Annotated in this window: 48 protein-coding genes and 1 tRNA gene (1 of these 49 running past the window's edge); 26 read left to right on the top strand and 23 right to left on the bottom strand. The window is 64.6% G+C overall.

The genetic code is table 11. The annotated features are described in order from the left end of the window. A protein-coding gene (locus tag FBZ93_RS26285; protein ID WP_146989806.1) for an ROK family protein crosses the window boundary here: on the top strand, positions 1-747 show its 3' portion. It extends 399 nt beyond the left edge of the window; the window shows 747 of its 1,146 coding nt (coding positions 400-1,146); its start codon lies beyond the left edge, outside the window; its stop codon occupies positions 745-747. A 197-nt stretch (positions 748-944) separates the two neighbouring features. On the opposite strand, the gene FBZ93_RS41380 is transcribed toward FBZ93_RS26285, so the two are convergent. Both FBZ93_RS41380 and FBZ93_RS26280 read right to left on the bottom strand, forming a co-directional pair. Continuing rightward, positions 945-1,136 carry an alpha/beta fold hydrolase gene (locus tag FBZ93_RS41380; protein WP_246667647.1) on the bottom strand — a complete coding sequence of 64 codons (192 nt, stop codon included), beginning with the start codon at positions 1,134-1,136 and terminating at the stop codon, positions 945-947. Then, positions 1,087-1,809, bottom strand: coding sequence for an alpha/beta fold hydrolase (locus FBZ93_RS26280; RefSeq protein ID WP_246667646.1), 723 nt, complete (start codon positions 1,807-1,809; stop codon positions 1,087-1,089). Before FBZ93_RS26280 ends, FBZ93_RS41380 begins: the two co-directional genes overlap by 50 nt. Before the next feature lie 313 nt (positions 1,810-2,122). On the opposite strand from FBZ93_RS26280, the gene FBZ93_RS26275 reads away from it, so the two are divergent. Continuing rightward, positions 2,123-2,212, top strand: a tRNA-Ser gene (locus FBZ93_RS26275). Positions 2,213-2,298: 86 nt separating this feature from the next. Here FBZ93_RS26275 and fabF read toward each other — a convergent pair. From fabF to FBZ93_RS26255, 4 genes are all read right to left on the bottom strand, one after another. Further along, on the bottom strand, positions 2,299-3,561 hold the full coding sequence (fabF, locus tag FBZ93_RS26270) for a beta-ketoacyl-ACP synthase II (protein ID WP_146989804.1): 1,263 nt from the start codon (positions 3,559-3,561) through the stop codon (positions 2,299-2,301). A 69-nt stretch (positions 3,562-3,630) separates the two neighbouring features. Further along, positions 3,631-3,822 carry a hypothetical protein gene (locus tag FBZ93_RS26265; protein ID WP_146989802.1) on the bottom strand — a complete coding sequence of 64 codons (192 nt, stop codon included), beginning with the start codon at positions 3,820-3,822 and terminating at the stop codon, positions 3,631-3,633. Positions 3,823-3,852: 30 nt separating this feature from the next. Further along, a complete protein-coding gene (locus FBZ93_RS26260) occupies positions 3,853-4,767 on the bottom strand; it encodes an alpha/beta fold hydrolase (RefSeq protein WP_146989800.1) in 915 nt (304 codons plus the stop codon). Beyond that, positions 4,727-5,305, bottom strand: coding sequence for a TetR/AcrR family transcriptional regulator (locus FBZ93_RS26255; RefSeq protein ID WP_146989798.1), 579 nt, complete (start codon positions 5,303-5,305; stop codon positions 4,727-4,729). Before FBZ93_RS26255 ends, FBZ93_RS26260 begins: the two co-directional genes overlap by 41 nt. Before the next feature lie 214 nt (positions 5,306-5,519). On the opposite strand from FBZ93_RS26255, the gene FBZ93_RS26250 reads away from it, so the two are divergent. Together FBZ93_RS26250 and FBZ93_RS26245 are read left to right on the top strand one after the other, a co-directional pair. Continuing rightward, positions 5,520-6,629 carry an efflux RND transporter periplasmic adaptor subunit gene (locus FBZ93_RS26250; protein WP_146989974.1) on the top strand — a complete coding sequence of 370 codons (1,110 nt, stop codon included), beginning with the start codon at positions 5,520-5,522 and terminating at the stop codon, positions 6,627-6,629. Then, entirely contained in the window at positions 6,629-9,739 is a 3,111-nt protein-coding gene (locus tag FBZ93_RS26245; RefSeq protein ID WP_146989797.1) for an efflux RND transporter permease subunit, read from the top strand. The genes FBZ93_RS26250 and FBZ93_RS26245 overlap by 1 nt, the downstream gene beginning before the upstream one ends. A 780-nt stretch (positions 9,740-10,519) precedes the next feature. On the opposite strand, the gene FBZ93_RS26240 is transcribed toward FBZ93_RS26245, so the two are convergent. The 3 genes from FBZ93_RS26240 to FBZ93_RS26230 form a co-directional block, all read right to left on the bottom strand. Continuing rightward, positions 10,520-12,109 (bottom strand): ABC-F family ATP-binding cassette domain-containing protein, encoded by a 1,590-nt coding sequence (locus tag FBZ93_RS26240; RefSeq protein ID WP_146989795.1) that lies wholly within the window; start codon positions 12,107-12,109, stop codon positions 10,520-10,522. Positions 12,110-12,241: 132 nt separating this feature from the next. After that, positions 12,242-13,561, bottom strand: coding sequence for an Hsp70 family protein (locus tag FBZ93_RS26235; RefSeq protein WP_146989793.1), 1,320 nt, complete (start codon positions 13,559-13,561; stop codon positions 12,242-12,244). 177 nt (positions 13,562-13,738) lie between these two features. Beyond that, positions 13,739-16,114 (bottom strand): glucose/quinate/shikimate family membrane-bound PQQ-dependent dehydrogenase, encoded by a 2,376-nt coding sequence (locus FBZ93_RS26230; protein ID WP_146989791.1) that lies wholly within the window; start codon positions 16,112-16,114, stop codon positions 13,739-13,741. A 256-nt stretch (positions 16,115-16,370) separates the two neighbouring features. Between FBZ93_RS26230 and FBZ93_RS26225 the strand changes: the two genes are divergently transcribed. After that, entirely contained in the window at positions 16,371-17,120 is a 750-nt protein-coding gene (locus FBZ93_RS26225) for a class I SAM-dependent methyltransferase (RefSeq protein ID WP_146989789.1), read from the top strand. Between the two features lie 5 nt (positions 17,121-17,125). On the opposite strand, the gene FBZ93_RS26220 is transcribed toward FBZ93_RS26225, so the two are convergent. Next, positions 17,126-18,106, bottom strand: coding sequence for a LysR family transcriptional regulator (locus FBZ93_RS26220; protein WP_146989787.1), 981 nt, complete (start codon positions 18,104-18,106; stop codon positions 17,126-17,128). Positions 18,107-18,208: 102 nt separating this feature from the next. Here FBZ93_RS26220 and FBZ93_RS26215 point away from each other — a divergent pair, with 102 nt between their 5' ends. Next, positions 18,209-19,390: an MFS transporter gene (locus FBZ93_RS26215; RefSeq protein WP_146989785.1), complete on the top strand. Its 1,182-nt coding sequence runs from the start codon at positions 18,209-18,211 to the stop codon at positions 19,388-19,390. Positions 19,391-19,413: 23 nt separating this feature from the next. Next, complete coding sequence (locus FBZ93_RS26210) at positions 19,414-20,448, top strand: aldo/keto reductase (RefSeq protein WP_146989783.1); 1,035 nt, start codon at positions 19,414-19,416, stop codon at positions 20,446-20,448. A gap of 36 nt (positions 20,449-20,484) precedes the next feature. Here FBZ93_RS26210 and FBZ93_RS26205 read toward each other — a convergent pair whose 3' ends face one another. Continuing rightward, positions 20,485-21,387, bottom strand: coding sequence for a helix-turn-helix transcriptional regulator (locus FBZ93_RS26205; RefSeq protein ID WP_146989781.1), 903 nt, complete (start codon positions 21,385-21,387; stop codon positions 20,485-20,487). A gap of 305 nt (positions 21,388-21,692) precedes the next feature. Here FBZ93_RS26205 and FBZ93_RS26200 point away from each other — a divergent pair, with 305 nt between their 5' ends. Both FBZ93_RS26200 and FBZ93_RS26195 read left to right on the top strand, forming a co-directional pair. After that, the gene (locus FBZ93_RS26200) at positions 21,693-23,333 is read left to right on the top strand and encodes a flavin-containing monooxygenase (protein WP_146989779.1); all 1,641 of its coding nucleotides are present in this window, start codon (positions 21,693-21,695) and stop codon (positions 23,331-23,333) included. A gap of 140 nt (positions 23,334-23,473) precedes the next feature. Next, positions 23,474-24,667: a serine hydrolase domain-containing protein gene (locus tag FBZ93_RS26195; protein WP_146989777.1), complete on the top strand. Its 1,194-nt coding sequence runs from the start codon at positions 23,474-23,476 to the stop codon at positions 24,665-24,667. Between the two features lie 93 nt (positions 24,668-24,760). Here the strand turns inward: FBZ93_RS26195 and FBZ93_RS26190 are convergent, their stop codons facing one another. Beyond that, positions 24,761-26,113 (bottom strand): sensor histidine kinase, encoded by a 1,353-nt coding sequence (locus tag FBZ93_RS26190; RefSeq protein WP_146989972.1) that lies wholly within the window; start codon positions 26,111-26,113, stop codon positions 24,761-24,763. A gap of 5 nt (positions 26,114-26,118) precedes the next feature. Further along, positions 26,119-26,793: a response regulator transcription factor gene (locus FBZ93_RS26185; RefSeq protein WP_146989775.1), complete on the bottom strand. Its 675-nt coding sequence runs from the start codon at positions 26,791-26,793 to the stop codon at positions 26,119-26,121. Positions 26,794-27,114: 321 nt separating this feature from the next. Between FBZ93_RS26185 and FBZ93_RS26180 the strand changes: the two genes are divergently transcribed. The 4 genes from FBZ93_RS26180 to FBZ93_RS26165 all read left to right on the top strand — a co-directional run bounded on the left by FBZ93_RS26180 (position 27,115) and on the right by FBZ93_RS26165 (position 30,521). After that, entirely contained in the window at positions 27,115-27,693 is a 579-nt protein-coding gene (locus FBZ93_RS26180) for a class I SAM-dependent methyltransferase (RefSeq protein ID WP_146989773.1), read from the top strand. Positions 27,694-27,703: 10 nt separating this feature from the next. Then, positions 27,704-28,363, top strand: a complete 660-nt coding sequence (locus FBZ93_RS26175; RefSeq protein ID WP_146989771.1) for a DedA family protein — start codon at positions 27,704-27,706, stop codon at positions 28,361-28,363. A 359-nt stretch (positions 28,364-28,722) separates the two neighbouring features. After that, the gene (locus FBZ93_RS26170) at positions 28,723-29,490 is read left to right on the top strand and encodes a UDP-2,3-diacylglucosamine diphosphatase (RefSeq protein WP_433995446.1); all 768 of its coding nucleotides are present in this window, start codon (positions 28,723-28,725) and stop codon (positions 29,488-29,490) included. Beyond that, positions 29,490-30,521: a glycosyltransferase family 4 protein gene (locus tag FBZ93_RS26165; RefSeq protein ID WP_146989769.1), complete on the top strand. Its 1,032-nt coding sequence runs from the start codon at positions 29,490-29,492 to the stop codon at positions 30,519-30,521. The genes FBZ93_RS26170 and FBZ93_RS26165 overlap by 1 nt, the downstream gene beginning before the upstream one ends. 80 nt (positions 30,522-30,601) lie before the next feature. Here the strand turns inward: FBZ93_RS26165 and FBZ93_RS26160 are convergent, their stop codons facing one another. From FBZ93_RS26160 to FBZ93_RS26145, 4 genes are all read right to left on the bottom strand, one after another. Further along, positions 30,602-33,805, bottom strand: coding sequence for an LGFP repeat-containing protein (locus FBZ93_RS26160; RefSeq protein WP_146989767.1), 3,204 nt, complete (start codon positions 33,803-33,805; stop codon positions 30,602-30,604). 550 nt (positions 33,806-34,355) lie between these two features. Continuing rightward, positions 34,356-35,486, bottom strand: coding sequence for a threonine synthase (locus tag FBZ93_RS26155; protein ID WP_146989765.1), 1,131 nt, complete (start codon positions 35,484-35,486; stop codon positions 34,356-34,358). Between the two features lie 13 nt (positions 35,487-35,499). Continuing rightward, the gene (locus FBZ93_RS26150; protein ID WP_146989763.1) at positions 35,500-36,153 is read right to left on the bottom strand and encodes an HAD-IA family hydrolase; all 654 of its coding nucleotides are present in this window, start codon (positions 36,151-36,153) and stop codon (positions 35,500-35,502) included. 16 nt (positions 36,154-36,169) lie between these two features. Further along, on the bottom strand, positions 36,170-37,330 hold the full coding sequence (locus tag FBZ93_RS26145; RefSeq protein WP_146989762.1) for a DSD1 family PLP-dependent enzyme: 1,161 nt from the start codon (positions 37,328-37,330) through the stop codon (positions 36,170-36,172). Between FBZ93_RS26145 and FBZ93_RS26140 the strand changes: the two genes are divergently transcribed. Beyond that, complete coding sequence (locus FBZ93_RS26140; protein WP_349643269.1) at positions 37,324-38,325, top strand: LysR family transcriptional regulator; 1,002 nt, start codon at positions 37,324-37,326, stop codon at positions 38,323-38,325. The two genes, FBZ93_RS26145 and FBZ93_RS26140, sit on opposite strands and share 7 nt — an antisense overlap. Before the next feature lie 4 nt (positions 38,326-38,329). Here FBZ93_RS26140 and FBZ93_RS26135 read toward each other — a convergent pair whose 3' ends face one another. Then, positions 38,330-40,441, bottom strand: a complete 2,112-nt coding sequence (locus FBZ93_RS26135; protein WP_283810842.1) for an acetoacetate--CoA ligase — start codon at positions 40,439-40,441, stop codon at positions 38,330-38,332. A gap of 121 nt (positions 40,442-40,562) precedes the next feature. Between FBZ93_RS26135 and FBZ93_RS26130 the strand changes: the two genes are divergently transcribed. Then, positions 40,563-41,564: a glycoside hydrolase family 3 N-terminal domain-containing protein gene (locus FBZ93_RS26130; RefSeq protein WP_146989756.1), complete on the top strand. Its 1,002-nt coding sequence runs from the start codon at positions 40,563-40,565 to the stop codon at positions 41,562-41,564. A gap of 95 nt (positions 41,565-41,659) precedes the next feature. Next, a complete protein-coding gene (locus tag FBZ93_RS26125) occupies positions 41,660-41,842 on the top strand; it encodes a hypothetical protein (RefSeq protein WP_146989754.1) in 183 nt (60 codons plus the stop codon). 97 nt (positions 41,843-41,939) lie between these two features. Here the strand turns inward: FBZ93_RS26125 and FBZ93_RS26120 are convergent, their stop codons facing one another. Next, positions 41,940-42,371 carry a hypothetical protein gene (locus tag FBZ93_RS26120; protein ID WP_146989968.1) on the bottom strand — a complete coding sequence of 144 codons (432 nt, stop codon included), beginning with the start codon at positions 42,369-42,371 and terminating at the stop codon, positions 41,940-41,942. 552 nt (positions 42,372-42,923) lie between these two features. Here FBZ93_RS26120 and FBZ93_RS26115 point away from each other — a divergent pair. Further along, the gene (locus FBZ93_RS26115) at positions 42,924-43,532 is read left to right on the top strand and encodes a helix-turn-helix domain-containing protein (protein ID WP_146989752.1); all 609 of its coding nucleotides are present in this window, start codon (positions 42,924-42,926) and stop codon (positions 43,530-43,532) included. A 14-nt stretch (positions 43,533-43,546) separates the two neighbouring features. Here FBZ93_RS26115 and FBZ93_RS26110 read toward each other — a convergent pair whose 3' ends face one another. The 3 genes from FBZ93_RS26110 to FBZ93_RS26100 form a co-directional block, all read right to left on the bottom strand. Then, positions 43,547-43,795, bottom strand: coding sequence for a hypothetical protein (locus FBZ93_RS26110; RefSeq protein ID WP_146989750.1), 249 nt, complete (start codon positions 43,793-43,795; stop codon positions 43,547-43,549). Between the two features lie 235 nt (positions 43,796-44,030). Further along, entirely contained in the window at positions 44,031-44,750 is a 720-nt protein-coding gene (locus FBZ93_RS26105) for a Crp/Fnr family transcriptional regulator (protein ID WP_146989748.1), read from the bottom strand. A 181-nt stretch (positions 44,751-44,931) separates the two neighbouring features. Then, positions 44,932-45,642, bottom strand: a complete 711-nt coding sequence (locus FBZ93_RS26100; RefSeq protein ID WP_246667645.1) for a Crp/Fnr family transcriptional regulator — start codon at positions 45,640-45,642, stop codon at positions 44,932-44,934. Positions 45,643-46,189: 547 nt separating this feature from the next. Here FBZ93_RS26100 and FBZ93_RS26095 point away from each other — a divergent pair. The 6 genes from FBZ93_RS26095 (at position 46,190) to FBZ93_RS26070 (ending at position 53,052) form a co-directional block, all read left to right on the top strand. Further along, complete coding sequence (locus FBZ93_RS26095; RefSeq protein ID WP_146989747.1) at positions 46,190-47,788, top strand: flagellin; 1,599 nt, start codon at positions 46,190-46,192, stop codon at positions 47,786-47,788. Positions 47,789-48,177: 389 nt separating this feature from the next. Next, positions 48,178-50,907 (top strand): hybrid sensor histidine kinase/response regulator, encoded by a 2,730-nt coding sequence (locus FBZ93_RS26090; protein ID WP_146989745.1) that lies wholly within the window; start codon positions 48,178-48,180, stop codon positions 50,905-50,907. 23 nt (positions 50,908-50,930) lie between these two features. Next, positions 50,931-51,404 (top strand): chemotaxis protein CheW, encoded by a 474-nt coding sequence (locus FBZ93_RS26085; protein ID WP_146989743.1) that lies wholly within the window; start codon positions 50,931-50,933, stop codon positions 51,402-51,404. 43 nt (positions 51,405-51,447) lie between these two features. Further along, positions 51,448-51,837, top strand: coding sequence for a response regulator (locus FBZ93_RS26080; RefSeq protein WP_050426204.1), 390 nt, complete (start codon positions 51,448-51,450; stop codon positions 51,835-51,837). 36 nt (positions 51,838-51,873) lie between these two features. Next, positions 51,874-52,731 (top strand): CheR family methyltransferase, encoded by an 858-nt coding sequence (locus tag FBZ93_RS26075; protein WP_146989741.1) that lies wholly within the window; start codon positions 51,874-51,876, stop codon positions 52,729-52,731. 3 nt (positions 52,732-52,734) lie between these two features. Further along, positions 52,735-53,052, top strand: coding sequence for a PilZ domain-containing protein (locus tag FBZ93_RS26070; RefSeq protein ID WP_146989739.1), 318 nt, complete (start codon positions 52,735-52,737; stop codon positions 53,050-53,052). Between the two features lie 161 nt (positions 53,053-53,213). On the opposite strand, the gene FBZ93_RS26065 is transcribed toward FBZ93_RS26070, so the two are convergent. After that, positions 53,214-53,522, bottom strand: a complete 309-nt coding sequence (locus tag FBZ93_RS26065) for a hypothetical protein (RefSeq protein WP_146989737.1) — start codon at positions 53,520-53,522, stop codon at positions 53,214-53,216. 153 nt (positions 53,523-53,675) lie between these two features. Between FBZ93_RS26065 and FBZ93_RS26060 the strand changes: the two genes are divergently transcribed. The 3 genes from FBZ93_RS26060 to FBZ93_RS26050 all read left to right on the top strand — a co-directional run bounded on the left by FBZ93_RS26060 (position 53,676) and on the right by FBZ93_RS26050 (position 57,126). After that, on the top strand, positions 53,676-54,308 hold the full coding sequence (locus tag FBZ93_RS26060) for a response regulator transcription factor (RefSeq protein WP_050426207.1): 633 nt from the start codon (positions 53,676-53,678) through the stop codon (positions 54,306-54,308). 259 nt (positions 54,309-54,567) lie between these two features. Continuing rightward, positions 54,568-56,307, top strand: a complete 1,740-nt coding sequence (gene araD, locus FBZ93_RS26055) for an L-arabinonate dehydratase (protein WP_146989735.1) — start codon at positions 54,568-54,570, stop codon at positions 56,305-56,307. Positions 56,308-56,406: 99 nt separating this feature from the next. Further along, positions 56,407-57,126 (top strand): ribonuclease activity regulator RraA, encoded by a 720-nt coding sequence (locus tag FBZ93_RS26050; protein WP_050632107.1) that lies wholly within the window; start codon positions 56,407-56,409, stop codon positions 57,124-57,126. The last annotated feature ends 169 nt before the right edge of the window (positions 57,127-57,295 follow it).

The following is a 57,295-nucleotide window of genomic DNA, read 5'->3' as shown; positions in this document are numbered from 1 at the left end:
AGGCTCGGCGAACTCGCGATCGCGCGCACCGACATCATCCTGAAGTCGGACGACTTCAAGGTCGACCTGGTGCCGATCCGCTTTCATCCCGATGATGCCGGGCTGATCGGTACGCTGCATCTGGCGCCATCGTGGATTTTCGAGGCCCATGACGGCGTGCTCGCCGTCGATATCGGCGGCACCAATATCCGCTGCGGCGTCGTCGAGACGCGCTGGAAGAAGGCGCCCGATCTCTCCAAGGCCGCGGTCTGGAAATCGGAGCTGTGGCGCCACGCCGATGACGAGCCGACGCGCGAGGGCGCGGTGAAGCGGCTGGTGAAGATGCTGAAGGACCTGATCGCCGAAGCCGAGACGGAGAATCTCAAGCTCGCGCCGTTCATCGGCATCGCCTGTCCCGGCGTCATCAAGGAGGACGGCGGAATCGAGAAGGGCGCGCAGAACCTGCCGGGCAATTGGGAGAGCAGCAAATTCAACCTGCCGGCGAGCCTGGTCGAGGCGATCCCGCAGATCGGCGATCATGACACCGCGATCGTCATGCATAATGACGGCGTGGTGCAGGGACTGTCCGAGGTCCCGTTCATGCAGGATGTCACGCGCTGGGGCGTGCTGACGATCGGAACCGGGCTTGGCAATGCCCGCTACACCAACCGCAGGAAGGACAACGGCAAGGGCGAGAAAAAGGACAGGGATGACGACGGCGACAAGAGCGAGAAAAAGGCCAAAAAAGCCAAGACCGCCGACGCCTGAGCCCTGCGCCTCGGCGATCGCACGGTAAGGTTGACCGGTTAGGTTAAGATCGGCTTCGCGTTGCCGTTTCGGTGCCGGCCGCTACCGTGGACCGTGTCGCTCCCGCCGACCGGCGAAGCCGCACTTCCCGGCCAGCAATACTGAAAAGCGGCACGGGACCGCCAGTTTTTGTCGCGTCCTGGCGGTCCCACCACTTTCTACTTCCAATTGATCCGCTCGAAGAAGCCGGCGATCTCGGCGGCGGCGCGGTCGGGGTCCTCGCGATGCGGGAAATGCCCGACATCGGGAAACATCTTCAGATCCAGATTGGTGAAGGTCTCGCCCAGCCGGTCGGTCCACTCATAAGGAAACAGCGGGTCGTGCTCGGCCCATCGGATGCAGGTCGGCACGTCGATCGGCGGCAGCGTGGGCGCTTCGCCCTGCATCATCTTCACGCGTCCCGCGTGTGATGCGCGGTAGTGCGCGAAGCCGCCGGCGAGGTTGCCGGGCTTGAAGAAATTGTCGGCGAAATCCTCGATCGACGTCGTCGAACGCCGCCTTGCGATGGGTCCAGTTGTGCAGGAAGTGGCCGATGTAAGTGCGGCAGCTGTCCCTGGTAGCGCCGACCAGCGCGGGCGCCATCTCCATCTGGTGGAACGACTGGTACCAGATGTGGTTCAGCCGGTCGGGCGCGGCCATCCGCGGCCCGATGCCGGGATAGACGAAATCGAAGAAGAACAGCCCGGCGATGCGCTCCGGCGCCTTGCGGGCGAGCGGCTGCATCACGGCGCCGCCGACGTCGTGGCCGACCACGCAGGCTCTGTCGATGCCGAGCGCGTCCAGCAGCGCCAGCATGTCGTCGGTATGCTGATCGGGGCCGTAGGGGCCCTGCGGCTTGTCGCTGTCGCCGAAGCCGCGCAGGTCGGGCGCGATCAGGGTGTAGCGGTCGGCGAGCCGCGCCATCACAGGCTTCCAGGTCAGCCAGAATTCCGGCCAGCCGTGCAGCAGCAGCAGCGGCGGGCCGCTCCCGGTCCGCGCGACGTGGAACGCCGCGCCATTGGCCCGAATCGTTGCATGATCCATGGTCCGCTCCTGCTGGCTTTGGCCCGCTCGCGCGCCGACCGAGCGAGAGGTGTCCCGCTAGCGCCTTGTTTCCCCGCACTTTCTCACGTTGGCCCAGTGTTTCGGTGGTACGAGGCGCCAGATCATGATGCGTTTCCACGGAATCGCATCATGATCTCATCTCCTTGTTTGAGCATGATCTTTCGGAAAACCGGTTTCCACTTTTCCGGATCATGCTCTAGTGACGGAAATATTATTGCAGCGCCTTGTCTGTCCCGCCAACCTCGCCTAGAACACGCCCCGACCGCGGGTGGCGCAAATCACCCGGGCCATCGGAGAGGTGGCAGAGTGGTTGAATGCACCGCACTCGAAATGCGGCATAGGTGCAAGCCTATCGGGGGTTCGAATCCCTCCCTCTCCGCCATGTAGCCTCTGTCCAGCGCGGAGACATGGGTAACAGGTCGTACCTGAGACATCAGTGACAATCTCGCGCCGGACAGCCCGGTCCCGTCACTGCCAGCGTCGAAAGATAATGCTCGCGTTGACGCCCCCGAAACCGAAGCCGTTCGAGATCGCATGCTCCATGCTCATGCGTCTGGCCTCCCGGGACACCAGGTCGACGCCTTCCGCCGCCACGTCGCCGTTGTCGAGATTGAGCGTCGGCGGTGCCACCTGATCCCGTAGCGCGAGGATCGTGAAGATTGCTTCCGCTCCCCCGGCCGCGCCGAGCAAATGACCAGTGGCCGATTTGGTCGCGCTCACGGCAATTTTTCCGTCGCGGCCGAACACGGCTTTGATCGCTTCGAGTTCCGAAACGTCGCCAAGCGGCGTCGAGGTCGAATGGGCGTTGAGATGCTGGATGTCACCGGGCCTGAGGCTGGCCTGCACCAATGCGGCTTCCATGGCACGGCGCGCGCCGTCGCCGTCCTCCGGTCCTGACGTGATGTGGTAGGCGTCGGCCGTCGTGCCATAGCCGACGATTTCGGCGAGCGGTTTGGCGCCGCGGCGGATCGCATGCTCCAGCTCTTCAATGACGAGGATACCGGCGCCTTCGCCCATGACGAAGCCATCGCGATCGCGATCGAAGGGGCGGGACGCATGCGTCGGCGTGTCGTTGAAGCCCGTCGAAAGCGCCCGCGCGGCGGCGAAGCCGCCAAGGCTCACGAGATCGATGCAGGCTTCCGAGCCGCCGCAAACCGCAACGTCGGCTTCACCGGTCCGGATCAGGCGTGCGGCATCGCCAATCGCTTGCACGCTTGCGGCGCAGGCGGTGACAGGTGCACCGATCGGCCCCTTGAAGCCGTGGCGGATCGAGATATGGCCGGCTGCGAGATTTGCGAGGAAGGACGGCACTGTGAAAGGCGAGAGGCGCTTCACGCCGCGCTGGTCGGTGGTGCGGACTGCGTCGACAATTGCCGGAAAGCCGCCGATGCCCGATGCGATCACGGTGGCCGTGCGCTCCATGGCATGCGCGTCTGAAGGGATCCACGCCGCCGTTGCTAAGGCCTCGGATGCTGCGGCGAGGGCGAACTGGATGAAGCGATCCATCCTCCGCTGATCCTTGGGAGGAATGACCAGATCCGGATCGAAGCCTCCTTCTGCGTCGTTGGCCTTGGTCGGAACGATTCCGGCGACTCGTGCAGGAAGCACAGCAGCCCATTCCGGCAGCGCGGCAAGTCCGGAGCGGGCCGAGAGCAGCCGCGACCATACCAGCTCACTGCCGCAGCCCAGCGGTGATACGAGTCCCAATCCGGTAACGACGATGCGGCGCATGATTAGATGACTTTCGAGGCCGGCTTGGCTGTCGGTCGGAAAATTGGTGTCTTTCGGGAGCGTCGGCGTTCACGATTTCAATTGATGAACGCGATCCTCCGGTCCAACTAGCGTTGGTCGGAACTGGATCCGAAGGCCTTCAACTTCGCGCTCGAGCTTTGTGACGCGACCTTCCAACCTCGACACGTAGTCGCCGCGCGGATCGTCCATGCTGAGGGCATCGGCCCACGCATTCATGCTCTGCCAAAAGCGCTTGAACATCGTTGCGCACTCCCGTGTTTGATGTTGTGCTCATTCCGTCGCGAGGATCACGCCCGCCAGCTCCGACGGATTCTCCACAGCTGAGAAATGGCCGGTATTTTTCAGCGTCACCATCTGCGAGGCGGGGATCAGCGAACGTGTGCGTTCGCGCTCGTTTGGCCGAGACCAATCACTGTCGCCATAAATCAACGTCACGGGTGCCGAGATCTGCCCATAGTAGTCGCGTGCGTTGCTCCAGGATCGCCACCCTGCCAGCACCTTGCGCGCGATCCGCTTGTATCCCGGGCGATGGGCGACGTCATCGAATTCGGCGAGCAGATCGGCCGGCAGTCTGCGGGGGTCGTGATATCCGCCGCCCATGATCTTGCCGAGGATCATCTTGTTTTCGAGTGCCGCGTTCACCGCGCCGAGCAGCGGGATCTGCAAGCTTCCGATGATGAAATTCGCGAGCCAGTTGCCACGCCGAATACCGTCCCCGTAGCGGGTCTCGTAATCGTAGGGGTTGATCGCATAGACCCGCTTCACGCGGTGTGGAAGGGAAGCCGCCACGGTGAGGGCCAATGCGCCGCCGATCGACTCGCCGACAATCGTCACCTCCGAGAGGTTTAGCTCCTCGATGCAGCGAATGACGGCCCGCCTGAAGTAGGGTTCGTCGAAGCTCGCGCCTGGATCTATTGGTGAGTGTCCGTGTCCCGGGAGGTCAAGCGCGTACACCGTGTGCGATGTCGCGAGGAGCGGCGCAAGGCTGCGGAAATATTCGAGCTGCGTGCGGATTGTATGCAAGAGGAGCAACGCAGGCCCGCTGCCGCTCTTCTGAAAACGTACGCTTAGCTTGTCCGATAATTTCAGCAAACTTGGTTTGAGTTCAGTCACGCTGAGTGCTCTGTGCTTTGCGGGGCCATCTTTAAGCGGCAGCGGCTTCGCGAACGTGTTCGACAGCCGCATTCAGAAACGCCTGAGCGAGATCTGGGTCGTTGATGGCGCGCGATAGCGTCATGGCGCCGACCATCGTCGACAGAACGACCATGGCCTTCCTGTTGGAATCCTCGCCGTCGGTCTCGGGAAGCAAGGGGCCGAGGACTTCGAGATACGCCTTGATGCCCTCTTCGAACGCAGCTTTCACGCCGGGCCCCTGCCTGGCGGCGTCCGAGCCGAGCGCCACGACGGGGCAGCCGTCCAGCTTTTCTTCACGATGCCCTGCACTCAGATAGAACGCGATCACCGCGCCAAGCGGATCATCAGGATTCTCCGCGATCGCGGCCGACCACCGCTCTGAGGCGCTCTCCAACGCGCGTCTGGACGCCTGCGCCGCCAAGTCCTCCTTGGACTCGAACTGCTTGTAGAAGGCGCCTTGGGTTAGCCCCGCCCCCTCCATCAGATCCTTGAGCCCGATGCCATCGAAGCCGCGCTCCCTGAAGAGGCGACTGGCCACGTTGATCACGGTCTGGCGGTTCTCAGCTGCCTGAATCCGGCTAACGCGCATCATGGATCTCCATTTGGATTTCGTTCGAACTCTATATCTCAAATAGCGTTCGAGTGCAATCTATCAAGTCCCGAGCCTGGAACGGCAGCGCCCCGAGGGCCGAAATGACCGATTCCGGGCGATCACATTCCCGTCAGCACCCCAATTTAGATTGCGATCGAACTCTAATGTGATTATAGAGTTCAATCGAAATCTAAATGGCCTGGAGGCGGCGATGAAGAAGAGCAAACTGATGATCTTGGCTGGCGTCCTGATTGTCGCGTCCGGAGCGGCCGTCTTCGCTACTCTCGCCATTCCCGCTCAAGAAGCCTCCGCGGCGCGCGACCCGCGGCAGGAGCCGCCGCTGGTCAGTCTGGTGACGCCGGTGCGGATGAGCGGATCCGAACGCGGCTTCACGGGCACCATAGGCGCGAGGGTGGAAAGCAATCTCGGCTTTCGCGTCGCCGGCAAGATCGTCGAACGGCTCGTGAATGTCGGCGAGCAGGTCAAGGCCGGGCAGCCGCTGCTGCGGATCGATGAAACCGACCTGCGCCTTGCGCTCACGGCGAAGCGCAACGCCGTTGCCGCGGCGCGCGCGACTGTCGTTCAGACGGATGCAGATGAGCGCCGATATGCCAACCTCGTCAACGACGGATGGACGTCTCGGCAGCGCTATGAGCAGGCGAAGGCCGCGTCGGACACCGCGAACGCGCAACTCGCCGCGGCCGAAGCCGAAGCGCGGGTCGCCGAAAACCAGGCGACCTATTCCACGCTGGTGGCGGATGCGGACGGAACGGTCACCCAAACGCTTGGTGAGCCGGGACAGGTGGTCTCCGCGGGGCAGACGGTCATTCGGCTTGCACAGGCCGGTCCCCGCGAAGCTGTGGTGGCGCTTCCCGAGACAATCCGGCCGGCGATCGGCTCGGTCGCAGAGGCCAGCCTGTACGGGAGCGATGGACGGCACTATGCGGCGCATCTTCGGCAGTTGTCGGATTCCGCCGATGCCCAGACCCGCACCTATGAGGCCCGCTACGTGCTCGACGGCGAGGCTGCGGCGGCACCGCTTGGCGCGACCGTCACCATTCGGCTTGCAAGCCAGGAGACCCAGCCGAAAGTGCAGGTCCCGCTGGGAGCCGTGCTCGATGACGGCCGGCAGACCGGCGTCTGGGTCTTCGAGCGCGCGACCTCGACCGTGCACTTTCGGCCCATCAAGCTTGCACGTGTGACGAGTGAAGCCGCTGTGATCTCCGGACTGAGCTCTGGGGATTCCGTTGTCTCGCTCGGCGCTCATCTCCTGCAGGAGGGCGCTCGCGTCAGGGCTGCCGCTCAGGACAGGAGCAACTGATGCGCTTCAATCTTTCCGCGATCGCCGTTCGCGAACGGGCTGTCACCCTGTTCTTCATCCTCCTGCTGGCCGCCGCGGGCGCCTACGCCTTCTTCATGCTTGGGCGCGCGGAGGACCCCAATTTCACCATCAAGACCCTGACGGTCACCACGGTATGGCCGGGTGCGACTGCGCGCGAGATGCAGGACCTCGTCGCCGAACCCCTGGAGAAGCGGCTTCAGGAGTTGACCTGGTACGACCGGGTCGAGACGACGACGCGGCCGGGTTACGCGTATCTGACCGTCACGCTGAAGGACAGCACACCGCCATCCGCCGTCCAGGAGGAGTTTTATCAGGCCCGCAAGAAGCTCGGGGATGAAGCCCGCAACCTGCCATCCGGCGTGCTCGGCCCTTTCGTCAACGACGAATATTCCGACGTGAGCTTCGCGCTCTATGCCCTCAAGGCCAAGGGCATGCCGATGCGCGAGCTCGCCAGGAAAGCCGAGGTGATCCGCCAGGACCTCCTGCACGTGCCCGGCGTCAAGAAGATCAACATCCTGGGCGAACGTCCCGAGCAGATATTCGTCGAGTTCTCCTTTGCCAAGCTGGCGACGCTCGGTGTGTCGGCGCAGGACATCGTAGCCGCCCTGCAGCGGCAGAACACCGTCACCCCGGCAGGCTCGATCGATACCAAGGGTCCGCAAGTCTTCATCCGGCTCGATGGCGCCTATGACAGTGTCCAGGCGATCGCCGACACGCCAATCGTCGCTGCGGGGCGAACGCTCAGGCTTTCGGATATCGCCGATGTCCGCCGCGGCTACGAGGATCCACCCACCTACATCATCCGACACCAGGGCGAGCCCACAATCGTGCTCGCGGCGGTCATGCAGGAGGGCTGGAATGGCCTCGCGCTCGGCAAGCATCTGGAAGAGAGGTCCGCAGCGATCGCACGGACACTGCCGCTCGGGATGACGCTCGACAAGGTGACCGATCAGGCCGTCAACATCACCTCTGCCGTCGACGAATTCATGATGAAGTTCGCGATGGCGCTCAGCGTGGTGTTGCTGGTGAGCCTGCTCAGCCTCGGCTGGCGCGTCGGCATGGTCGTGGCGGCCGCGGTCCCTCTGACGCTTGCCGTCGTGTTCCTCATCATGCTGGAAACAGGCCGGTTCTTCGACCGCATCACGCTCGGTGCTCTCATCCTGGCGCTTGGTCTTCTCGTCGACGACGCGATCATCGCCATCGAGGTGATGGTGGTGAAAATGGAAGAGGGCATGGACCGCATCAAGGCGGCGGCCTATGCCTGGAGCCACACTGCGGCGCCGATGCTGTCGGGAACACTCGTGACGGTCGCCGGGTTCCTGCCCGTGGGCTTCGCGCGCTCGACGGCCGGCGAATATGCCGGCAACATCTTCTGGGTCCTCGGGTTCGCTCTCATCGTTTCGTGGATCGTTGCGGTTGTCTTCACGCCCTATCTTGGCGTCAAGATGCTGCCCGCGATCAAGCCGGTCGAGGGCGGCCACCACGCAATCTACGACACGCCGAACTATCGGCGCCTACGGCGACTCATCACCTTCGCTGTGCGCCACAAGTTCTTGACCGTCGGCATCGTCGCCATCGCGTTCGCGCTCTCCGGCGCCGGGATGGGCGCCCTCAAGCAGCAGTTCTTCCCAACGTCCGACCGCCCCGAAGTTCTGGTGGAGGTTCGCCTGCCGGAAGGCACCAGCATCGAGACGACGACTGCCGCTGTCGAGAAACTCGAAGGTTGGCTGCACGATCAGCCCGAGGCGAAGATCGTCACCAGCTATGTCGGTCAGGGCGCCCCGCGCTTCTTCTTTGCGATGGCGCCGGAACTGCCTGATCCTGCCTTCGCAAAGATCGTCGTGCTGACGGCCGATGCCGAGGCGCGCGAAACCTTGAAGCACCGGCTCCGAGAGGCCGTGTCACAAGGGCTTGCACCTGAGGCCTATGTCCGCGTCGCTCAGCTTGTGTTCGGACCCTACACGCCGTTCCCGGTGGAATTTCGGGTCATGGGGCCCGACCCTGCGCAGTTGTACGCGATCTCTGACAAGGCTCTCGCTATCATGCGAGGCGTTCCCGATGTCCGGCAGGCGAATCGCGACTGGGGTAATCGCACGCCCGTGCTCCGCTTCATTCCGGATCAGGACCGACTGAACCTCATCGGCCTTTCGCCGGCCGAGGTAGGCCGGCAACTTCAGTTCCTTCTCACCGGCATCACGGTAACGCAGGTCCGCGAGGACATCCGCAACGTCGCCATCGTGGCACGCAGCGCCGGCGGAGAGCGGCTGGATCCGACGCGTCTGGCCGATTTCTCCCTGATGAGCCGGGACGGCCGCTCGATTCCGCTCGACCAAGTCGGCCATTCCGAAATCCGACTTGAAGAGCCGGTTCTGAAGCGTCGCGATCGTACGCCCGTCATTACGATCCGCTCGGACATCAATGAAGCGACTCAGCCTCCAGAGGTCTCCAAGGAAATCAAGACGGCCCTTGAGCCGCTGATCGCATCCCTTCCTGCCGGCTATCGCATCGAAATGGGTGGATCGATCGAAGAGGCCGGCAAAGCGAATTCCGCGCTTTTTCTGGTCTTCCCGGCCATGATCGCCGCTACGCTGATCGTCATCATGCTACAGGTGCGGTCGTTCTCAACGATGGCTCTGGTGATGCTGACGGCACCGCTCGGCCTTGTGGGCGTCGTGCCCATGTTGCTGACCTTCAACCAGCCCTTCGGCTTCAACGCCATTCTGGGCCTGATAGGACTGGCCGGCATCCTGATGCGCAATACGCTGATCCTGACAGAACAGATCAAGGAAAACCTCGCTGCGGGCCTTGACGACTATCACGCCGTCATCGAGGCCACGGTGCAACGCACACGGCCCGTGATCCTGACCGCGCTTGCTGCCGTGCTGGCATTCATTCCCCTCACGCATTCCGTGTTCTGGGGATCGATGGCCTACACGCTGATCGGCGGTACTGCGGTCGGAACGGTCCTGATTCTGCTGTTCCTTCCCGCGCTTTATGCAGCGTGGTTCCGGATCAAGCCCACGGCAGATCAGGTCCATCAGAATTCGACGGAGCGGCCGGAACTACGGCGGGCGTTGGCCGCCGAATAGGCCTGAAGCGTAGCACTGCGGACCACTTCCTCGATGGACGCAAGGATATTGTGTCGGCTGTATTTTTTGCCAGTTCCGCTTCCGACCGTGTCTTGCTGATCGAGGAGATCGCGCGCCGGTATAGCGAAGCGCGCCCGCCCAAATCGGCGGTCGCGACCGCCGCGGGCTCCTTTGCATGGGGTTGTTTTCGATATTTTGGCGGGAGCCGCGCCGGTAACCTTAATTTTCCCTTTCGATTGTCGGTAAAATTTTATCGATTATCCTCGTGACAGTTGAGCGGTGTGACGAACCGCGCGATGGGAGGCGAGAGCCGAGTGGCTCGACAGTCTCTCTGAAATCGAAGGGTGGGCAGAGCGCAGTGCCAGCCACCTTTCGGGCTGTCCGGCGGCGGCCGGCGGGGCAAATCAATTCCTGAAGTGCATTTGATTGCCAGATTGCGGCGCATCTCGCGCCGCATGATGCTTCACAATTGGGATGTTCCAAATGACGTTCGCGCATTTATTGATCGCGGTCGGTGGCGGTTTTGTGCTGCTGGCAGGCTTCGTCGCATTTGCCCTTTGGCGAAACGCACTGCATTCGACAGCGCGGATTTAGCAACAGGCGAGATCTGACTCCGACGGCCTCGCTCATGGGGGTGAGCGAAGCCTACGGGGATGGCCGCACCGCCGCGCGGCCTGACAGCCGAGCACCGCGCCTACAACCTGCCCCAAGGCGACGCGTGCTCGGCTGTTCACTTTCCGACCAACGCTTTCGTTCGAAACATTGAACGAACCTTCTGCATCACCTCCGCGAAGCGAGATCCAACCTGCGCGTGATCGCGATCGCCTCGAGGAAGGTCTCGTCGTGGCTGACGACCAGCAGCGCGCCGTCATAGGCGCGCAGGCCGGCCTCGACCGCTTCCATCGATTCGATATCCAGGTGATTGGTCGGCTCGTCGAGGATCAAAAGCTGTGGCGGCCTCACGCCGCCCAGCACGCAGGCGAGGCCGGCGCGAAGCAACTGGCCGCCGCTGAGGCTCGCGACGGTCTGCAAGGCCGCATCGGCGCGAAACATGAAGCGCGCCAGCGCGGCGCGGCAGGCGTTCTCGCCGGCATCCGGATTGATGCGCCGGAAATTATCCAGGATCGAGGCCTGGGCATCGAGCAGGCTGACCGCCTGATCGAACATCGCAAAGCGGGTCATCACCTCGACAGTGCCACGCGCCGCGGTCAGTTCGCCGCTGACGAGCTTGAGCAGCGTCGTCTTGCCGGCGCCGTTGGGGCCGACGATGGCGACGCGCTCAGGGCCTGAGATCGAGAAGGTGAGACCATGCAGGATCAGCGCGTCGGCGGTGTAACCGGCATCGGCCGCTTCGATCCGAAGCACCATCCTGCCCGCCGGCAGATGCGTCGTCGGCAGCTGCACCGAGAACGGCTGCAGCACCTCGATGCGTTGGCGCGCCGCGGCGGCAAGCTCGCGTGCTTGCGTCTGCCGGCGTTCGGCGAGGCGGGCGGCCTCGCCGCCGGTGTCCTCGCTGCGGTCCCGGCGCAGCCCCGCGGCAATGCGCGGCATGTCACCCTTGGCGCGCTGCTTCGCGCCGGCACTGTCCTTGCGCGCCTTCCGTTCCGTGGCTTCCCGTGCCTTGCGATCGATCTCGGCGACGCGCTTCTCGGCATCATCCAGGTCGTGTCGTGCGGCTGCGAGCTCGATCGTCTTGCGCGCGCGGTACTGGCTCCAACTGCCGCCATAGCGCCGGGCTTCCAGCGAGGTCAGTTCGACGATTGCGTCCATCGCCTCCAGCAGCTCGCGGTCGTGGCTGACGATGATGGCGCCGTGCCGCCAGCCGGCGAGCAGGTCGATCACCGCCTTGCGTCCGGCGCGGTCGAGATTGTTGGTGGGCTCGTCGAGCAGCAGGAAGTCGGGCTCCGCAAAGGTCAGCGCGGCGAGACGCGCCCGGGTGGCCTGTCCGCCTGATAGCATCGCCAGCGGGGCGTCGAGCACATCGGGCAAATCGACGCGCGCCAGCGCGGCCGCGATCCGCGTGTCGAGCGTCCAGTCGATATCCGCAAGCTCCTCAGCCGTCGCAAGACCTTGTTCGGCGCGGCGCAACGCGGCCAGCGTGCGCCGCGCGCCGAACAGATCGATGACGCGTTCATCCGGATTTACCTGAACCGTCTGGTTCAGCATCGCGACGCGTCCCTGCACCGAGACCGTACCGGCGCGCGGCGGCTGCCGGCCTGCGATCAGGCCGAGCAGCGTCGTCTTGCCGACGCCGTTCCTGCCGACGAGGCCGGTTCGTTCGGGACCGAAACTGAGATCGATATTTGAGAGGAGAACCCGGCCGTCAGGCGCGGACAGGGTCAGATGGGAGAGCGTGATCGCTGCTGGCATGGATATCCCCGTGGGCAAGGCTGATGGGCATTGCTGTCAGGGTGAAATCCATGGTCGTCGGCATCCTCAGGGATTGCTGATTGAAAAGACTTAGTCGCGTATTGCGCCGGGATCAAGGCGCGACGCAGCGCGTCACGCCGCTTCGGCGAAGGTCCAGCGGTCGGGATCGGCCGTGTGGCCGATCAGGGCGAGGCCATAGGCGATCGATTCGAATTGATCCGCCGAGGTCAGCCGCGCTTCGCCGAAGCGCTCGGCGAACAGGCGCTGCACGGCCGGCACGAACGAGGTGCCGCCGGTCAGGAACACCTTCTCGACGTCGCGCGCGGTGATGCCTGATTTCGCCAGCGCCTCGTCGACGGTGGCGCCCAGCCGCTCGATGTCGTCGGCGATCCAGGATTCGAAATCGTCGCGCGTCACGGTCGCGCCGATATCGATGCCCTCGCGGGCGAAGCGGAACTCGACGCGATCGTTGCTCGACAACGCGACCTTGGTGTCGGAGACGGCGCGGTACAGCGCAAAGCCGAGATCGTGGTCGACGATGGTGATGAAATCGTGCAGCGGCGCCGGATCGAGCGCGGTGCGCGCCAGCTGCTGCAATTCGCGCAAATCGCCGTTGCCTCGCATCATCGCCAGCTGATGCCAGCGCGCGAGGCTCGAATAATAATGATTGGGGATCGGCAGCACCTTGTCGAACGAGCGGTAGTTGGTGCCCTTGCCGAGCCGCGGCGAGACGATGTGGTCGACGATGCGGTAGTCGAACGTGTCGCCGGCGATGCCGATGCCGGCGTGCCCCAGCGGTTCGGCGCGCAGCACGCCGCCCTTGCGCGAGAACCGCATCACGGAGAAGTCGCTGGTGCCGCCGCCGAAATCGGCGACCAGCACGGTGGCGTCGTGATCGAGGCTGCGCGCAAAGGAGAACGCCGCGCCGACCGGCTCGTAGACATAGCGCGCATGGCCGGCGCCGAGCCGCTCGAACGCGGCGCGGTAGCGCTGCATCGCGAGTTCGTCATTCGGATTGCCGCCGGCAAACTTCACCGGACGGCCGACCATGATGGTCGGCGCGCCCAGATCGAACCCCTCGCCGGCATGGCGCGTCAGCGTGCGCAGGAACGCCGCAAGCAAATCCTCGAACTTGTAGCGCTGGCGAAAGATCTGCGTGGTGTTGAAGGCCGAGCTGGCCGCAAAGGTCTTGAACGACTGGATGAAGCGATGGATCGTGCGTCCTTCGAGGAACTGCTCGATCGCCCACGGGCCGCCCTCGGCGCGCGGATGCAGGCCGGCACCGGGCCGTTCCTCCCAGAAGCACAGCGCGGAGACATAGACGCTATGCGTGCGGCCGCCATGGTCGAATCTGACGGCCTCGACGCGGCCGTCGCCGTCGGACAGTGCGACCACGGTGTTGCTGGTGCCAAAATCGACGCCAATCGAGACGGCGGGCGGGGCGCTCGACATGTCATGCTCGGGATTTGATGTGAAAGGGGGCGGACCTTTAGCGGCTTTGGCCTGACTTGCCAACCCTTGCCGAGGTCGCGGAACTCATTTCAAGCGCAACGTCTCATCACCACTGCGTCATCCCGGATGCAACGCTTGGCGCATCACGGATGCAACACTTGGCGCATCCGGTCGGGTTCAATCCTTCAGTGCGTAGGCGATGACGTAGTCGCCGCGCTTGGTGCCGAACGAGCCGTGGCCGCCGGCCGCGGTGACGACGTACTGCTTGCCGCCAGCCTCGTAGCTCATCGGCGTCGATTGCGCGCCGGCCGGCAGGCGGTCTTCCCACAGCACCTTGCCGTCACGCACGTCGTAGGCCCGGATCGTGTACTCATAGGTCCCGGTGTAGAACGCGACGCCGCCGGCGGTCGTGATCGGCCCGCCCAGCATCGGCACACCCATCTTGAACGGAAGCGGCAGCGGCGTGGTGTCTCGGATCGTGCCGTTGGGATGCTGCCAGACGATCTTCATCGTCCTGAGATCGATCGCGGCCATCGAGCCCCAGGGCGGTCGGTAGCACGGCACGGAGAGCGGCGAGAGGAAGCTCGATATATCGACTCCGAACGGCGTGCCATACATCGGCTGCGTCCCGACCTCGCTGCCGACCGGCTTCTCGGCCGTCGGCGCCGGAGGATTTTGTGGGCCGCGCGGAATGAGCTTTGAAGCGAACGGCAGCGACATCGGATTGGCGATCGCGATCTGCCGCACGGGGTCGATCGCGATGCCGCCCCATTCGAACATGCCGAGATTGCCTGGGAAGACCAGCGTGCCCTGCAGCGACGGCGGCGTGAACGTGCCCTCGTAGCGCAGGCGGTGGAACATGATCCGGCACAGCAGCTGATCGAAGATCGTGCCGCCCCACATGTCGGCGCCGGTCAGCTTCGCCTCCGGGCGGAATGTCAGTTCAGAGAACGGCTGCGTCGGTGCCGAGCGGTCGCCAGGCGCGGGCCCCTGCGGCACCGCGCGTTCCGGCGCGGGCACGATCAATTCGCCGGTCCTGCGGTCGAGCACGAAGATGTTGCCCACTTTGGTCGGCTGGATGATCGCGGGAACGACGCCCTTCGCCGTCGTCACATCGACCAGGCTCGGTTGCGAGGGAACATCCATGTCCCAGAGATCGTGATGCACGGTCTGGTACGACCAGGCCCGCTTGCCCGTGTTGACATCGAGCGCGACGATGGAGCTCGAATAGCGCTCGACCAGCTCATTGCGATTGCCGCCCCAGATGTCGGGTCCGTTGTTGCCGGTCGGGATGTAGACCAGGTTCAATTTCGGATCGAACGAAGCCGTGATCCAGGAATTCGGCGAGCCGTTGGTGTAGTGCCGCGTCGGCGACGGCAGCGCGTTCTCGTCGGCCGCGGCGGAGTCCCAGGCCCAGACCAATTTTCCGGTGTAGACATCGAAGCCACGGATCACGCCCGACGGCACCTCGACCGCGTAATTGTCGATCACCGCGGCGGCGACGACCAGGATCTTGTCGCTGACGACTGGCGGTGACGTCGGCTCGAAGAAGCCCGCGGTCTTGATTCCCATTCCCTGCTGCAGGTCGAGGATGCCGTGATCGGCAAAACTCTCGCAGAGTTTGCCGCTGTCGGCATCGAGCGCGATCATGCGGCCGTCATTGACCGGCAGGAAGATCCGCCGCGGGCACTCGGCAGGCGCCGGGCTGCCGCTGGAGTCGACGGCGCCCTGCGCGGTCTCGTGGTAGGAGACCCCGCGGCAGGTCATGTGCTGGAACGTCTTGTTGTGCGCAAGCTTTGGATCGTAGCGCCAGCGCTCGGTGCCGGTCTTGGCGTCGAGCGCGAACAGCACCTGATGCTGCGAGCAGAGATAGAGCGTGTCGCGCACCTTGATCGGGGTGACCTCGAAGGTGGTCTCGCCGGAATCGTCCGGCGTCTTGACGTCGCCAGTGCGGAAGGTCCAGGCGACCTTGAGGTTGGCGACATTGTCGGGCGTGATCTGCTTCAGCGGCGAATAGCGCTGTCCGAACTGCGTGCGGCCATAGGCGCGCCAGTCGCCATCCGGCTGCGGGTCGGCTTCGCTCTGCTGCACGGCAGCGCCGGCCTCCGCGATGGTGCCGTTGATGTCGTGATAGCTCGTCAGCAGCCCGGCCACGAGGACGGCTGCAGCCGCCACGACGCCGATCCAGAGCGGCGCTGTCGCACGCGCGTAAGACACAGGCTCGTCTCGCGTCAGGCCGCGAACGATCACCGGCGTCAGCAGCCAGAGCGCCATCGGGAAGATGATGTCGCCGCGCGCCGCGAGCGGCCACCAGTCGAAGCGCACTTCGTAGACGGCCCATGCCAGCGTGCCGACCAGCACGATCGCAAACAGCCATAGCGCGGAACGGCGCCGCATCAGCAACAACGCCGCCGTGGCGAGGATGCCGACGCCGAGGACAATGTAGAAGATGGACCCGCCCAGGGCGGCGAGCCAGATTCCGCCGGCCGCGAGGACCAGGCCGATCAAGGCGTAGACGATGGCTGTGATGAGGACTGCCCTGGATCGCTGCATGGTCGCTCCGGTGCGCAAGAGGGACCGGGCTTGTCGTGCAAGCGCAACAGACCGTGTCCGCCTTCGAGGACTGTGGTTCAGCCAATCGCAACTTGCAACCTGGAACTGCGGCGTGGATGCCGCCCACGGTGCTGACGCAAAGGTGAGGGGGCTTCAGCGAATTTTGTATAGACGTACCCTTCCAGTCCCGTTCAGGCGCTGCTCTATACCGCCGGGCAGATTTCACCGCTGAAAGCTGGCGTGCAGGAGAAGCAAAATGACACTGAACCCTACAGCCAAGAATTATCGCGTCGCGGTCGCCGCCTACGAGGCGGGCCGGCCCAGCTACCCCGCGGAGATCGTTGCCGCGCTGCCGCTTCAGACCGCGCGCTGTGTCGTCGATCTCGGTGCTGGAACCGGCAAGTTCACCCGGCTGCTGCTTCCGCATCTATCCGAGACCGCCCGCCTGGTCGCCATCGAGCCCGTCGCCGAGATGTCGGCGAAGCTCGCGACCGAGGCAGGGATCGAGGTCATCAACACCCGCGCCGATGCAATCGATCTTGAAACCGGCAGCGTCGATCTCGTCACCTGCGCGCAGGCCTTTCACTGGTTTGACAATGAAGCGTCGGTTGCCGAGATCGCGCGGTTGCTGCATCCCGGTGGGACGCTTGCGCTGGTCTGGAACAACCGGGATGACCGCGCGCCATGGGTCGATGCGTTATCCGTCATGATTGAAAAATACGCCGGGGATACGCCCCGGCAACGCTCCGGTCGCTGGCGCTGGATCTTGAAGGACCCTCGCTTCGTGCTCGAGAAGGAGATCGTGCAGGACCATCCGCACCGGATGGCGCGGTCAGGGGTCTACGAACGCGTCGTGTCGACGAGCTACGTTGCGGCGCTTCCGGATGCCGAAAAGGCTGTCGTTCGCGACAGGACGGATGAGATTCTGCGCGAGGCGGGTCTCGGCGATGCAGAGGAACTGGTGTTCCCCTACGTCACGCGTCTTTATCTGCTGAAGCGGGTCTAGATTGCTCACGCCTTCGTCGCGCGATGCGGCACCGGGCCGCCCGTGATCTTCCATTTTCCATCCGCGCCACGCCGCAGTGCGGGGTCGCCGATACGGATGTGTTGTGCGAGGAAATCGATGAAGGCGCGCACGCGCGCCGGCAATGGGCCGGCATGGCCGACATAGACCGCGTGGATGTCCTCGCGGTCGCCGGGATTGAGGTTTTGCAGCACCGGCACCAGACGGCCGGCCTCGATGTCGGGGCCGATATGGAACAGCGCCAGCCGTGCAACGCCGATGCCGCCGAGCGTGAGCTGGCGCGCGGTCTCGCCGTCGCTGGCGCGCGCGACCGGCGGCGGCAGTGCTTCCTCGATCTTTTCGGCGCGGCGAAACGGCCAGCCGCGGATGCTGCGCGGGAAGGTCCAGCCGATGCCGCGATGTGCGGCGAGGTCGGCCGGGGTCTTCGGCGTACCGAAGCGCGCGAGGTAGGACGGTGCGGCGACCACAGCCATGCGGCTGGTGCCGAGCTTGCGCGCGATCAGCCGCGAGGCGCCAAGCGGACCGGCGCGGATCGCGACATCGGCGCGCTCCTGCATCAGATCGACCAGCGTGTCGGTCAGCACGATGTCGAGCGTGATGTCGGGATGCTCGCGCATGAAACGCGGCAATAGCGGCATCACGTGCAGCATGCCGAACGGGATGTTGCTGTTCACGGTGAGATGGCCGCGCGGCACGCATGAGGCGGCCTCGCGTTCGGCCTCGTCGATGTCGGCGAGGATGCGCTGGGCGCGCTGATAGAACGCCTGGCCCTCTTCGGTCAGTTGCAGCTTGCGCGTGGTGCGGTTGACCAGCCGCGTGCCGAGCCGTGTCTCAAGCCGGGAGACCAGCTTGCTGACGCCCGACGGCGTCTGGCGCAGGCTGTTCGCAGCCGCCGTGAAGCCGCCGAGATCGACGACGCGGACGAACACGTCCATCTCGCCGGAGCGGTTGGTGTCTATTCGGGCCATCTTGAATTCACGTCACAAATGATTGGATTGCGGCCATTCTAATCCTTCCGCGCCCGGACCGCTATGTCGCATTGCGGAATCCTCACGCCTCCGGAGCGACACATGCCTCTCGCAGTCCTTGCCTTGACCGCCGGTGCCTTCGGCATCGGCACCACCGAATTCCTCATCATGGGGCTGTTGCTGCAGGTCGCCGCCGACATGCAGGTATCGGTATCCGCGACGGGCCTTCTGATCTCCGGCTACGCCCTCGGCGTGTTCGTCGGAGCGCCGATCCTGACGCTCGGCACGCGGCGGATGCCGCGCAAGGCGGTGCTGCTGGCGCTGATGGCGATCTTCACGCTCGGCAACGCGGCCTGCGCGCAGGCGCCGGACTACGAACTCTTGATGGCGGCACGCATTCTCACCTCGCTGGCGCACGGCACCTTCTTCGGTGTCGGCTCGGTGGTGGCGACCAGCCTCGTCGCGGAAGACAAGCGGGCGTCGGCGATCGCCACGATGTTCATCGGCCTCACGGTGGCGACCCTGCTCGGCGTGCCCTTCGGCGCCTGGTTCGGCCTGATGCTGGGCTGGCGTGCGGCGTTCTGGGCTGTGGCTGCAATCGGCGTGGTCGCGTTCATCGTGCTGGCGATGCTGGTGCCCGGCCATGTCGGCGCCAAGGACAAGCCTGCGCCGCTGCGCGAGGAGCTCGCCGTGCTCGGCCGCCCGCAGGTGCTGCTCGGGCTTGCCATGACGGTGTTCGGCTTCGGCGGATTGTTCGCGGTCTTCACCTACGTGCAGCCGATCCTGACGCGGCTGACCGGATTTTCCGACGCAGCGGTCTCGCCGATCCTGTTGGTGTTCGGCGCCGGCCTTGCGATCGGCAATGTCGCGGGCGGGCGGCTCGCCGACAAGGGACTTGCGCGTGCGTTGCTGGTGTCGCTCGGCGGGCTCGCCGCCGTGCTCGTCGCGCTGGCCGCCGTGATCTCGATCAAGGCATTGGCGGTGGCGCTCTTGTTCGTGCTCGGCATCGCCGCGTTCGCGACCGTCGCGCCGCTGCAGCTCCGCGTGCTGGAAGCCGCCGGCGTGGAAGGCCGCACGCTGGCCTCCAGCCTGAACATCGCGGCGTTCAATCTCGGCAACGCGCTCGGCGCCTGGGCCGGCGGCGTCACCATCGATCGCGGCCTCGGTCTCGGTGCGCTGCCGCTGGTGGCGGCGCTGATCACCGCGGTCGGATTGCTGCTGGCGCTGTGGAGCCTGCGGCTCGATCGGCCGGTCGTACTCGCCACGCAATGCCCGGCGGAATGAACAGCATCACAGGGAGTATGACCATGGAATACCGCAATCTCGGCGCATCCGGCCTGAAGGTCCCGACGCTCAGCTTCGGCACCGGCACCTTCGGCGGGCAGGGACCGTTGTTCTCCGCCTGGGGCCGCAGCGACGCCGGCGAGGCGCGACGGCTGGTCGACATCTGCCTCGAGGCCGGCGCCAATCTGTTCGACACCGCCGACGTCTATTCGAGCGGTGCGTCGGAGGAGATCCTCGGCGCCGCCATCAAGGGCCGCCGCGACAAGGTTTTGATCTCGACCAAGACCGGGCTGCCGATGGGCGATGGCCCGCTCGACGCCGGCACCTCGCGATATCGCCTCGTCGCCGCGGTCGACGCCGCGCTGCGTCGGCTCAACACCGACTATATCGATCTGCTGCAACTCCATGCCTTCGATGCCTTCACGCCGATCGACGAGGTGCTGTCGACACTCGATGCGCTCGTGCGCGCCGGCAAGCTGCGCTATGTCGGCGCCTCGAACTTCTCCGGTTGGCATTTGATGAAATCGCTTGCCATTGCCGAGCAGCATGGTTGGCCGCGTTATGTGGCGCATCAGGTGTATTACTCGCTGGTCGGCCGCGACTATGAATCCGAGCTGATGCCGCTCGCGCTTGATCAGGGCGTCGGCGCGCTGGTCTGGAGCCCGCTCGGCTGGGGTCGCCTTACCGGCAAGATCAGGCGCGGCCAACCGCTGCCGAACAGCAGCCGTTTGCATGAGACCGCACAGTTCGGGCCGGCGGTCGACGACGAGAAGCTTTACGCGATCGTCGACGCGCTGGACGCTATAGCCGCAGAGACCGGCCGCACGGTGCCGCAGATCGCGATCGCCTGGCTGCTCACCCGTCCGAGCGTGTCATCCGTCATCATCGGCGCGCGCGACGAGGCGCAGCTGCGCGACAATCTCGGCGCGGTCGGCTGGTCGCTGTCACAGGACCAGATCGCGCGTCTCGACAGAGCGAGCGCGGTGATGCCGGCCTATCCCTATTACCCCTACCGCATCCAGGAGAGCTTTGCCCGGATCAATCCGCCGCCGGTGTAGACCAAACGCCGGCAAGCGGCCGCGCGCGGATCAATCTCACGCCTCGAGCTTCGTCTCGCACACCTGCCGACGGTACTCCGCCGGCGTCACGTTCATGTGCTGCCGGAACACGCGATTGAGGTGGCTCTGATCGGCGAAGCCTGCGAGCAGCGCGATCTCCTTCAGCGCCACGCGATCCCTGCGCAGATGCTGGCATGCATGCTCGACCTTGCGTCGCAGGACATAGGCATGCGGACGCATGCCGTAATGGACGCGGAACTTGCGCGCGAACTGCACCGGCGTGCAGTTGCAGATGTTGGCGAGCTCCTCCAGCGTGATGTTCCGGAAGATGTTCTGCTCGACATAGTCCTCGATCAACCGCGCATGCGCCGGCCTGAACCTGCCCTGCGCGCAGGGCATCTTGAATTCGATCGCGGCGTATTTGCGCAGGATGTGCACGCTGGCCTGCAGCGCCAGCGCGTCGTAGCAGAGGCGGCCGCCTGGACCGCCGGCGGCGACTTCCTGAACCATCTGATCGTTGATCCAGGTCAGCATCGGATCCTCGACCTTGAGCAGATCGTGAAGCTCGACCGCTTCGGCGTCGCGGTCGAATGCCTCGCTCGCCGTCTTCGTCATCAGGGCAGGAGAGATGTAGAAATGCGTGACCTCGATGTCGTTCTTCCAGTGCCAGCTTGACGGCTCTGCGCGCGTCAGAAGTGACGTGACGCCGCGGCCGACGTGATCCTGCTTCCACGCGCTGCCGACACGGCGGTTCATTGACGTTACGCCGTCGCGATAGAGCACCAGGAGGAAGTTCTCCGATGGCGGGACCCAGATGTCTGATGGTGCGTAGCGGAAGATGCGCAGCCGGAAATCGTTGCGGCCGACCGGTGAACTATCCAGCTTCAACTCGCCGGGAGCGTAGCGCGGCAGTTCCTCGACCGTGATCAACTGGCCCATCGCACGAGCCTCCTCCCTGGAAACCATAGGCGGTTGACCGCTTCTTCTTGTCCTTTTTCGCCGGACGGCTGAGCGCAGAATAGGCCGCTTTCGCCGTTTGCCAAGGAGACCAATGGCCGATCGCGATTGCGGCCGCGTTCCAGAGATTGTCGGTTTCATCCAAGCCCGGGACTCCGCAAGCGCCATAGCCTCCTGTGCGTCCCGGCAGCTCCATCCATGCCGTCGGGGCCCAGATTGGCGCAACGCACCGTCATCCCGCGATGCAGCGGATGGGAAAGGGCGTGCGAAACACCCAGGAGGAAATCATGACCGCGACCGCAATCAGGTCCAATGGAAGCAACGGCGCGCACGCGACAGCCAAGTTCGACGCAGTGGTGATCGGCGCCGGCGTTGCCGGCCTTTATCAATTGTTCCGCCTGCGCGAGCAGGGCTTGAAGGTCAGGGCCATTGACGCGGGCTCAAGCGTCGGCGGCACCTGGTACTGGAACCGCTATCCCGGCGCCCGCTTCGATTCCGAAGGCCACACCTATCAGTATTTGTTCTCCGAGGACCTCTACAAGGGTTGGAGCTGGAGTGAGCGGTTTCCGGGCCAGCCGGAGATCGAGCGCTGGCTGAACTATGTGGCCGACCGCCTCGACCTCAAGAAGGACATCCAGTTCGGCACCACGGTGAAGAGCGCGCATTTCGACGAGGCGACGCAGCGCTGGCAGGTCACCACCGACAAGGGTGAAGTGATCGACACCCAGTTCCTGGTCACCTGCTGCGGCATGCTCTCGGCCCCGCACGTGTCCTTCCCGGGACAGGAGACGTTCAAGGGCAAGCTGTTCCATACCGCGCGCTGGCCCAAGGGACCGATCGAGCTCGCCGGCAAGCGCGTCGGCGTGGTCGGCAACGGCGCCACCGGGATCCAGGTGATTCAGTCGATCGCCGGCGAGGTCGGTCACCTCAAGGTGTTCATCCGCACCCCGCAATACATCATTCCGATGAAGAACCCGAAATGGGATGCGTCGGATGCGGAGGCTTACAAGTCGAAGTTCAAATTCCTCACCGAACGGTTGCCGAAGACGTTCACCGGCTTCGAGTTCGACTTCGAGCACGCCTGGGCCGATCTGTCGCCGCAGCAGCGCCGCCAGGTGGTCGAGGATTGCTGGAACGATGGATCGCTCAAATTGTGGGTCTCGTCCTTCGCCGAGTTGTTCTTCGACGAGGCGGTCAACGCCGAGATCACCGAATTCGTGCGCGAAAAGATGCGCGAACGGATCAAGGATCCCAAACTGTGCGAGCAGCTGATCCCGGCCGATTACGGCTTCGGCACCCACCGGGTGCCGCTGGAGAGTAATTTCCTCGAGGCGTTCCACCGGCCCAATGTCGAGATCGTCAGCGTCAAGGACAATCCGATCGCCCGCATCACGCCCGAAGGCATCCAGACCGCCGACGGTACGGTGCACGAATTCGACGTCATTATCCTGGCGACCGGCTTCGATGCCGGCACCGGCGCATTGACGCGGATCGATATCCGCGGCCGCGACGGTCGTTCGCTGAAGGAGGATTGGGGCCGGGATATACGCACCACCATGGGGCTACAGGTTCACGGCTATCCGAACCTGTTCACGACAGCGGTGCCGCTCGCGCCTTCTGCCGCGCTTTGCAACATGACCACTTGCCTGCAGCAGCAGGTCGAGTGGATCGACGATTGCATCAAGTACATGCGCGGCAACAACCTGAACGTCATCGAGCCGTCCAGGGACATCGAGGATCAGTGGGTCGCGCATCACGACGAGACCGCCAACGCGACACTGATCGCCAAGACCAACTCCTGGTACCTCGGCTCGAATGTCGAGGGCAAGCCGCGCCGTGTGCTGTCCTATTGCGGCGGTGTCGGCACCTATCGCCAGAAATGCGACGAGGTCGCCGCGAGCGGCTATCGCGGCTTCGCGATGCAATAGGTCCGATCGCGATTGGACCTCGTAGCCCGGATGGAGCGGAGCGTAATCCGGGACCAGTGACACCGGCTGCACCAACCCCGGATTTCGCTCCGCTCCATCCGGGCTACGCAGGTCAACATCACAAACATGGGAGGAAAACAATGAGCACGAACTTCAGTGCGGCTGCAGATGCGATTCTCGACGGCGTCGTGACCTCGAATCCACGCGTCCCCGGCGTCGTGGCGATGGTGACCGACCGGCATCGCAACATCTATGAAGGCGCCGCTGGCAAGCGCCGGCTCGACCAGCCGGCCGACATGACGACCGACAGCGTGTTCGCCATCTTCTCGACCACCAAGGCGATCACGGGCACCGCCATCCTGCAACTCGTCGAGGAGGGCAAGCTCGATCTCGACGCGCCGGCCAAGACCTATGCGCCCGACATCGGCAAGCTCCAGGTGATCGAGGGCTTTGACGACAAGGGCGAGCCGGTGTTGCGCGCACCGAAGCGCGACATCACGACGCGGATGCTGATGGTGCATAGCGCGGGGCTGGGCTACGACTTCATCAATCACACCTACAACAGGCTTGCGCAGGAGAAAGGGCAGCCGAGCGTCATCACGGCGTCCAAGGCGTCGCTGATGACACCTCTGCTGTTCGATCCGGGCGAGCGGTGGGAGTATGGCACCAACATGGATTGGTGCGGCCAGATCGTCGAGGCGATCACCGGAAGGCGGCTCGGCGAGGTCTTCAAGACGCGGATCTTCGAACCGCTCGGGATCGCGGATACCACCTTCGAGCTCACCGACGCGATGCGCCGCAAGCTCGCCGGCATTCATGCCCGCAATGCCGACGGCTCGCTCACGCCGATGGATTTCGAGTTGCCGGCCAATCCGGAAATCCACATGGGTGGCCACGGGCTTTATGGCACCATCGGCGACTACATGCGCTTCATCCGGATGTGGCTCAATGACGGCGCCGGCGAGCACGGCCGGGTCCTCAAGGCCGAGACCGTGCGGATGGCCGAGAAGAATCACCTCGGCAACAACAAGGTCACCGCGATCACCGGCGTGATCACCTCGCTCGCCAACGACGCCGAGTTCTTCCCCGGCCAATCGAAATCCTGGGCGCTGAGCTTCATGATCAACGACGAGCAGGCGCCGACCGGCCGTCCCGCCGGCGCGCTCGGCTGGGCCGGCCTCGCCAATTTGTTCTACTGGATCGATCGACAGAACGGTTTTGGCGGATACTGGGCGACGCAGATTCTGCCGTTTGGTGATCCGACGTCCTTCGTCGGCTACATCAATTTCGAAACGGCGTTCTACGAATCCCTGCGGCTGCGCAAGGCGGGCTAGATCGCCACTCGGACGAGCGCGCAGCGCATTTCCAGATAGTTCAGGCTAAAGCGCGATGACCCAATTCCATCGCGCTTTAGCCGCGCCGCTCGATCAGCAGGAAAACACCATGCGCATGCAGGCGCCGCCGGACGGCGCCTGATCGACCTCGATCCGGCCGCCATGCAGGCGCATGATGGACTGCACCAGATCGAGGCCGAGGCCGGCGCCGCGCCCGCCCGGATGCAGCCGGCGGAACGGCTCGAGGATCTGCTCGCGCTCGTCGGGCGGGATGCCGTCGCCGTCGTCGCAGACCTCGATCCGCCCTGATGTCGACACTCGGACCAGGATCGTGCCGCGCCGCTGCCCGTGGTCGATGGCGTTCTGCACGAGGTTGGTGAGGGCACGTTCGAGCGAGGTCTGGTCGCCGGTCACCATGATGGTCTCGTCCTCGTGTTCGAAGGACATTTCATATCCCGCCGCGAAGGCGAGTGGCGCGAGGTCGAGCACGACCTGCCGCGCGACGCCGACGAGATTGACGGGGCCGAACGTGTCGGCGCGCTGGTCGAGCCGTTGCAGGTCCAACAGCTGGCCGGCCATGACGCTCAGCCGGGTGGCGTCCTCGAGCAGGTGGGTTTTCTCCGGTCCGGCCTGCAGCGAAGCCACCCGGGTCGAGAGGATCGCGATCGGCGTGCGGAGTTCGTGCGCGGCATCGGCCAGGAAGCGGCGATGGCGCTCGTAACCCTTGTCGAGGCGGTCGAGCGCGGCGTTGATGGCCTTGACCAGCGGGGTGATTTCGACCGGCACCTTGTCGAGCGGCAATTGAACGCCGCGCTGGTCGATGTCGATGCGTTCAGCCTGCGCCGCGACCTGCGCGAGGCCATTCATGGCCCGGCGCACGACGAACGGGGTCGCAACCAGCGTCGCCAATGTCATCAGCACGACGATCGGCAGGATCATGTTGAGGAACAGCAGCGGCGTGCTCTCCAGCGCACGCCACATCGAGAGCTGGCCGTATGTGCCGGTCAGGATCTGGATCCGTCCCGATGGCGTGTCGACCCATTTGACGAGACCCGCGGGTCGCATGGCTTCCGCGGCGTTCCATTTGAGCCGCGCCTCGCTCACATGATCGAGGCTTGATGCAATCGGCGCGAATTGCGCGGGCACCACGCCCTCGGAGAGTTGATGTCCCTCGCCGTCGCGAATGACGAACCAGAGGTCGGCATGCTCGGCGCTCAGGGCGGCGAGCTCCGGTGTCCGGCGCAGCGTCAGTCCACCCGCTTCATCGCGGGTGATGGCGTCGCGCAGTGTATCGAGCGTGCTGCCTTCGTACTCGCCGATCAGAAGCCCGGCCCGCAGCAGCCCGATCGCGGCCGCTCCGATCAGCAAGATCAGGACGGTCAACGTGACGGCCTGCAGGCCCGCGAGGCGCCCGATCAGGCGCCAGGTCAGGGATCGCGGTCGCAGCACGCTCACGGTGTTTCCCGCAGCACATAGCCGAGGCCGCGGACGCCGTTGATCGCGACGCCGGCGTCGGCCTCGGCGAGCCTGCGGCGCAAGCGCGACACATGCGTATCCAGCGCATTGGGCTGCACGTCGTCGTCGAGGCCGTAGACCGCCTCCATCAGCGCGGAGCGCTGCACCATGCGTCCCATCCGATGCAGCAGCGCCTCGAGCACCAGCCGTTCGCGGCGCGGCATCTCCAGAGGGCGTCCGTCGACGCTGGCCTCGCGATGGGCGAAGTCGAACGACAGGCGGCCGATCCGCGCGGCGTGCTGCTGCACATTGGCGGGCCGGCGCAGCAGCGCGCGCAACCGCGCCAGCAGCTCCTCGAACGCAAACGGTTTGCCGAGATAATCGTCCGCACCGCAATCGAGGCCCGAGATCCGGTCCGCAAGCTCGCCGCGGGCCGTCAGCACCAGCACCGGCACCGTGTTGCCGCTGGCGCGCAGCTTCGGAATCAGTGACAGCCCGTCGCCATCGGGCAATTGCCGGTCGAGCACGATCGCATCATAGCTGCCAGCCGCGGCAATCGCCTCGGCTTCCGACAGGTCCGGCGCGTGATCCACCAGCATGTCGTGGCGCGCGAGTGCCGCACGCAGCGCTGCGACCATTTCCGGCTGGTCCTCCACCAACAGCACGCGCATTCGTCGTCTTGATCCCTGCATCGATCAGCCGGCTTTATGTCCGATTCATTGCGGCAACCTTGCGGTTTGCTCCGCGCCAATGCGTCGCGGCGTGAAATTTCGCATGCGCATCCATTCGCGACAGGCTGGCGCAAGCTTCGCATGAGACAGAGGCCTCGCTCGGAGCGGGCCGAATCGTCCCGCCACCGACCGACACGCTCAACCGGCGGGGGCCTCCGACACACGATGGTGGCGCCTGCAATGCGAAAGATATCGGAATGGCCTTGCTAACGAATCCGCGGCGCGAGATGCGCAATGCGCCCAGCATGCGGGAGCTCCAGCATGTCTGCCGCTGACATCCTGCCGTTCTTCCGCGCCTGGGTCCGCAATCCGCTGCGCGTCGCCGCGGTCGCGCCGTCCGGGCCCGCCGTCTCGTCCCTGATGACGCAGGAGATCACGGCGGACACCGGTCCGGTGATCGAGCTTGGCCCCGGCACCGGCGTCTTCACCCGCGCGTTGCTGAAGCGCGGCGTGAGGCAGCAGGATCTGACGCTGGTGGAATACGGTTCCGAGTTCATCCCGCTGCTGCAGCGGCGCTTCCCGGGCGCCCGGGTACTCTGGATGGATGCGGCCTGGCTGTGGAGGGAGAGGCTGTTCGAAGGGGCGCCGGTCGGCGCTGTCGTGAGCGGGCTCGGGCTTCTCATCATGCCGCCGGAGAAGGTCACGACGATCCTCGATGCCGCCTTCCGCTATCTGCGCGCCGGCGGTGCCTTCTACCAGATCACCTATGGTCCGCGTTGTCCGGTCGCGGACGCGATCCTGGATCGCCTCGATCTGCAGGCGAGCTGCATCGGGCAGACGTTCCGCAACCTGCCGCCGGCGTCCGTGTACCGGATCAGCCGCCGCCACCCCCACGCTTGATCGAGGCGCCATGGACACGTCGAGCACGATCGCAATGTTTCTGCACTTCGGCCTGGTGGGCGTGGGCTGCCTTGCCGTCGCCGAGAAGTTCATTCCGCTGCTGCCGTCCTATGTGCTGCTGATGCTGCTCGGGCTGACGGTCTCCGACGGCACGACGCTCGCGATGACCATCCTGGCGACCAGCGCCGGATCGGTGGTCGGCGCGATCGGCTGGTACGGGCTCGGGCGTGCGCTCGGCTCGCGTCGCATCGAAGGGCTGGTGACCCGCTATGGCAAGTTCGTGCTGCTGCGGCCCTCGCTCTACCGGCAGCTCACCGATGCCTATCGCGGCAATCATTTCTGGGTGACGCTGATCGGCCAGACCCTGCCCACGGTGCGGATCTATCTGGCGCTGCCCGCCGGCGTGTTGCGGCTGGAGCCGCGCGCCTTCGTGATGGCGACGGCGATCGGCACCGTGATCTGGAACATGCCGTTCCTCACGCTGGGTTATGCGCTGCGCGGCAGCGGCCATGATCCGGTCAGCCTCGGCTTCTGGGTGGTGGTCGTCCTGATCGCCGTGGAGGTGGCGCTCTTCCTAGGCTTCCGTTTCTACAAGCGCTCGCTCGCACCGCAGCCTTTCGCGAAGCCGCTCGCGCTCCCCTCGCGCTTGCCAATGGAGGAAGGCGCATGAGAGCCCTGCTGTCCCGCCTGCGGCCCAGCTCACATACGCTCGAATGTGCCGCCGCGGCATTGCTGGTGCTGGCCGCAAGCTATCAGTTCGGTGTCGCGGCGTCCGGCGGGCGATATCGCGCGGCCGAGTTCGCGCTGCTGGTGCTCGTGGCAGGCATTTATTGGCATCGCTCGATCTTCCGGCGATGCGCCAGCCGCGACGTCACCAGGGTTCTCGCCGGATTGGCCGAAGCCATGGCGACGGCATTTCGGCGGGATGGTAGCGTCAGCGAAGTTGACCGAGACGTCCCGGTCCCGGTCGGCGGCGATCGCGCCGGCGCGCTGCGGCTCGCGTCGCGGCATCCCGTCAGGGTCAGAAGCCTGTTCATCTCCGACGTCCATCTCGGAACCAGAGGGTGCCATGCCGAGCGGTTGATCGACTTTCTTCGGCATCACGATGCCGAAACCGTCTTCCTGGTCGGCGACATCGTCGATGGCTGGTGTCTGCGCTCGAGCTGGTATTGGCCCACGGCGCACAATGCCGTCGTGCGGGAGCTGATCGAGCTCGCGCAACGGGGCCGGCGCCTGGTCTACATTCCCGGCAATCACGACGAATTCCTGCGCGACTATGCCGGCGCGGCGTTCGGCGGCGTCGAGGTCGTCGAACGGGCGATCCATCGTGGTCTCGACGGCCGCGACTACCTCGTCGTTCACGGTGATCATTTCGATCTCGTGGTGCGGCATGCGCGATGGCTCGCACTGATCGGCGATGTCGGCTATCGCGCCGCGCTGGCCTCCAATGTCTGGCTCAACCGGATCAGGCGTCAATTCGGGTTCGGCTATTGGTCGTTCTCGTCCTGGGCGAAGTTGCGGGTCAAGAATGCGGTCAACCACATCGGCCGGTTCGAGGAGGTGCTGTCATCCGAGGCCGGGCGCCGGAACGTTCAGGGCGTGATCTGCGGTCACATCCACCACGCGGCGATGCACGATCATTTCGGCGTCCGCTACATCAATACCGGGGATTGGGTGGAGTCCTGCACGGGCGTGGTCGAGCGCTATGACGGGCAGTTTGAAATCGTTCGGTGGACGGATCCGCAGCCGGCGTCGAACGCGGCCGATTTCGCGCCGCTCGCGGAGGCGGTCGCCTGATGCGCGTGCTGGTGGCAACCGACGCCTGGCGGCCGCAGATCAATGGTGTGGTCCGCTCGCTCGAATATCTCGCCAGCGAAGCACCGTCGCTTGGCGCGGAGATCCGCTTTCTCACGCCGGCCGATTTCCGCACCGTGCCGTTGCCGGGCTATCCAGAGATCCGGCTCGCGCTGCCGTCGATCGGGCGCATCGCGCGCGCGATCGACGCGGCGCGCCCGGACTCGGTGCATATTGCGACCGAAGGCCCGATCGGCTGGATCAGCCGCCATGTCTGCCAGACGCGCGGCTATCCGTTCACGACCAGCTATCACACCCGCTTTCCCGAATATCTCGCCGCGCGGCTGCCCGTGCCGTTGCGCTGGAGCTACGCGGCGCTGCGTCGTTTCCATAATGGCGGCGACGGCATCATGGTCGGCTCGCCGTCGCTCGAGCAGGCGTTGAAAGCCCATGGCTTCCGTAGGTTGATGCCATGGTCGCGCGGTGTCGACGCCGAGCTGTTCTGCCCGCGCATGGAGCGGCCGCTCGCCTTCCCGGCGCCGGTGTTTCTTTATGTCGGCCGCGTCGCGGTCGAGAAGAACCTTGATGCGTTTCTCGGTCTCAACCTGCCGGGCTCGAAAGTCGTGGTCGGGGATGGGCCGCTGCGCGGCAGCTTGCAGGCGCGGTTTCCGCAGGTTCATTTTCTCGGCACGCGGACGGGGCGGGCGCTCGCCGATGTCTATGCGTCGGCCGATGTCATGGTGTTTCCAAGCCTGACCGACACGTTCGGGATGGTTCTGCTCGAGGCGCTGGCCTGCGGCGTGCCGGTCGCGGCGTTTCCGGTGATGGGGCCGCTCGATGTGATCGGCAAATCAGGCTGCGGATGCCTCGATCACGATCTGCGCCGCGCGGCGCTCGGCGCGCTGTCGGTGCCGCGCGAGAAATGCCGTGCCCATGCGCTGACCTTTACCTGGCAGGAAAGCGTGCGGCAGTTCCTCGACAATATCGGGCGGGCGCACGCTTCGCCGGTGCACGCCGCCCTTGCAGGAGGATGAGGCCGCCGGGATGGAAGCCGCTCCATTCGATCATCGTTGCTAGCCCCAGATCGCGTCGATGTTCTCGCCTTTGGATCCCGTCAGCGCACGCAAACGAGCTCTCGGGCGCCCCCCACCTGATGTCCGGCGAAATGACCACCGGTGGCGTTGCGATGGAACCGGGACTCTATGCAAACGTGATGGCCAGCACGCGCAGCCTGCGCCCATGTAACTGTGTTGACGTCGGTAAAACTCCATCCGCTCGCGTCGACATCAGCCTGTTGCGCGTCTTGCGCGTCTCCTGGAGCGCCCACGCAAACGATTCCCAGCAGACCATTCCCCTGATTGCCGGTGAAGAAGCCGCTCACGAAACCACGATTGTGACAATATTCGTTTGACGTTCGCCCAGCGACGGCCCACGCGTTATTGTCCAATTGAGGTGACGTGAGACGCCAAGTTTGTGACGCGAGCTCCGTGTCACGGGAATCGAAATACTTGGCTCCCTGAAACCAGCACACGATGCCGCGGTGGCCGTTGACCTGGTCGCCGGTAAAAATTCCTCCAACAAACCCACGCAGCGCGCAGAAGCCGGTCGCGGCACGCGATGCCAGTGCCCATGTCGCCAGGTTGACGTCTGTGAAATTCCACGCTGTGCGTTTGATCTCGTCGTCTGTCGCATCGAACCACTTGGCCGGCGAACCTGGCTTCCATACTGGAAACACCTCGAACGGATTGGCGTTCAAGATCCAATAAATCGTTCCATTTTCGAAATCCTGCACCCGCGCCGCCCGGTTGTCTGGCGCGCGGCCGTCATGTTCGTCGTCCGTGGGCAGGCCGAGGTCCGGATGAAGCTGCCAATACGCGTATATGCCTCCAACCATCGCATGTGTGCCGGTGGTTTGAGAGGAATAGATCGCTGATTCAATGTCCTCAGGAGCGGGCCAAAGAAAATTGAACTTAAGGAACTCAGAATGTTGCGTGCGGCCCTCCGTCATGACATCGGTCTTTGGAAAGCCGAGGCCACGATCCCAACCCAGCGCAGCCCATTTATCTCGGATAGGCCCATGAATCTCATGGGCGCCCGTACGCGGCGAGGAAAAAATCGAACCGCGTTCGAAATGGGTGTAACGGAGTGGCATGTCTGCATCTTCTGGCTTCGGATCGACCATGATCTTAAGACGATCGCCACTCGTGGATTCGTCGTCGGTAATTGGCAAGCCGAGCAAGGCCTCCTTGCCTTGATAGGCCTGCCAGATGGGCCCGCGCACCACGTGGCCACACGTCGTCGGCGAATACAAAATCGAGCTTTGGTACTGAGCCGCGTGGAATGCTTTGTTTTTATCGAACCAGTATCGGTCAAGGGTTAGATCCGTGCGCGGGGCAGCTGGAGCCGGCGCCGGCCCACCCAGCGCTGCTGCGCCGCCATACACACGGTAGGCCTCGAGTGCGTTGTTGCAGACTGTTTGCGGGGTCCGACCGTGTAGAAGTCCATAGACAATGAGTTCACCTCCGAAAGTCGGCCGGAAAACCTTTCCGTTCGCAACCGTCGGCGGAGTGAATTTCGCGAAGGCGACGTTCTCGTCATCTATCCAGAGATGGGCAAGCGTTTCGGCATCAAACGCCAACAACCGGCCTGGTCCGATTTCGTTAAGCACGTCCCGCTTGGGCACCGATGCCCAAACAATCCCATCGGTCGAGCCGTTGGCTGAAAGTGATACCACTCCCCCCGGCATGCCGTCCGGCGACCGGTAGATGCTTGATTGACGTCGCAGGGCCGGGTCGATCGATCCATCGCCCTTGAGTGTATGACGTGTAAAAAACGCCTTCTCGGGCATCGCATAGAGATGCGTTTGATGCGACGAGTCTGTCCAGACGACCGGTGCGCCGTGGATATTCGGGCCAAACATCTGGAATTTGGCGTAGTCCTCAAGGGCAATCTCGGGGTGCCATGTATTGGTATAGGCGAGCAAGCCGTCATTTGCGCCGTGTGATAGGGAAGGAAGCCTGAGCGGCGTCATCGTCGTCCGATCGAGGATGTAGAGGCGTCCCTCTTTACCCCCCGCGACCAGGCGCCCCTCCGGCAACAGTACGACCCCGCCGGAACCGAGGTCGGTGTCTCCGCCATCTAGCTCGTTCGCGCGATCCACTTTGTAGGATCTCACTGAAAAGTTGTGCGCGCCGCCGCTTGATGCTGACGAGGGGCTGAGCCGAACAATTGATTCGCCCAAGGCTTGGCCCGCGTGCGGGCCCATAGCGTTGCCGGTCGTGAAGTAAACTCCGTCTTGGTCTGCGGCCAGGCCCTGGCCTGACTGCCAAATGCCGGCCATCCAGGCCTGCCCCTGCTGGTCAAAGCTTGTATTGAAGTAAGCGGCTGGCGGCATCGGGGATGAGTGCGAATACGGACGGTCGAGAAGGTCTTGCGTCTTGTAGGCGACCACCCATCCGCGCGAGTGTGCTCGTGTGTTGGGATCGCCACCGCCGTCGTCGCAGACCAGTCCACCAAAGGCCACGTAGAGCATTCCTCTGTTGAGCAGCAGGGCGGGACGGCTGAGCTCCTTATTGGGATCGAAAGCATTGGGATCGAATAGATTTGGCGGCGAGGGAATCGCAATGTCTGTGAGAGGTACGGCCCGCGTTGAAGAACCCAGACCTTTGAGATCAACGACGAAGATTGTATGGCGAGCGGTGTACGTTGTTAGGATCGTCCCGCCGTGGTCAATGTTAGGGGGAGCCATCCAGGCGGCAACGTACAGTTTCCCATCCACCGGATCGATCACCGGGGCTGACGTGATGCCCATCGCACCGTGGGTCTGCCCGCAAATCGTGCGGGTGTCGTTGGGCAGATTACGATCCATCCCGGGCACTTCCTGTGCCCCATAACCGTCAGAACCGATCAGCGTCGTCTGCCAAAGAGCCTTGTCCGGGTTCGGATCGAGATCGTCGGCATCGAACGCATATATTCCGTTGTTTTGCGTCGCCACGATCACAACATTCTTCACCCCTTCGGCTGTCTGGAGCCCATGTACGTAGAGAGGCTGCGCCGCGATTTGGCCGTTGACGTGCCTTGCGTACAGCCGTCCAAACGTCGATGGGCTGACCGTTGACGGCTTGAGTGCGGTTTCCGCGAGATAGGCGCCGGTGCGGGCATTGTCGTTGTGCTGGGTCAGGACACTTTTCGAAGCGACGAGCGGCGGGGCTTGCGCGGCAGCACGCCAGGCAGAGCCCGGCAGGATCAAAAAAAACGTCACGACGAGAGTACAGACGCGCTTCGCGAGTGATCGTTGATGGTCGCTGAGAAGTAACATCGCGCACCTCAATATTGACGTTGTCGCAAAGTCTCGTTTCTCAAGCCCCCGCGACAAGGCCGTTTCCTGGCCGCGAGTTATCAGTTTGGCGTCGCTGTTTCCGACGGACGATATCGCGCGGTCGAGTTCGCGCTGCTGATCCTTGTCGGGGGCATTGGTTGGCGTCGCCTGATCGTGAAATATCGCGCCAACCGCGATGTCGTGAAGGTTCTCGCAGGATTGGCTGAAGCTATGGTGACGGGACGGTAGCAAGAACTGATCGGGGTATGCAACCTCCGGTATGCGGGGCGCGTGCCGGTGATAGCGAAAACGCCCCGACCGCGACAGCTACGTCGATCGCAACGCTCGCTGATGTTTTTGTTTCGCAATGTTTCTCATCATCAGCACGAGGCCGGCTGCGATGGTGCGCGTTGCTTCGCTGGGACCAGGCTCGCTCGTCGCTTGGCCGCCTTTGCTCGAAGGCTTCAACGCGCCAGCGCCGGAATTGCGCGGTAGACGCCAAACCAACAGATCAAAGCCTGTCGATTTCCCGAATGGGGTGCCAATCTCGCTAGTCGCCCAGCAACTCCGTGATCAGCCCCGCCGCCTTGATCCCGGTGCCGCTGATGATGACGACGGTGCGCTCCGCCGGCCGGATCGCGCCGCGCGCCTTCAGGACGTCGAGCGCGGCGGCGGCCGAGGCCGAGGTCGGCTCGACGAACAGGCCGGTAAACGCCAGCCGCTTCAGTGCGGCGACGATGCCGTCTTCGGGGATCGCGACCGTGCCGCCGCCGCTTTCCTTTAGCGCCGCGATCATCTGCTTCAGCCGCAGCGGATGCTTGATCGCGGTGCCCTCGGCGATGGTCTTGCGGACCGCGCGATCGACCGGCGTGTCGACGCCGGCGGCAAAGCTCGCATCGACCGGCGAGCAGTTGAGTGGTTGCGCGCCAAACAGCCGCGGCAGCCGCGTGATCTGACCGGCCGCCAGCAGCTCCTTGAAGCCGATATAGCAGCCGAGCAGGCTGCTGCCGGCGCCGACCGGCATGATCACATTGTCAGGCGTGGTGAAGCCGAAATCTTCCCAGATCTCGTAGGCCAGCGACTTGGTGCCTTGCAGGAAGAAGGGTTGCCAGTTGTGGCTGGAGTAGAAGATCTGCTTCGACTGGCGGATCGCTTCCGCCTCGGATTCCTCGCGCGGGCCTTCGACCAGCTGCACCTCGGCGCCGAAGGCATGCATCTGTGCCACCTTCATCGGCGATGTCGTCGCCGGCGCCAGGATTTTCACCCGCATGCCGCCCGCTGCGCCATAGGCCGAAACCGACGCGCCGCCATTGCCGGACGAGTCCTCCAGCACCGCATCGACGCCGAGCTGGCGCAGGAGTGACAGCATCACCGTGGTGCCGCGATCCTTGAAGCTTGCGGTCGGATTGAACCATTCCAGCTTGAAATGCGGCCGCAGGTCGTCCCATTCCTTCTCGACCGCGGGCGTGCAGCCTTCGCCCATCGTGATCGGCTGCTTGATCTCGACCGGCAGCGCCGCGCGGTAGCGCCACAGCGACCGCGTCCCGCGATCGATCTCGTCGCGGGAGATGCCGGGCAGCGGCGTCACGAGCAGCGGCTTGCCCTCGTCGGAGCACCAGCGCGGGATATCCAGCGGGTAGAGCTTGCCATTGAGCGGGTCGATGTAGCTGGGTGAAGGCATCTCAGTTCAGTCCTCAAGGAGGCGGGCCGGCCGCGTCGCGACCAAGCACGAAATCCGGCAAGGTCGCAAGGTTGTCGCGAACCATGATCGGGGCGGGCGCCCCTTCCGGCAGGTTCTTTGCGGCCCGATTATGCCACCAAGTCGGCAAGTGCACACGCGCCGTTCCGAACAGATCATAGGCCGATCCCGCGACGAACAGGCATCGACCGGCGGGGACCGGCAGTTCGTCGAGCGCGAGCTGATAGGGTTGCGGCTGCGGCTTGTAATAGCCGGCGCGCTCGGCCGTCACGAACACGGTGAGAGGGACGCCGAGGCGGTCGGCTGCGATGCGGCCGAGCCGCTCGGAGCAGTTGGTCACGACGCCGAGCGCGACACCGGCGTCATGCAGCGTCTGCAGAACGTCGCGAACCTCGGGCCAGGGATCGAGCTCTGCATAACGCGCGCCAAGCTCGGCGGCCCGTTCGAACGGCAGCCCGACGTTGCGCGCCGCCTCGCCGACCAGATCCTCATAGGGCCGATAGCGTCCGGTGGCATAGGTGTTCTTGAGATACTCGGCGCGCCAGCGAAGCCCGGCCTCGTCGGAGCCGGCGACCTTGTTCCACAGCGTCCAGCTGTCGAGCAGCGCGGTCAGGAGGTCGAACAACACGGCGTCGAAAGCTCGCGTCATGGGCTGTGCTCCGCTCTTACCATCCGCGAAGCCGCTCCCATTGCCTGACGGTGTCGGAGCCGGCAGCGATGACGTGATAACGGTCGTGCTGCGCTCCCGTCGCGCAGGCATGGTTCGGAAGGATTCGCAGCTGCGCGCCGACCGGCAGCGTCACCTGCGGCGCGGTGCTGCCGGGACGAAGCGCGACGATGCCGTGCTCCTGATTGGTCTCCGTCACGATCAGGTCGGGATAGGGCCGTCCATCGATGTCGCAGACGATGCCGTAGCCCTGGTCGATCGGCTGCCGCGCGGTGCCGCGATCGCGCGACAGCGCCATCCAGCCAGCATCGATGAGGGTCAAGCCACGATCGGCGCGATGGCCGATCACCGTCGCGAGCACCGACAGCGCGATGTCCTCGACCGCGCAGACCCCGATCCCGGCCATCACCAGGTCGAACATCACGAAGACGCCGGCGCGCACCTCGGTGACGCCATCGAGCCGGCGCGCGAAATGCGCTGTCGGCGTCGAGCCGACGCTGACCACGGGGCAGGGCAGTCCGGCCGCGCGCAATGCTTCGGCGCAGGCGACCGCGGCGGCGCGCTCCTGCTCGGCCGCCTGCTCGAGCGCCTCAACGCTGCGGCAGGAATAGGATTCGCCGGCATGCGCCATGACGCCGCGCAGTTCGGCGCCGCCCTGATGCAGCGCGCGCCCGATCTCGACGAGCTGCGGATCGCTTGCACCGACCCCGGCGCGATGGCCATCGCAATCGATCTCGATCAGCACGGGAATGCGGTCGTTCGTCATGCGCGCCATCTCGGTGACGGCAGCCGCCTGCTCGAGGCTGTCGAGCACGACGGAGAGGTCCACGCCCTGACGCCGCAGCGCGGCCACGCGATCGAGCTTCTGCGGCGCGATGCCGACGGCATAGAGGATGTCTGTCACGCCGGCCGCGGCGAAGACCTCGGCCTCTTGCAACGTGGACACCGCGGCCGGGCCGCCTGGGCCGTCCATCACAGCGCGCGCCGCCGGAATTGATTTTGCGGTCTTCAGATGCGGACGCAGCGGCACGCCGAGCCGCGATAGCCGCGTCTTCAGGCGGGCGATGTTGTGCAGCATCCGGTCCTCATCGAGGACGAGACAGGGCGTCTCGATCCCGGCGAGCGGATGCGGTGCGTTCGGGACGGGGGCTGATGACATGCGGCGAGACTAGCCGTTTCCGCGCTAAGTACAATTTACCGAATGTCATTCCTATATTAAGCCTAGGCTTAATGATCTCGACCGACGACATCCGCTTCTTCCTGGCCATCGCTGCGGCCCGGTCGCTCGCGGCCGCGGCGCGGGCGCTCGACGTGACGCCATCGGCGGTCTCGCAGCGGCTGCAGAGCCTCGAGCAGCGGCTGGGCGTTCAGCTGGTCAGCCGTTCGGCCCGGCGGCTGACGTTGACCGACGAGGGCGAGCTGCTGGTGCTGCGCGGCGGGGTGCTGCTCGACGAGGCGATGGAGCTGACCGAAGCTCTGCAGGCGCGTCGCGGCACCATCGCAGGACATCTGAAGATTCTTGCACCGCTCGGCTTCGGACGGCGCTACATCGCCCCGGTCGTTGCCGCCTTCCGATCACGTCATCCCGAGGTGTCGGTCGAGCTCGAACTGTCCGATCGGCCGGGGCGTGCCGCGGTAAGTGCGTGGGACATCATGATCCACATCGGCACACTCAAGGACTCCACGCTTCGTCTGCAGCGTCTTGCCCCCAACGAGCGCTATCTGTGCGCCTCGCCGGCCTACCTCAAGCGTCGCGGAACGCCGGCGCGCCCGCAGGATCTGCGCGCGCATGATTGCATTGCCTTGCGTGAGAACGAGGAGGACGTGACGCTCTGGCGGTTCTCCCGCAAGCGTGCCGCGTCGGAGCCTGACGTCGTCAGGATCGAGCCGATGCTGTCGAGCAATGACGGCGAGGTCGTGAAGGCCTGGGCGCTGGCGCATCACGGCCTGATCGTCAGGTCGGAGTGGGATGTCACTGAAGATCTCGCCGCCGGCCGGTTGGTCCGTGTGCTGCCGAACTTCCGCCTGCCGCCGGCCGACATCGTCGCGCTGCTCAATCCGGGCCGCAGTGGGCGCGCGAGACGCACGCAGGCTTTCGTGGAGCACCTGCGCGCCGCGCTTGCGCCGCCGCCATGGCGCGGCAGGCTGCGCTAGCGCTTCACGCCGCGCCCGCCTGCTTGCTCAGGTAGCTCCTCGCAAAATCGAGATACCAGTCGAGGCAACCGGGATTGGCCATCGCATCGCGGTTGATGACCTTCTCGACGGGGTGACCGAGCAGCAGCTTCTTGACCGGCAGCTCCTGCTTCTTGCCGGACAGCGTGCGCGGAATTTCCGCCACCACGAAGATGTCGTTGGGCAGGAAGCGCCGCGACAGCCCGGCTTCGACCGCCTTGTTGATCTTCGCCTTCATCGCCGCATCGAGCGCGACGCCCTCGCGCAGCACCACGAACAGCGGCATGTAGCTGTCGCGGCCGAGATATTCGAGGTCGACGACCATCGAATCCAGCACCTCCGGCAGCGCCTCGATCGCCGAATAGAGCTCGCTGGTGCCCATCCGCAATCCGTGGCGATTGATGGTGGCGTCGCTGCGGCCATAGATTACGCAGGAGCCGTCGGGGTTGATCTTCAGCCAGTCGCCGTGCCGCCACACCGGGCCGCGGCCGCTGCCGTCGAAATTGTCGGGATAGGTCTCGAAATAGCTCGACAGATAGCGTGCATTGCCGGGATCGTTCCAGAACCGCAGCGGCATCGACGGCAGCGGCTCGGTGCAGACGAGTTCTCCGACCTCGTCGATCACGGCGCGGCCCTGCTCGTCGAAGGCTTCCACCGCGCAGCCGAGCAGGCGGCATTGCATGATGCCCGGCGTCTGCGCCAGTTCGCGATTGCCGCCGATGAAGGCGCCGGCGAAATCGGTGCCGCCGGAAATATTGGCCCACCACATGTCGGCCTGCGCGGCATTGCCGGTGCGCTTCGACAGCGCGGCGAAGCGCTCGTTGAACCAGGCTTGCGTATCGGCTGATAGCGGCGAGCCGGTCGAGCCGAGCGCGCGCAGGCCCGAGAGGTCGCCGACGGCGGCGAGATCGATCTCCGCCTTGGTGCAGTTGGCGAAGAACGCCGCGCCGGCGCCGAAGAAGGTCGCCTTGGCGTCGGCGACGAAGCGCCACAGCGTGGTCCAGTCCGGCTTGTCCTTGGTGCCGCCGGGGCTGCCGTCGAAGATGCAGCAGGTGGTGCCGTTGAGCAGGCCGTTGGCCTGGCAGTTCCACATAATCCAGCCGGTCGAAGAGTACCAGTGGAAGCGTTCGCCGAACGAGTTCGGGTGGTAGCTGCAGCCGAGGTCGTTGTGAAGCGTCGACAGCGGCAGCGCCACCGCGATGATGCCGCCATGGCTGTGCAGGATCGGCTTCGGCAATCCGGTGGTCCCCGAGGAATAGACGATCCAGAGCGGGTGATCGAACGGCAGCCATTCCGGCTCGAAGGCGTCGATCTCCGCGCTCTGGCGCGCGAAGATGGACGACAGCCGTGTCTCTGATGGTGCCGCGTCGCTGTGCAGAATGACATGCTCGACCGTCGGCAGCGCGCGCCGCAGCTCCTCGATCACGCCCTGTCGGTCATGGCGCTTGCCGGCATAGGTCACGGCATCGCAGGCGATCAGCACCTTCGGCTCGATCTGCTTGAAGCGGTCGATCACCGCGGGCGCCGCCATGTCGGGCGCGCAGACGCTCCAGACCGCACCGAGGCTCGCGGTTGCAAGAAACGCGATGATCGTCTCCGGGATGTTCGGCAAGTACGCGGCGACGCGGTCGCCGGCGCGGACGCCCTTGGCCTTCAGATGCAGCGCCAGCGCCGCCGATTTGCGTTGTAGCTCGGGCCAGCTCGTCTCCGACAGTCTGCCGTCCTCGCCGCTCGCAATCAGGGCCGGCAGGCCGGCGTTATGTGCGGGCACGACATGGCGGAAAACCTGGCGCGCATAGTTCACCGAGGCGCCGGGAAACCACACTGCGCCCGGCATCTTGCGTTCGGCCAGCACGGCGGTATGCGGCGTCGGCGAGCGCAGGTCGAAATAATCCCACACGCTCTGCCAGAAGGCGTCGATATCGGTGACCGACCAGCGCCGCATCGCCTCGAAATCCGCAAACGCAAGGCCGCGGGTCTCCTTCAGCCAGTCGCGGTAAAGGGCCATTTGCGGGACGTAAGGTGCGGTCATGAGCGGTTTCCGGAGTTTCTTGTGTTGTGGCAGACGCCGGTGAGGCGTGCCGGCGTGTCTTAACATAGGGATGCGAGCACGGGGAGCGCAGTCCCACCGCGGCTTGCGTCATATTCTTACCGCCGCGGCCGCGTGCTATTCCTTCAGGTGCGGCGTTGATTCCATGCCAATCCCATAGCGAGCGGCCATGTCCGTCGGCGAACTCTTCATTCTCGGCTTCTACGGCAAGGTCATCCCGTCCTGGCTGAGGGAATTTGCCGCGCGGTTCGGGCTCGGCGGGGTGATCCTGTTCGATTACTCGTGCCAGACCCGTCAATACGACAACAACATCGCTTCGCCCGAGCAGGTGCAGTCGCTCTGCGCCGGGATTGCGGCGCTGCCGTCAGAGCCGCTGGTCTTCATCGACCAGGAGGGCGGTCTGGTGCGCCGGCTCAAGGATGGCCTCGGCTTCCAGCCGCTGCCGAGTGCGAAGGATTTCAATCTGCTGGCGCAGACGGAAAAGCAGGCGATCCTTGGCGCAACCTATGACGAGCTGCGCCGGCTCGGCATCCGCTACAATTTCGCGCCGGTCATCGACGTCGACTACAATTCCGACAATCCCAATATCGGCAGGATCAAGCGGTCCTATTCGTCCGATCTCGGCGAGGTCGAGGCCAATGCCCGCCTGGTCGACGCCGCGGCGCGGCAGGCCGGAGTTGGTCTCTGCCTGAAGCATTATCCGGGCATCGGCGGTGCGCTCGTCGATTCGCATCTGGAGTTCATGGACATTTCCGATGCGCTGCGGCCCGAGCAGGAAGAGCTGTTCTACGCGTTGGCCCCGGATACTTTCGGCAATGCGGTGCTGGTCAGCCACGCCATTGTCCGCCAGTGGGACCCGCAGCATCCGATGACATTGTCACCGGCCGGGATTGGCCGGCTGCGCCGCCGTCTGCCCGACACGCTCTTGATCACCGACGACATGCAGATGCAAGGGCTGCAGAAGGCGCTCGGCACAAGTGCGGCCAGCCTGCAGGCGATCGCCGCCGGCATGGACATGATCTGCATCGGCAACAACCTGTTCGACCAGGAGCAGGCGATGGCCGGCATCGCCGCGACGGTCGCCGGTGCGGTGCAGGACGGATCGCTGGATCAGACCGCGGTGCGGCGATCCATTGCGCGCGTGCAAGAGCGTAAGGCGCTGCTCGCCTGACGGCATTGAACCAATTTTCGCGCGGTGCGACCACAAGAGACGGAACCAATTTCATTACCGCGATTTAACAAAGGCGCTCATCGGGGCTAACAACCATGAAGATGCTCAAGCGTCTTTTCCGATTGACCTGGCTACGCCGCGTCGCACGCAGTTCAGCCGATTTTCCACCTGCCTCCATCGATCCCGACGAATTCAGCCGCTTGCTTTGCAGCGGGCGCCGCCAGGATCTGCGGATACTGGCAAAGCGGCTGAGCGAGCGCCCGCGCGCTCACGCATAGGCAGCGCATCGGATCGAAGGTGAGCCGGTTCTGACTGAACCAGAACCGATAAGTCCGGCGCGCGGCCGCGACTTCAACTCCGATCTCGGCGCGATGGCTACTGTTTTGCCTTGTCGTGCTTGCCGATCCCGACCGCCTTGTAGTCGTAGGTCGGATAGAACTCGGTGCGATAGGCGCCCCAGGCGCTGTTCTCGATGACGCGGTTGACCTCGCGCAGCCGTGACGCCGGCAGCCGCAGGGTCACCACCTGGCCGGCGCCCATCATCACGTACCAGCTGACCACCTCGACACCTTCGGGCGGAAACGCCTTGTAGAAGCCCTGCCGCTCGAGCTGCGCATTGAGTTCGCCGAGCGGGCGCGACTGATCGTGCTTGAAGAAGATCGTGATCATGATCGTGTTGTCTTGGGCCGGCGCTGCGTCGCCGGTCGGCGTGCTCTGGGCCTGCGCAGCGGCGCTGACCAGCAGTGCCGAGGCGAGCGCCGCGATCATCATCCAGGATCCATTTCGTCCGCTTCGCCCTCGCTGCATTGTCGCACCCTTTTTGTTGGTCGAGAGGCGGCGATCATCGCGGCGCGTGCCGGGGGTGTAAATTGACATTCGCTGACCCTGCGTCCGCCGGGTCAATGTGAGCCGCCTCATACGAACGTGGCCCAACGTGCGGTAAGCCGATGCGATCCCGTGCCTAGAGGGATGATCGATGTCGACCCGTCGAATGGCGTATTGGTGGTTCAGGTTCGTTCTTTCGGGGCGGTTCCTGCAGAAATTCCTCCGGCTCCGGCGCCCCTGATGTCGAAGGCGCGGCGCGCAACCCGGCTATTTCTGACGTGGCGGCAGGGTGTGGGATGCGTCCGCGAAACGCCGGGACGGTAACGATCCACCTGTGAGCCCATCGGGACGAAGCCGCCCGTCGTCCCGTAAGAATACTGTAATTCGACTCAAATATGCGAGATTCGTTGCCAAATCAGCGGTAATCTGCGCCTGCTTGGCAGGTCGGGGCCCGAGGTCACAGTTGCGTCACCCGTAGTTCTACGGAGTCCCGCGTTAACGCGGCCACAAGTTCACCTTCGGTAAACCATACTTATGACGCAACATGACAATCGAGCCGAGGCGCGCCTTCCGGCATGGATGGGCGGAACCGCGGCGCTCGAGGGACAGCAGTCTGAGGTTCATGGGGCCGTTGCGCCGCGACCGCAGGTCACCACGGAGGCCGGTGCGGCCATCGTCCGGCAGTTCAATGGGCCGGTGACGGCGCTGCTGCTCTATATGAACGAGCTCAAACAGCACAGTCAGCAGTTCGCGCACGCGCCCGGCAACGGCGTCTATCTGCGGCAGGTGATCGAGAACGCGCTCGAACAGACCGAGCGGGTGTCCGCGATGCTGAAGCAGATTTCGGATCTCTATCCGAATGCTGTTCCGGCCGCGGATCTCAGGCCGCAGGGCGACGACAAGCCGGCAGGCGTTCGGTCACCCGATGTCATGTTCGCGCCGGAGGCCGGCCGCAAGCCGCTGACCAAGCGCGAGCGTGAAGTGCTCAGCCTGATCAGCGACGGCTATTCCAACAAGCAGGGCGCGCTGCGGATGAACATCAGCCCGCGCACCTTCGAGAGCCATCGTGCCGAGGCTATGCGCAAGCTCGGCGCGCGTAACACCGCGGATCTGGTCCGCAAGGCCTTGCTGCATTCCGCTTGAGCGGAGACCGGTTGTCAGAAATCGTCTTCCGCGGCGAAGCACAGCCGCGGCGCGAGCCGCGCGGCGGGAGCGGCCGTCTTCGGTTCGTCCGGAACGATCGTCACCACCCATGCCGCCGTTGCGCCGGACCTGCTTTCGACGATCGCGCGGACGCGGCCGGTGACCGTCGCGCCGGCGGATCTGACAGTGGCGGGCCGGCCGTTGAACTGGGCCATGCGGAAGCGCCGGGCTTCCTTCCGGTCGGTCGTCTCGTACGTGAACATCGGCTCCCCCGTGCGTCCACGCGACTTTGCGGAAGCAGCGTTATCCGACGGTGAAAATCGTACGCCGTAGAAGTACGGTTTGCGCGACAGCCAGGGCGTTTTGCGCGAGACGCCGACCGCTTGAATCGAAACGCTAATGCATGATCCGGAAAAGTGCGAAGCGGTTTTCCGAAGAGATCATGCTCAAACAAAGAGCCAGAGCGCGATGACGATTTCAACTTTATCTCATCGCGCTTTAGCCGCTGGTTTCCTCGCAATTCAGCAACCTCGCATACTGCGCCTTGACCGCGGCGTAGCATTCGCAGGCGGTCCTGATCAGTCCGTCCGCGTTGGTGATCTCGATGTGGCCGCGGCTGTAGTGAATGAAATTCGCCTGTTGCAGGGTATGCGCGACCAGCGACACGCTGTTGCGGCGGGCGCCGATCATCTGCGCCATCGCCTCCTGGGTCAGGACGATCTTGTTGCTGCCGGAGAGGTCGCGCGTATGCAGCAGGCATCGCGCCAGCCGCGACTCCACGGTATGCGCGGCGTTGCAGCCCGCCGTCTGCTGGATCTGGGCATAGACGGCGAGCCCGTGCCGGAGCAGCATGGTGCGAAGCGTCGGGCTCTGGCCGGCGGCCTCGCGCAACGGCTCGAGCTCGACCGTCGAGGCAAGGCCGGGCACCAGCACCGTGGCGTTGTTCAAGACCCGCCCCTCGACCAGCGGGGCGAATGCGCCAAAGATGCTGTCGCGGCCGACCATGGCGACCTGGACGCGCTCGCCCCTCGCCAGCTTGACCACCAGCGAGATCACGCCCTTGTGCGGCATGTATGTCCGCTTCAGCATCTCGTCGGTCTCGATCAGGACCGAATCGGCGGTGAGGTCGACCGTCCGCAGGTGCGGCCGGATCAGCTCAAAATCGCTCGCAGAGAGCGACGACAGAAACCCGTTGGGTGATCGCGGAACCGTATCCAAAGCAACCTCCTGCCTCCCGGCAAAGCTTGTCTCTGGTCACCAGGGCTGACGCGTGCAGTCAGACGTGCTTGCAACTTATTCTGGCACGTCCGGGTTCCGATGGAAACACATCCCGGTTCCATTAGGAATGCGCTGATCGCCGCAGCCTCACATTATCCGCGGCGGCATGAGGTCGCTGCGATCAATCTTCCGGCCCGATCAATTGTTCGGCGTGCGCCTTGACGGTCGCATAACATTCGCACGCCGCCTTCCGCAGGCCGTCGATATCGGTGATTTCAATATGGCCGCGGCTGTAACGCAGGATGCCGGCCTGCTGAAATCCGTGCGCAACGATCGAAACCGCATTGCGCCGCACGCCGATCATCTGCGCCAGCATCTCCTGGGTCAGCGGCAAGGCTTCGCTGCCGCACAGGTCGCGTGCGCGCAGCAGCCAGCGCGACAGCCGCGCCTCCACCGGATGCGAGACGTTGCAGGCGACGGATTGCTGCGTCTGCGCCATCAGCGCCTGCTCATAGAGCGCAACCAGGGTCCGGAACTCGGCGCTGCGATCGGCCGCCTCGCGGAAATCCTCCGCCCGCACCACCGATGCCGTGCCCGGCACCACGACGATCGCGTCCGCGAGCAGCGGCCGCTCATGCAGGGCGGCGGACGCGCCCACGGCGCCGTCGCGACCGATGGTTGCAATCTCGACGGATTGCCCGTCGGACAGATTGATCATCATCGAGACCACGCCGGCGTGCGGGAAGTAAACCCGCTGCACCGGTGCGCCGGCATCGGCGAGCGCCGTTTCCTTGGTCAGGTCGACGGTTTCCAGAAGAGGATGAAGTTGCGCGTATTCCGCTGGGGGAAGTGCTTGCAACAGACGATTGGGCGGGCGCGTTACCGCGGACATTGGAGCTCCTGCCGAGGGCGGGAGCACTACGGTCTCGCATCACCTACTCTTGGCGTGTGGAGTGCGACCATAGCTTGCCTGTCCAATAGCACAAGGGTTGTAGTGTGAACCTTATACCCTCTAGGGGGCAGACGATGGGCATTACATCCGCCTGCGCGGCGATTCGAACGAGGCGCATCCCGGCAAAGATGTTGCGGCATTGTCTCGCATTTATTGATTTGCATTAACTCTAATGCGCGCCCAGGTGTGCGTCTTCATGATCGCCGTCGCGGCTTTCGAAAGCGCCCGCCCGGCGTCGCAGGCATGCGGCAAGTCCCGTAAAGGCGAGGACAATTTCGCCGCCACGAGATTGATCCGGCGCCGACCGGGCGCCGCTCGACCGTGCGCCGGCGCCGGCGGACGTCAAATTACCGGCAAAAGCCGTTCTGGGTATTTGTACGGAGCAGCCCTTTAACGAACGGGTAGCGCGGACGGACCAGTGTGGCACCGGTCGCCGTGCGAAATTTACGGCGTCGCGTCAATCGTGTTCATCCAGAAGGGTATCAGTATGTCCGGCATCGTCCTCTCGGCATCGGTCCGTCAAAATCTGCTTTCGCTGCAGTCGACGGCCGACCTGCTCGCCACCACGCAGAACCGCTTGTCCACCGGCAAGAAGGTCAACACCGCTCTCGACAACCCGACCAACTTCTTCACGGCGCAGTCGCTCGACAACCGCGCCAGCGACATCAACAACCTGCTGGACGGCATCGGCAACGGCGTGCAGGTGCTGCAGGCCGCCAACACCGGCATCACCTCGCTGCAGAAGCTCGTCGACAGCGCCAAGTCGGTCGCCAACCAGGCGCTGCAGGCCGCGGTCGGCTATTCCCAGAAGTCGCAGGTGACGACCGCCACGATCACCGGCGCCACCACCGACGATATCCGCGGCACGGCTACCTACACCAGCGCCACCCTCGCTGGGTCGGTCGTCAACAACCATCTCTCGACGCCCGTGCCGATCACGGCCGCCACCAAGCTCGTCAGCGCGACCAACGCCGATACCCTGGCGGCGACTCCGACCGGCACGATCAGCGTCAACGGCAAGTCGATCACGTTCTCGACCTCGCAGACCACCTCGACGACCGATGCGTCGGGCAATGTGACCCTCGGCACCGGCGCAGGCAGCAACCTGACCGTCGGCGACCTGCTCACCGCGATCGACGGCATCACGGGCGCGACCACCGCCTCCACCGTGTCGGCCGGCGCGCTCCAGATCAGCACCGGCACCGCGCAGGATCTCAACATCTCCGGTTCGGGGCTGGCCGCGTTCGGCCTCACGGCGGGAACCACGGCACGCACCGTGGCGACGCCGTCACCGCTGGATGGCTTGACGCTCACGATCGGCGCGACCGGCAACGGCACCGCCACCAACATCACGTTTGGCAGCGGCGCAGGCCAGGTGAAGTCCCTCAACGACCTGAACACGCGTCTGGCGGCCAACAACCTGCAGGCCTCGCTCAGCGCGGGCGGTGCGCTCACCATCAGCACCACCAACGATGCTGCGTCCGCGACCATCGGCACGATCGGTGGCACGGCAGCCGCTTCCGGCAAGCTGTTCAACGGCCTCGCGGGCAGCGCCCCGGTGCAGGATCCGAATGGGCTGTCGAACCGCGCCAACCTGGTCAATCAGTACAACAACATCCTGGACCAGATCACCACCACTGCCCAGGACGCCTCGTACAACGGCATCAACCTGCTCAATGGCGATCAGCTCAAGCTGACCTTCAACGAGACCGGCTCCTCGACGCTGAAGATCCAGGGCGTTACCTTCGATGCCTCCGGCCTCAACCTCACCAAGCTGACCGCCGGCACGGACTTCATCGACAACGCTTCGGCCAACGCCACGCTGAAGACGCTCAACAGCGCGAGCGGCCTGCTGCGCACCCAGGCTTCGACCCTCGGTTCGAACCTGTCGATCGTGCAGATCCGCCAGGACTTCTCGAAGAACCTGATCAACGTGCTGCAGACCGGCTCGTCCAACCTGACGCTGGCCGACACCAACGAGGAAGCGGCCAACAGCCAGGCGCTGTCGACCCGCCAGTCGATCGCGGTGTCCGCGCTGGCGCTGGCCAACCAGTCGCAGCAGAGCGTTCTGCAGCTGCTCCGCTAAGCGTAGCCGCAACAGATATCGACTATCGAGGCGGCGGGGGAAACCCCGCCGCCTTTGCTTTATGCGCGATCGACCTTCCGCCCGGCTTCAACCAAAGGGCGATCCGGCTTTGATGCAGGCCGCCGCCATGCCGCGAATGTTTCGCTCGGCTTAGCGGCAGTGCGATTTCATTTGATTCAAATTGCGATGACCGATGGAACGGGCTCTTTCCCGTCCGGGTGGTAAGGGCCTGTCGGTGCGAGACTGGCCGTGACGTCGTGAGGCATCGTCAACCTCACGTAGTTCATCGTCCGTATTTGCACGGACGGCAAAATTAACGTCACCGTGAAGCCGGTGAGGTTATCGATGCGAGGCGACCGTTCCGCAGCACTTTGAGGGGGCCTTTTCCGATGGACGATCTGTTGCGCGAGTTCCTGACGGAGAGCAGCGAGAGCCTGGATACGGTCGACAACCAGCTGGTGCAGTTCGAGCAGGATCCGAACAACGCGAAGATCCTGGACAACATTTTCCGCCTTGTGCACACCATCAAGGGGACCTGCGGGTTCTTGGGCCTGCCGCGGCTGGAAGCGCTGGCGCATGCCGGCGAGACCTTGATGGGCAAGTTCCGCGACGGCATGCCGGTGAAGGCGGAAGCCGTGACGCTGATCCTGTCCTCGATCGACCGCATCAAGGAGATCCTGGGCGGGCTCGAGGCGACCGAAGCCGAGCCCGAAGGCAACGACCGCGACCTGATCGATCAGCTCGAAGCGATGGTCGAGCGCGGCATGGCGGCAATGACTGCCGGCGAGGTTGCTGAAGGGGACGTGCCGGTCGTCGAGGCGCCGTCCGTGCAGGCTGACATGACCGAAGGCACGCTGGTGGTGCAGACGCTGGAGCGCCCCTTACGTCCGGGCGAGGTCTCGCTCGACGAGCTCGAGCGCGCCTTCCGCGAGACCGAGACCGAAGTGGCGGCGCCTGCACCAGCTCCTGCCGCGAAGGCCGTTGCAGCCGCAGCCCCCGCCGCCGAGCCGGCCGAAGCCGCCAAGAAGCCGGCCCGCAAGGCCGCCGCCGAAGATGTCCAGGAAGGCGACAAGATCGCCAACCAATCGATCCGCGTCAACGTCGACACCCTCGAACACCTCATGACCATGGTCTCCGAGCTGGTCTTGACCCGCAACCAGCTGCTCGAGATTAGCAGGCGCAACGAGGACACCGAGTTCAAGGTGCCGTTGCAGCGGCTCTCCAACGTCACCGCCGAGCTGCAGGAAGGCGTCATGAAGACGCGGATGCAGCCGATCGGCAATGCCTGGCAGAAGCTGCCGCGCATCGTCCGCGACCTCTCCGGCGAACTCGGCAAGCAGATCGAGCTGGAGATGCACGGCGCCGACACCGAGCTCGACCGCCAGGTGCTCGACCTGATCAAGGATCCCCTGACGCACATGGTGCGCAACTCCGCCGATCATGGCCTCGAGACCACCGCCGAGCGCCTCGCCGCCGGCAAGCCAGAGCAGGGCACCATTCGCCTAAGCGCCTATCACGAAGGCGGCCACATCATCATCTGCATCGCCGACAATGGGAGAGGGCTCAACACCGAGCGGATCAAGGCCAAGGCGCTCCAGAACGGTCTCGTCACCGAGGCTGAACTGGAGAAGATGACCGAGGCCCAGATCCACAAGTTCATCTTCGCGCCGGGCTTCTCGACCGCAGCCCAAGTCACCTCGGTGTCCGGCCGCGGCGTCGGCATGGACGTGGTGCGCACCAATATCGACCAGATCGGCGGCACCATCGACATCAAGAGCGTGGCCGGCGAGGGCGCCAGTGTCACCATCAAGATCCCGCTGACCTTGGCGATCGTCTCCGCGCTGATCGTGGAAGCCGGCGGCGACCGTTTTGCCATCCCGCAGCTCTCGGTGGTCGAGCTGGTGCGGGCCCGCGCCAACTCCGAGCACCGCATCGAGCGGATCAAGGACACCGCAGTGCTGCGGCTGCGCAACAAGCTGCTGCCGCTGATCCATCTCAAGAAGCTTCTGAAGATCGACGACGGCGCCACCACCACCGATGCCGAGAACGGCTTCATCGTGGTGACGCAAGTCGGCAGCCAAACTTTCGGCATCGTGGTCGACGGCGTGTTCCACACCGAGGAGATCGTGGTCAAGCCGATGTCCACCAAGCTGCGGCACATCGACATGTTCTCCGGCAACACCATTTTGGGCGATGGCGCCGTGATCATGATCATCGACCCCAACGGCATCGCCAAGGCCTTGGGCGCCTCCGGCTCCTCCGCCCATGACATGGCCGAGGACAACGCCAGCAGCCATGCCGCGAGCGGCGAGCAGCTGACCTCGCTTTTGGTGTTCCGCGCCGGCTCCTCGCAGCCCAAGGCAGTGCCGCTCGGCCTCGTCACCCGCCTGGAAGAGATCGCAACCGACAAGATCGAGCTCTCGAACGGCCGCTACATGGTGCAGTACCGCGAGCAGCTGATGCCGCTGGTGCAGATGGCCGGCGTCGAGGTGCAGTCGCAAGGCTCGCAGCCGATCCTGGTGTTCGCCGACGACGGCCGCTCGATGGGGCTCGTGGTCGACGAGATCATCGACATCGTCGAGGAAAAGCTCAACATCGAGGTCGCGGGCTCGCAGGACGGCATTCTGGGCTCGGCCGTGATCAAGGGCCAGGCCACCGAGGTGATCGACGTCGGCCACTTCCTGCCGATGGCGTTCGCCGACTGGTTCTCGCGCAAGGAGATGCGCCCCTCGGCTAGCGCGCAGTCGGTGCTGCTGGTCGACGATAGCGCGTTCTTCCGCAACATGCTGGCGCCGGTCTTGAAGGCTGCCGGCTACAAGGTGCGGACCGCGGGCGGCGCGCAGGAAGGGCTCGCCGCGCTGCGCTCGGGGCAGGCGTTCGACGTCGTGCTGACCGACATCGAGATGCCCGAGATGAACGGCTTCGAGTTCGCCGAGAACATCCGCTCTGACCACAATCTCAACCAGCTGCCGATCATCGCGCTGTCGGCGATGGTGTCGCCGGCGGCGATCGAGCGCGGCCGGCAGGCCGGCTTCCACGACTACGTGGCCAAATTCGATCGTCCCGGGCTGATCGCGGCGCTGAAAGAGCAGACCGCCGAGATCCGGAAGGCGGCATGACGGGATCCAGGGAAACAACATCGATGACCAGCAAGACCGAGAGCAGTGAAGGCGCGATGGCCGAATACGTCACCGCCGTGATCGGCGGACAGCTGTTCGGCCTGCCGATCTCGCGGGTGCAGGACGTGTTCATGCCGGAGCGGCTGACGCGGGTGCCGCTGGCCTCCAGCGAGATCGCCGGCGTGCTCAATCTGCGCGGCCGCATCGTCACCGTGGTCGACATGCGCGCCCGGCTCGGGCTGCCGAAGGCCGACGACGGCAAGCTGCCGATGGCGGTCGGGGTCGACCAGCGCGGCGAATCCTATGGCCTGTTGATCGACCAGATCGGCGAGGTGCTGCGGCTGCCCGACGACAGCCGCGAGGACAATCCGGTCAATCTCGATCCCCGCATGGCCAAGCTCGCCGGCGGCGTCCACCGCCTCGACGGCCAGCTCATGGTCGTCCTCGATGTCGATCGCGTGCTCGAACTGGTGCCCAGAACAGCTGCTGCAGCGTAACGCTCCGCCGCGGAGACGGCGGACTCTACAAGGAGGCCAACACATGAAGACATGTCTTGTCGTCGACGATTCCGGTGTGGTGCGAAAGATCGCGCGCCGTATCCTTGAAGGAATGGAATTCACCGTCATCGAGGCCGAGGACGGCGCGGTCGCGCTCGAGGCCTGCAAGCGCGCGCTGCCGGACGCGGTGCTGCTCGACTGGAACATGCCGGTGATGGACGGCTTCGAATTCCTCGTGCAACTCCGCCGCATGCCGGGCGGCGACGTGCCGAAAGTGGTGTTCTGCACCACCGAGAACGGCATCGACCACATCTCGCGGGCGCTGCATGCCGGCGCCAACGAATACATTATGAAGCCGTTCGACAAGGACATCGTGATCGCGAAATTCCAGGAAGTTGGCCTGCTGGCGCTCGATACGCCGGCCGAAGCCTGACACCCAGTTTCACCCTTTCGTCCTTGCGAGGCTCCCGTGACGCCCCCCGACTACGAGTATCTGCGTAAACTCCTGAAGGACCATTCCGGTCTCGATCTGGCTGCGGACAAGCAGTACCTGATCGAGAGCCGCCTGCTGCCGCTGGCGCGCAAGAGCGGATTGTCCGGCATCCCCGACCTGGTCGCCAAGATCAGGGCCGGCTCCTCCACCCATACGGTTCAGGTGGTCGAAGCCATGACCACCAACGAGACGTTCTTCTTTCGCGACAAGGTGCCGTTCGATCATTTCCGCGACACCATCATGCCTGAAGTGCTGAAGGCGCGCGCCGCGCGGCGCAGCGTCCGGATCTGGTGCGCCGCCGGCTCGACCGGTCAGGAGCCCTATTCGCTGGCGATGTGCCTCAAGGAGATGGGCGCGGCGCTTGCGGGCTGGCGGGTCGAGATCATCGCGACCGATCTGTCGCAGGAGGTGCTGGAGAAGTCGAAGGCCGGCATCTACAGCCAGTTCGAGGTGCAGCGCGGGCTGCCGATCCAGATGCTGGTCAAGTATTTCAAGCAGTCGGGAGAACTCTGGCAGATCAATCCCGAGTTGCGCGCGATGGTGCAGCACCGTCAGCTCAATCTGCTGCACGACTTCTCCCAACTCGGCACTTTCGATGTGATCTTCTGCCGCAACGTGCTGATCTATTTCGACCAGGACACCAAGATCAACATCTTCAACCGTCTCGCCCGGTTGATGGAGGCCGACGGCTTCCTGGTGCTCGGCGCCGCCGAAACCGTGGTCGGCCTGACCGACACGTTCAAGCCGCTCCCCGAGCGCCGTGGCCTGTACCGGCCGAGCGGCGTGCGGGCGGCGCTGGCGATGCCGCGGCCTGCCATGGCGGTCGGATACTGAGCGATGACGGAGGACGGCAAATCCATCGAGCGAGTTACGTTCAGCCGGGGCGTCGATGTCTGCATCATGGCCATCGACGGCACCTGGCGGCGCGACTGTCAGCTCAATGCCATCTCCGACAATGACGCGGCGTTGACCGTCGAGGGTTCCATTCAGGGGCTCAACCTGAAGGAGTTCTTCCTGTTGCTGTCGTCGACCGGGCTGGCCTATCGCCGCTGCGAACTGGTCCGCGTCAACGGCACCGAAATGGACATCAGCTTCCTGAAGGGCAAGCCGACCAAGCGGCGGTCGGGCTCCGACGAAGAGCGGGCCAGGGCCTGACGCCAAGGGTTGTCAACAAAGGGCGGATGCCAAAGCCTGACCGGGCTGAGCGGGCCGTACCTAGTGGAAATCAGGAATTGGAACGGATCGTCGCCTCGACGGTTGGGCGTCGGGGCAATCTGCGCTGACGTGTCGAGCCCGGCGGTGGCCGGTACGGCCGGTCAGTTCAGCAAGCGCGCCGGTGCCTCTGAATCGCGCAGCCGATCAAGCGCCATGCCGATGCCGGCGTCGCAGGCTTTCAGGGTCGTGGAGGCGACGGCGTAGCGTGGGGTGACGTCGTCGAGCACGAAGATGTTGGCGGCGGCGTCCTGCTCGGCCAGAAATGCCTCGCGCGCGATCGCCGCCTCGATCAGCCGCAGGCTCGCCTGGACATGGCCGATCAGCGCGACCAGGTCCGTCACGATCAGGCTGTAGGGATCGTTGCCCTCGTCCAAGCACACCGCAACGCCGTCCGCCGCTGCATTTTCCATGCATGTTTCTCCACTGCCCCCACTTTTAGGGAACGCGGTGCTACTTGTGCGTTAAGCGGACGTCCCGTACAAATACGGGTCCATTGATAGAGATGGTCGAACTGGTTCTTGTGCAGTCTGGGTAGCACGCTTCACCACTGATGGACGATGCATATGGTTGAGAATGGCGCTCCTCGCGGGGAAATCTTCGTAGTCGACGACGAACCCGCCGTTCGCGAGACGCTTTCCGTGGTCCTTTCGACCGCCGGTTACAAGGTGATCTGCTTTGCGGACGGCGCCGCGCTGCTCGCGGTGGCGCGCAGCAGGACGCCGGCCTGCATCCTGCTTGACGTGCACATTCCCGGTAAATCCGGCCTCGATATCCTGCGGGAGCTGCACGGCGAGGACTACCCGGCGCCGATCTTCATGATTTCCGGCCAGGGCGACATTCAGATGGCGGTCAGCGCCATCAAGAACGGGGCGCTCGATTTCATCGAGAAGCCGTTCCGCGGCAACGAGATCGTCAGCCGCCTGAATGAGGCGATCGACGCCTATACCAGGCGCCAGGCCGAGACCTCGGCGTCGCGCATCGCTTCGCTGCATTTCCCGGGGCGCGAGCCGCTGACCCGTCGCGAACGCGAGGTGCTCGAGCAATTCACGGCGGGTGCCTCCAACAAGGAGGCCGGGCGTCACCTCGGGATCAGCCCGCGCACGATCGAGGACCACCGCGCCAACATCATGAAGAAACTCGGCGCGCGCAATGCCGCCGATCTGGTCCGCATCGTGATGACGGCGCAGCAGAAGTAAGCCGAGGCGGGCCAGGGCCGACCAAGGCCGGTTGACGTGCCGATTTCCAAATTGCGGAGTTTGTGCGCCGCACGCTCAGCGGGCGGTGCGGGCTGGTCCCGATTTGCGAAATAGGCGCGGACGGCGGACGGCACGTCTGCGCCGCGCGCGGGACGACACGTCCGGAATTCCTGTATATCCGTGGCGCAGGGCATGCGCGCCGACGGCGCGCGCGAGCAATGTCGACACACGCACGACCAAAACACATGGCGCATCCAAGATGACCAAGAAGAACAAGACCCCGGATCAATTGCGCAGCGCGCGCTGGTTTGCGCCTGACGATTTGCGCGCCTTCGGCCACAGATCGCGCGCGATGCAGATGGGCTACGCGCCGGAGGAATGGCGCGATCGGCCTGTCATCGCGATCATCAACACCTGGTCGGATGCGCAGCCCTGCCACATGCACTTCAAGAGCCGGGTCGATGACGTCAAGCGCGGCGTGCTGATGGCCGGCGGCTTTCCGCTGGAGCTGCCGGCGCTGTCGCTGTCGGAATCGCTCTTGAAGCCGACCACGATGCTCTACCGCAACATGCTGGCGATGGATGCCGAGGAGCTGCTGCGCGGCCATCCGGTCGACGGCGTGGTGCTGATGGGCGGTTGCGACAAGACGACGCCCGGGCTGCTGCTGGGGGCCACCAGCATGAACCTACCGGCGATCTATCTGCCGGCCGGGCCGATGCTGCGCGGCAACTGGAAGGGCAAGACGCTGGGCTCCGGCTCGGATGCCTGGAAATACTGGGACGAGCGCCGCGCCGGAAAAATCTCCGACAAGGATTGGGTCGACATGGAAGCCGGCATCGCCCGCAGCTTCGGCACCTGCATGACCATGGGCACCGCCTCGACCATGACCGCGATCGCCGAAGCCATCGGCATGACCTTGCCCGGCGCCTCGTCGATTCCTGCGGCCGATGCCAACCATATCCGCATGAGCTCGGAGGCCGGCCGCCGCATCGTCGAGATGGTGTGGGAGGATCTGACGCCGCAGAAGATCCAGACGCGAAGAGCCTTCGAGAACGCGATCACGGTCGCGATGGCGATGGGCTGCTCGACCAACGCCATCATCCACCTGATTGCGCAGGCGCGCCGCGCCGGCCAGGACATTTCGCTCGACGACTTCGAGACCGCGAGCCGCAAGGTGCCTGTCATCGCCAATGTGCGGCCGAGTGGCGACCTCTATCTGATGGAGGATTTCTTCTACGCCGGCGGGCTGCCCGGCCTGATGAACCGGATCAAGCAGCATCTGCATCTCGACTGCATGACCGTGTCAGGCAAGACGCTCGGCGAGAACATCGCAGGCGCCGAGGTTCACAACGACGACGTCATCCGCACTGTCGAAAATCCGATCTACAAGGAGGGCGCGCTCGCGGTGCTGAAGGGCAATCTCGCGCCGGATGGTTGCGTGATCAAGCCGAGTGCCTGCGATCCGCGCTTCCTCAAGCACACCGGGCCGGCGCTGGTGTTCGACGACTATCCGTCGATGAAGAGGGCGGTCGACGACCCCGATCTCGACGTCACGGCAGATCACGTCTTGATCTTGCGCAATGCCGGCCCGCAGGGTGGGCCGGGCATGCCGGAATGGGGCATGCTGCCGATCCCGACCAAGCTCGTGAAGCAGGGCGTGCGCGACATGGTGCGGCTGTCGGACGCGCGGATGAGCGGCACCAGCTATGGCGCCTGCATTCTGCACGTCTCGCCGGAATCCTTTATCGGCGGCCCGCTGGCGCTGGTCAGGAACGGCGACCGCATCACGCTCGACGTGGCTGCCCGCACCATCGATCTCGACGTGCCGGAGGCGGAGCTCGCCAAACGCCGCGCCGAATGGAAGCAGCCCGAAAAGCGCTTCGAACGCGGCTATGGCTGGATGTTCTCCAAACACATCAAGCAGGCCAATGAAGGCTGCGACTTCGATTTCCTCGAGACCGGTTTCGGCAAGCCGGTGGGCGAGCCGTCGATTTATTAGTCCCTGTCGTTCCGGGGCACGCGAAGCGTGAACCCGGAACCTCGAGATTCCGGATTCGATGCTCACGCATCGCCCCGGAATGACAACCCGGATGAACCCATGTCAAAACTCAGCGACACCACCCGCAACAAGCTGAAATCCGTCTCCACCGCCACTGTCGCCACCGCGCTATTCAAGCGCGGCTTGCGCATCCAGATGATCCAGGATGTGCATCCGCTCGGTCCGGATCAGCCGACCATGGTCGGCGAGGCCTTCACCCTGCGCTACATGCCGGCGCGCGAGGACCTCAACACGATCGAGGTGTTCCGCGATCGCGCGCATCCGCAGCGCAAGGCGATCGAGGATTGCCCGCCGGGTGCGGTGCTTGTCATGGACAGCCGCAAGGATGCGCGCGCAGCGTCGGCCGGCGCGATCCTGGTGACGCGGTTGATGAAGCGCGGCTGCGCCGGCGTCGTCACCGACGGCGGCTTCCGCGATTCCGCCGAGATCGCGCGGCTCGGCTTCCCGGCCTTTCATCACCGCCCGAGCGCGCCGACCAACCTGACGCTGCATCAGGCGATCGAGATCAACGTCCCGATCGGCTGCGGCGATGCGCCGGTGTTTCCCGGCGACGTGATCCTCGGCGACAGCGACGGCGTCATCGTGATCCCGGCGCACCTCGCCGACGAGATCGCCAACGAGACCTTCGAGATGACCGCGTTCGAGGATTTCGTCACCGAGCAGGTCCAGAACGGCCGCGGCATTTTTGGTCTCTATCCCGCGACGGATGAGCAGACGCTGAAGGACTTTGCGGTCTGGCGGAAGGCGAAGGGGCGGTAGCGTCACCCTCCACCCGTCGTCCCGGCGAAGGCCGGGACCCATAACCACAGGGCGGAGTTTGGCGAAGACTAGCAGTGCCGTGGTGCTGCGACTTCCTTGCTCGATGGATCACGCGGTATGGGTCCTGGCCTTCGCCAGGACGACGATGAGGAGAAAGCTGTGCACACCA

Origin of the sequence: Bradyrhizobium macuxiense, from assembly GCF_007993935.1 — a bacterium.
GTDB lineage: Bacteria > Pseudomonadota > Alphaproteobacteria > Rhizobiales > Xanthobacteraceae > Bradyrhizobium > Bradyrhizobium macuxiense_A.
The sequence above is the reverse complement of the archived record's forward strand: the minus strand, read 5'-3'. Positions and strand labels throughout refer to the sequence as shown.

Excerpts from the sequence above, each read along its gene's own strand:
- FBZ93_RS26280 (WP_246667646.1), bottom strand. The coding sequence starts at position 1,809 with ATGGATCATGCAACGATTCGGGCCAATGGCGCGGCGTTCCACGTCGCG.
- fabF (WP_146989804.1), bottom strand. The coding sequence starts at position 3,561 with ATGCGCCGCATCGTCGTTACCGGATTGGGACTCGTATCACCGCTGGGC.
- FBZ93_RS26265 (WP_146989802.1), bottom strand. The coding sequence starts at position 3,822 with ATGTTCAAGCGCTTTTGGCAGAGCATGAATGCGTGGGCCGATGCCCTC.
- FBZ93_RS26260 (WP_146989800.1), bottom strand. The coding sequence starts at position 4,767 with ATGCGGCTGTCGAACACGTTCGCGAAGCCGCTGCCGCTTAAAGATGGC.
- FBZ93_RS26255 (WP_146989798.1), bottom strand. The coding sequence starts at position 5,305 with ATGCGCGTTAGCCGGATTCAGGCAGCTGAGAACCGCCAGACCGTGATC.
- FBZ93_RS26250 (WP_146989974.1), top strand. The coding sequence starts at position 5,520 with ATGAAGAAGAGCAAACTGATGATCTTGGCTGGCGTCCTGATTGTCGCG.
- FBZ93_RS26245 (WP_146989797.1), top strand. The coding sequence starts at position 6,629 with ATGCGCTTCAATCTTTCCGCGATCGCCGTTCGCGAACGGGCTGTCACC.
- FBZ93_RS26240 (WP_146989795.1), bottom strand. The coding sequence starts at position 12,109 with ATGCCAGCAGCGATCACGCTCTCCCATCTGACCCTGTCCGCGCCTGAC.
- FBZ93_RS26235 (WP_146989793.1), bottom strand. The coding sequence starts at position 13,561 with ATGTCGAGCGCCCCGCCCGCCGTCTCGATTGGCGTCGATTTTGGCACC.
- FBZ93_RS26230 (WP_146989791.1), bottom strand. The coding sequence starts at position 16,114 with ATGCAGCGATCCAGGGCAGTCCTCATCACAGCCATCGTCTACGCCTTG.
- FBZ93_RS26225 (WP_146989789.1), top strand. The coding sequence starts at position 16,371 with ATGACACTGAACCCTACAGCCAAGAATTATCGCGTCGCGGTCGCCGCC.
- FBZ93_RS26220 (WP_146989787.1), bottom strand. The coding sequence starts at position 18,106 with ATGGCCCGAATAGACACCAACCGCTCCGGCGAGATGGACGTGTTCGTC.
- FBZ93_RS26215 (WP_146989785.1), top strand. The coding sequence starts at position 18,209 with ATGCCTCTCGCAGTCCTTGCCTTGACCGCCGGTGCCTTCGGCATCGGC.
- FBZ93_RS26210 (WP_146989783.1), top strand. The coding sequence starts at position 19,414 with ATGGAATACCGCAATCTCGGCGCATCCGGCCTGAAGGTCCCGACGCTC.
- FBZ93_RS26205 (WP_146989781.1), bottom strand. The coding sequence starts at position 21,387 with ATGGGCCAGTTGATCACGGTCGAGGAACTGCCGCGCTACGCTCCCGGC.
- FBZ93_RS26200 (WP_146989779.1), top strand. The coding sequence starts at position 21,693 with ATGACCGCGACCGCAATCAGGTCCAATGGAAGCAACGGCGCGCACGCG.
- FBZ93_RS26195 (WP_146989777.1), top strand. The coding sequence starts at position 23,474 with ATGAGCACGAACTTCAGTGCGGCTGCAGATGCGATTCTCGACGGCGTC.
- FBZ93_RS26185 (WP_146989775.1), bottom strand. The coding sequence starts at position 26,793 with ATGCGCGTGCTGTTGGTGGAGGACCAGCCGGAAATGGTCGCAGCGCTG.
- FBZ93_RS26180 (WP_146989773.1), top strand. The coding sequence starts at position 27,115 with ATGTCTGCCGCTGACATCCTGCCGTTCTTCCGCGCCTGGGTCCGCAAT.
- FBZ93_RS26175 (WP_146989771.1), top strand. The coding sequence starts at position 27,704 with ATGGACACGTCGAGCACGATCGCAATGTTTCTGCACTTCGGCCTGGTG.
- FBZ93_RS26165 (WP_146989769.1), top strand. The coding sequence starts at position 29,490 with ATGCGCGTGCTGGTGGCAACCGACGCCTGGCGGCCGCAGATCAATGGT.
- FBZ93_RS26160 (WP_146989767.1), bottom strand. The coding sequence starts at position 33,805 with ATGTTACTTCTCAGCGACCATCAACGATCACTCGCGAAGCGCGTCTGT.
- FBZ93_RS26155 (WP_146989765.1), bottom strand. The coding sequence starts at position 35,486 with ATGCCTTCACCCAGCTACATCGACCCGCTCAATGGCAAGCTCTACCCG.
- FBZ93_RS26150 (WP_146989763.1), bottom strand. The coding sequence starts at position 36,153 with ATGACGCGAGCTTTCGACGCCGTGTTGTTCGACCTCCTGACCGCGCTG.
- FBZ93_RS26140 (WP_349643269.1), top strand. The coding sequence starts at position 37,324 with ATGACATGCGGCGAGACTAGCCGTTTCCGCGCTAAGTACAATTTACCG.
- FBZ93_RS26145 (WP_146989762.1), bottom strand. The coding sequence starts at position 37,330 with ATGTCATCAGCCCCCGTCCCGAACGCACCGCATCCGCTCGCCGGGATC.
- FBZ93_RS26135 (WP_283810842.1), bottom strand. The coding sequence starts at position 40,441 with ATGTTAAGACACGCCGGCACGCCTCACCGGCGTCTGCCACAACACAAG.
- FBZ93_RS26130 (WP_146989756.1), top strand. The coding sequence starts at position 40,563 with ATGTCCGTCGGCGAACTCTTCATTCTCGGCTTCTACGGCAAGGTCATC.
- FBZ93_RS26125 (WP_146989754.1), top strand. The coding sequence starts at position 41,660 with ATGAAGATGCTCAAGCGTCTTTTCCGATTGACCTGGCTACGCCGCGTC.
- FBZ93_RS26120 (WP_146989968.1), bottom strand. The coding sequence starts at position 42,371 with ATGCAGCGAGGGCGAAGCGGACGAAATGGATCCTGGATGATGATCGCG.
- FBZ93_RS26115 (WP_146989752.1), top strand. The coding sequence starts at position 42,924 with ATGACGCAACATGACAATCGAGCCGAGGCGCGCCTTCCGGCATGGATG.
- FBZ93_RS26110 (WP_146989750.1), bottom strand. The coding sequence starts at position 43,795 with ATGTTCACGTACGAGACGACCGACCGGAAGGAAGCCCGGCGCTTCCGC.
- FBZ93_RS26100 (WP_246667645.1), bottom strand. The coding sequence starts at position 45,642 with ATGTCCGCGGTAACGCGCCCGCCCAATCGTCTGTTGCAAGCACTTCCC.
- FBZ93_RS26095 (WP_146989747.1), top strand. The coding sequence starts at position 46,190 with ATGTCCGGCATCGTCCTCTCGGCATCGGTCCGTCAAAATCTGCTTTCG.
- FBZ93_RS26090 (WP_146989745.1), top strand. The coding sequence starts at position 48,178 with ATGGACGATCTGTTGCGCGAGTTCCTGACGGAGAGCAGCGAGAGCCTG.
- FBZ93_RS26085 (WP_146989743.1), top strand. The coding sequence starts at position 50,931 with ATGACCAGCAAGACCGAGAGCAGTGAAGGCGCGATGGCCGAATACGTC.
- FBZ93_RS26080 (WP_050426204.1), top strand. The coding sequence starts at position 51,448 with ATGAAGACATGTCTTGTCGTCGACGATTCCGGTGTGGTGCGAAAGATC.
- FBZ93_RS26070 (WP_146989739.1), top strand. The coding sequence starts at position 52,735 with ATGACGGAGGACGGCAAATCCATCGAGCGAGTTACGTTCAGCCGGGGC.
- FBZ93_RS26065 (WP_146989737.1), bottom strand. The coding sequence starts at position 53,522 with ATGGAAAATGCAGCGGCGGACGGCGTTGCGGTGTGCTTGGACGAGGGC.
- FBZ93_RS26060 (WP_050426207.1), top strand. The coding sequence starts at position 53,676 with ATGGTTGAGAATGGCGCTCCTCGCGGGGAAATCTTCGTAGTCGACGAC.
- araD (WP_146989735.1), top strand. The coding sequence starts at position 54,568 with ATGACCAAGAAGAACAAGACCCCGGATCAATTGCGCAGCGCGCGCTGG.
- FBZ93_RS26050 (WP_050632107.1), top strand. The coding sequence starts at position 56,407 with ATGTCAAAACTCAGCGACACCACCCGCAACAAGCTGAAATCCGTCTCC.